Origin of the sequence: Nocardia asiatica NBRC 100129 (assembly GCF_000308415.1) — a bacterium.
Taxonomy (GTDB): Bacteria; Actinomycetota; Actinomycetes; order Mycobacteriales; family Mycobacteriaceae; genus Nocardia; species Nocardia asiatica.
Genome location: NZ_BAFS01000088.1, coordinates 1 through 45118, shown reverse-complemented (window position 1 = coordinate 45118; position 45118 = coordinate 1). Strand labels below are relative to the sequence as shown.

The window sequence follows — 45118 nt, the reverse complement described above, 5'->3', positions numbered from 1 at the left end:
CTGGTCGGCACGGTGCAGAAGGCCAACCGCATCCGCCAGATCACCGCGACCAAGACCCGCGAGTCGCTGCAGACCACCGCGCAGCTGACGCAGGTGCACGAGGCCGACGTCACCAAGATCGCCGCGCTGCGCAAGCAGGCCAAGTCGACGTTCAAGGAGCGCGAGGGCGTCAACCTGACGTTCCTGCCGTTCTTCGCCAAGGCCGTCGTCGAGGCGCTGGGCGTGCACCCGAACGTCAACGCCAGCTACGACGAGTCCAGCAAGGAGATCACCTACCACGCCTCGGTGCACCTCGGCATCGCCGTCGACACCGAGCAGGGCCTGCTGTCCCCGGTGATCCACAACGCCAGCGACCTCTCGCTGGCCGGTCTGGCCCGCGCCATCGCCGACATCGCCGATCGCGCCCGCAACGGCGGCCTCAAGCCCGACGAGCTGGCCGGCGGCACCTTCACCATCACCAACATCGGCAGCCAGGGCGCGCTGTTCGACACCCCGATCCTGGTTCCGCCGCAGGCGGCCATGCTCGGCACGGGCGCGATCGTCAAGCGCCCGGTGGTGGTGACCGACGAGACCGGCAACGAGTCCATCGGCGTCCGCTCGATGTGCTACCTGCCGCTGACCTACGATCACCGCCTGATCGACGGCGCCGACGCCGGTCGTTTCCTGACCACGATCCGGCACCGCCTCGAGGAGGCGGCGTTCGAGGCCGATCTCGGCTTGTGAGGAAGGTCCCGCGGCACGTATGAAGGTCGTGATCGCCGGCTCGTCCGGGTTGATCGGGACGGCGCTCGTCGCGGCTCTGCGCCGCGACGGGCACGAGGTCGCCCGGCTGGTGCGCAGAAAAGCGGCAGGCCCGGACGAATTCGCTTGGAACCCGGTGCGCGCCCACTTGGACGAGCGGGCGCTTCGCGGCGCCGACGCCGTGGTCAACCTGTGCGGTGCGAGCGTCGGCCGCCGCCGCTGGACCGGCAGTTTCAAACAGGAGCTGCGCGACAGCCGGATCACGCCGACCGACGTGCTGGCGGGCGCGGTCGCCGCCGCGGGCGTGCCCGTGCTGCTCAACGCCAGCGGTGTGCACTACTACGGCGGTGACACCGGCGACCGGGTGGTGGACGAAACCGCCCCGGCCGGTACGAGTTTCCTGGCCACCTTGTGCCGGGACTGGGAGAAGGCCACCGAGCCCGCCACGGCCGCCGGGGTGCGCACCGTGTTGTTGCGCAGCGCCGTGGTGCTCTCCCGCGCCGGAGGCATGCTCGGCATGCTGCACCCGCTGTACGCGCTCGGATTGGGCGGTCGGCTGGGTAACGGCCGCCAGTACACGCCGTGGATTTCGCTGGCCGACGAGGTCGGCGCGATCGTCTTCGCGCTCACCGACGACACGGTGTCCGGCCCGGTCAACGTGGTGGGCCCCGCGCCGGTCACCAACGCCGAGTTCAGTCGCGCGCTGGGCCGTGCCCTGAATCGCCCCACTCCGCTCGTGGTTCCGGCGTTCGCGCTGCGCGCGTTGGTCGGCGAGATGGCGCAGGAGGCGATCCTGCGCGGACCGAGAGCGATTCCCACGGCCCTCGAGGAGGCGGGCTACCAGTTCCACCATCCCACCATCGGCTCCGCGCTGGCCGCCGCGGTGGGACGCCCCGGAGAGGCTCGATGACCGACCGACTCGACACCAGGCCCGCCACCGTCATCCGGGACGCGACTCACGATGACCTCCCGGCGATCCTGGACATCCACAACGCGAATATCGCCACCTCGACCGCGATCTGGGACACCGAACGGGTCGGCTTGGAGGAGCGTCTCGGCTGGTTCCGGGCCCGCACAGGCGGGGGGCTGCCCGTGCTGGTCGCCGAGATCGGCAGCGAACTCGCCGGTTACGCGAGCTACGGCCCCTGGCGCACCAAATCGGGCTACCGCTACACGGTGGAGAACTCCGTCTACGTCGACGAACGCTTCCATCGGCGCGGCATCGCCACCGCACTGCTCACCGAACTGATCGACCGTGCCCGCCGAGCGGGCACCGTGCACGCGATGATCGCCGCCATCGAATCCGGCAACACCGGTTCGATCGTGCTGCACGAGCGCTTCGGCTTCCGCACCGTCGGCGTCCTGCCCGAGGTAGGACACAAGTTCGGTCGTTGGATGGATCTGACCCTCATGCAACTGACCTTGCCGGTCGACGTCGACTGAACCGTCTTCTCGGACCACGTCCCGGTCGCGGCGACATCGGAGGGTCGGAGGCGCTACGCGGGTCTGCGCCGTACTCGGATGCGCGGAGTTCGGTTGCTCTGATCTTCGCGGGCTCGAGGCGTATCAGAGGCGATGTGTATTTCAGCACGTGACGCTAGGCGGGTCGGGCGGCACTCCGGTCGAGTAAGAGCATTCTTCGACGCCGCCAGTCCACAGCTCGGAGTACGGGAATCCGATGCGTCTTTCAAGGCACTCTTCGTTCGCCGACGCGACGGGGACCCGCATGACCACCCTCGCATCCCGGGCAACACCATCCGACACAGCGACCCGGACGCTGCACCGTGCTCGAGGCCGACAGCCCCGCAACCTTCCAGCTCTCCCCTTGGCTATCCGATCTGTCTGTGCGGATTCGCACATCGAGGTGCTGGAACGGGCTGCCCCGGTGGGCGTACCGTCATCGCTGTGACCAACCCGCGCACCACCGCGTCCGCTCGATTCGACCCGACCCCGATCGTGGTCGAGGATCTCGGGCTCATCGACTACCACGCCGCTTGGGAGCTGCAGCGCAGCATCGCCGAGCAGCGCGCCGAGGGCAACGGATCGGATCATCTGCTGCTGCTCGAGCACCCCTCGGTGTACACGGCGGGCCGCCGCACCGAGACCGACGACCTGCCGATCGACGGCAGCCCGGTGGTGCAGGTGGACCGCGGCGGCAAGATCACCTGGCACGGTCCCGGCCAACTGGTCGGCTACCCCATCGTGCGGCTCGCCGAGCCGGTCGACGTCGTCGACTACGTGCGCCGCCTCGAGGAGGCGTTGATCACGGTCTGCATCGAGCTCGGCCTGGTCTGCGGCCGCGTCGAGGGCCGCTCCGGCGTCTGGCTGCCCGCCACCGAGTTCTACGCCGAACGCAAGATCGCCGCGATCGGCGTGCGCGTGCAGCGCGGCGTTGCCCTGCACGGCGTCTCGTTCAACTGCAACGCCGCCATGGACGGGTTCCAGGCCATCGTCCCGTGCGGCATCCGCGACGCGGGCGTCACCACGCTGACCCGCGAACTCGGCCGTGAAGTGACCGTCGCCGAGATGAAGCCGCTGGTGGCCGACGCCGTCATCCGCGCGCTGGACGGCGAGCTTCCGGTCACCGAGCACGCTATTCCCCGTGTCACCCCTGGCGACACCACCCCCGCAGCGTCCGATCACGACGGCGTAAGGTCGATCAAGTGACCTCAGTCGACACCCCGACACCACACAGCTCGTCCGCAGCCGAACCTGCTGCGACACTCCCAGGTCCCGCCGTGGCTACGCAGGCTACCTCCTCCGGGCCCGACGCTCGTGCCGCGAACGGCCGCAAACTCTTGCGCATCGAAGCCCGCAACGCGGAAACCCCGATCGAGCGCAAGCCCAAATGGATCCGCACCCGCGCCACCATGGGCCCCGAGTACTCCGAACTCAAAGGCTTGGTGAAGCGCGAGGGCCTGCACACCGTCTGTGAGGAAGCGGGCTGCCCCAACATCTTCGAATGCTGGGAAGACCGCGAGGCCACCTTCCTGATCGGCGGCGAGCAGTGCACCCGCCGCTGCGATTTCTGCCAGATCGACACGGGCAAGCCCGCCGCTCTCGACCGGGACGAGCCCCGCCGCGTCGCCGAGAGCGTCCAGGCGATGGGCCTGCGCTACTCCACCATCACCGGCGTCGCCCGCGACGACCTGGAAGACGGCGGCGCCTGGCTCTACGCCGAAACCGTCCGCGCCATCAAGCGTTCGAACCCGCACACGGGCGTCGAACTGCTGATCCCCGACTTCAACGCCGACCCCGATCAGCTCGCCGAGGTCTTCTCCTCGCGCCCGGAGGTGCTGGCGCACAACCTCGAAACGGTTCCGCGCATCTTCAAGCGCATCCGCCCGGCCTTCCGCTACGAGCGCTCCCTCGCGGTCCTGACCGCCGCCCGCGAAGCCGGCCTGGTCACCAAGTCCAACCTCATCCTCGGCATGGGCGAGACGCCGGAGGAAGTCACCCAGGCCATGCGCGACCTGCACGACGCGGGCTGCGACATCCTCACCATCACCCAGTACCTGCGCCCGTCCCCGCGCCACCACCCGGTCGACCGCTGGGTGAAGCCGGAGGAGTTCGTCGAGCACTCCAAAGCGGCCGAGGAAATGGGCTTCGCCGGTGTGATGGCAGGCCCGCTGGTCCGCTCCTCCTACCGGGCCGGACGGCTGTACGCCCAGGCGATGGCCCACCACGGCCGCGAGATCGCCCCGGAAATGGCGCACCTTGCCGAGGAAGGGACCGCCTCTCAGGAAGCCAGCTCCGTGCTGGCCCGCTTCGGGAGCTGACCGAACGCCCACAGCGCCGCTGGCGATTGTCCAGCGGGCGCGGTGGAATCGGTCTCCTGGGCACACTTGTGAGAACCGTCAGGTTGTTATCCGCGCCGAAGCAGAACCGCACGTACGAAATACCAGATGCGATCGCGCCAGGCTCGCCCCTCCGTTATTCGGCGGTCGCTGTCGCCTGGGCTTGATAGTTTGGTGTACGCCTGTCTCGGTGCCGATTGTTCTCTCGCTGCACCACCGTCAGGTGCGAGAGACAGACGATCACAGGGGTGAAGGAGAAGCTGGCAATGAGCACCAGTCTGGGCACGACGCCGACTGCGCGGGTGTTCGAGGTGGAGGAGATCGTCGCGATGGTCCGCGACGGGAAGGTCAGGATTCCTGAATTCCAGCGTCCCTTCCGGTGGGGAATCGAGGATGCCCGGCGGCTGTTCGACAGCATCATGCGCGGCTACCCATTGGGTAGTCTGCTCTTGTGGTCACGCCCGGCGGAAGCGGCCCCGATTACAGTGGGCGCTTTGCGGATCAACGCACCGGCGATGGATAACGCACTGTGGGTGGTCGACGGCCAGCAGCGAGTGGCGACGTTGGCCAATGCACTATCTTCGGAGTCGCTGCACGACGACCGGTTCGCGCTAAGTTTCGATCCGGTGTCGGGTCAGATTGTTCCAACGTCAGGTGCCAAACCGCATACCATCCCACTGCCCACACTTTTCGATCTGAAGAATCTCATGGCATGGTTCCGTGATTCTCCCGATGCGATGCAGTACTTCGACGTCGCGACCGCTGCGGCCAAAAAAATTCGTCAGTTCAAGATCCCAGCCTCGGTGGTCGAGACACAAGATGAATCCGTCCTGCGCGATATCTTCGATCGGCTGAACAGCTACGGTAAGCGGCTTACTCGCGCTGAGGTGTTTACCGCCCTGCATCCGACAACCGTCGATTCCGGCCGAAAGACCTCCACGGCGATCGAGGACATCATCGGGCACATCAGCACCGACCTCGGCTTCGGCACCGTGGACGGCAATACGATATTCAGCGCAATCCTCGCGCGACGTGGCCGTGACGTCACGCGCGAAATGCGCACGGAGTTCGATGACCGGCGTACCGGGGAGTTTCCTGGCGAAGACGCCGACGAGGCCTACCTTCGGACCCAAGAAGCTCTGGATCGCACCGTTGGCTTTCTGCAGCGGTACGCCGATACGCCGCATTTCGCGTTTCTGCCGTATCGGCACCTGCTCGTGGTGCTGACCCGGGTCTTCGGCCACCACTCCGAATTGGACAGTAGACAGACCCAACTGTTGCGTCGTTGGTACTGGCGGGCGGCCGCGGCCGGAACCGCTCTGTTCCCCGGTGGTTCGACTGGCACCACGCGGGCGCTGTGCGCGAAAGTGGAGCCGAACGACCTGGATGCAACGCTCACCGGACTGCTCGATTCGATCCCTCCCGACCGGATCAGCTGGCCTGATGTGCACCAGTTCCGCACCAATCACGCCAGTGGCAAGATCATCGCGTGCGCAATGTGGGAGCGGCACCCGCGATCTTTGCGTGATGGGCAGCGCCTCGACCGCAACGATCTCGTCGAGGCACTCGGCGAAGCCCAGACACCGCGGCCCGCGCTTACTGCGGTCGTCTCGCGACGAGTCGCCGCGGCACTCAAAAAGGACTCGGCAGCGCGCTGGCTGCTGGTGCCCGGGCTGGAAGCAGCACCGTCAGAGATTCCGGAGATCCTCGCGACGCGCCCGATCTACGTAGACGAGTCGGATTGGGCACTCACCCTCGAGTCGCATTCCATTGCTCCCGATGTCGCCTCCCTACTGAAGGATGGTCGAGCTCGAGAATTCGTCCGTCGGCGCGAGGAAACCCTCGCCCTTGCCGTCAGGAACTTCCTGACTCAGCGCATGGAAATCGGATTCGAGGACACCCCGCCACTCGATCATCTCGTCGTCGACGACCTCGAAACTGAGGACTCGATGCTCGATGACACAGACTGGGAACTCGATGAATGAGACGGCCCGGCACGCGGTCTGGCTACACGACCAGCGGATTGGCTGGCTGTATTGCCACGACAACTACACCTGGTTCGAATTCACCGACGAGTATCTTGCCGATGCCGATCGTCCGGTCCTCGGACTTCGTTTCGAAGAGGATCCTCGTGCCCGGTTTGCGGCGAATCTGCGATTACCACAGTGGTTTTCGAATCTTCTGCCTGAGGGAGTGATGCGTGAGTGGATCGCGGCGGAGCGCGATGTCGCACCGGAGCGCGAAATGGAACTCTTGGCGCAAGTCGGTCATGATCTTCCCGGCGCGGTGCGCGTGCTCTCAGCTGAATTCCACACTGTGCCCGATGTCGCGGCCGTACTGGAATCTGCCGCCGTATCGACGGGTCCAATGGTGCGCGAGCATCAGCCATGGAAGTTTTCGCTGGCCGGAGTTGGCCTCAAGTTCTCGACGCTGCGAGATGGTAGGCGTTTCACATGCACTGCCACCGGCGAAGGGGGCGACTGGATCCTCAAACTGCCCGACACCAGATTCTCAGATGTCCCGCGTAACGAGTACGCGATGATGCGGTTCGCGGACGCCGTCGGCATCGATGTTCCGGAGGTCGCTCTGGTGCATCGAGACGATATCGCCGGAGTTCCCGCAGGTGTATGGCCGAGCAACGAGGAGTATGCGTACGCAGTCAGGCGTTTCGACCGCGACGCCGATCGGCGGCTAGTCCATATCGAGGATTTTGCCCAGGTCCGGGCAGTTTATCCAATCAACAAATACGAAGGGAACTTCGAGACCGTCGCCTCGCTGGCCTACCGAGGCCGCGATACGGCGGCCCTGCACGAGTTCGTGCGGCGGCTTGTTTTTTTCGTCCTCATCGGCAATGGCGACGCACACCTGAAGAACTGGTCACTGATCTACCGGGACAAACGAGTACCCACGCTCTCACCGGCCTATGACATCATGTCGACCGAGGCATACGGCATTGGCGATGGCCCCGAGGACCTCGGCCTGAAGTTTGCGGGTAACAAACGCTTTGATGCGATGCGCGTTTATCACTTCGATCGCCTCGCTCGAAAGCTACGCAGTTCGGAGAACCTTTCGGCAACCGCGCTGGAAACCATCGACCGTGTTCGTCAGCACTGGCCGAGTTTCGCTGCTGAACTGGAAGGTATTGCGGCGGTGCGTGATTGCGTTGAAGCATCGATAGTCGCGAGAACGATCTCGTTGACCCGCAGCCGCTGAACATCCAAAGCGCTGTGGCAGTCTACCGCTGAGTGCTCAATCCTTACGGAGCTGCCGCGATGACCCCCAGAACAACTGTCCGCCCATCGGAGACAGACGGTCGTTGTCGGCTCTCGACAAGGAGCAGTACAACCTTCGACCTCCGTCGTAGACGGAGGTACCCGGATTATGACAGCACCGAGCGCCCGAAGCGGTCTGCCGCACGAAGGTCTCCTCTTCACGGAGCTCATCGAAGGCGCCGCGCTCTTTCGCTCCGGCATCGCGGGCCATGCCGACCCCGATCCGACAACGCCCTCGTCACGACCGCCGTCCGTCTACCGACTCCGATCTGGGGCCGCTGCGTCGGCGTCGGCCATCTCCGGCACTACCGCCCTCGATCCGGCCACTCCGTATAACCCGAAGCGGCAATGGGTTTCCGCTTACTCTGCGGATCTCGCTGCTCTCTCCGCCCCGGCCATAGCAGGGCACTGGCGAGATCGAGTTTTATTCATCGACATCGACGTCGCTCGGGCAATCAAAGGAATTGCCGATACCTTGACCGGCTCGTCGGAGCTCGCACCGATTCGACCGAGTTTTCCAGCGGCCGAGTCGCAGCCATGTTGCATTTCGTTACCGAAATTCGTTCATGTGATGCAGATCATGTTTGTCGCCAAACTACCTGATCAGACAGCATGGATACGCCGCTGATCAGGCGATTTCAAGATCGCAGATATTGTTCATTAACTGCCTGTTTGCCGTGCGTTCACCCGCCGTGATCAAGCTGAGATCCGGGTCGGAGAGACCTGAGAAATCAGTGGCCTAGACCGCTACCGGATTCTCCCCGCATGACAGCGGCACCCCACGGGCATCGAACCCGGGTAGCTCACCGCGTCGCGCCGCCAGGAATTCGTCGCCCTGGCTTCACAACAAAATCCGAAAACAGTACATGAGCTCGGACGGGCGACCTTCCCTGCCGGATGCCCGTCGTCGATACCCGCTGCCGCTTGCGGCTGAATCGCTGCACGATCGAGGAACTGATTTCGCCATGCCTGACGCACGCCACTCCGTTTTCCGTCATCTGTCATTCCGCAACGGCGCCTTCGTGGTTGCCGCCCTCGGCGTCATCGCCATCGGCGCATCCTCCGGGGTGGCCTTGGCGGATGACAGCGTTCCGTCCGCGCCCCAGCCGGTCGCCGCCGCCGCGCCGATCGATGCCCCGGCCTTCGCGCTGCCCGGACTGCCCGAACTGCCTCCGCTGCCCGCGCTGCCCGCACCCGGCTTCCTGCCCGCGCCGCCCCCGGTCTACGAGGACAATCTCGACGGCTGGATTCGCCAATCGCTGGACATCATGCGCGCCCGCCACATTCCGGGTAGCTACGAGGGCATCCACCGCAACATCATGCGCGAATCCGGCGGCAATCCCCGGGCCATCAACCTGTCGGACTCCAACGCCGCCAAGGGCACCCCCTCCAAGGGCCTGCTCCAGGTGATCGACCCGACCTTCAACGCCTACCACGTCGACGGCACCCCCTTCGACATCTGGGACCCGGTCGCCAACATCACCGCCGCCTGCAACTACGCGGCCCACCGGTACGGCTCGATGGACAACGTCAACGGGGCCTACTGAGTCCTGAACTCGAATCCGAGCAAGCGCCTCCCGTCTTCTCGACGCGGAGGCGCTGCCGTTTCCCGGCGACTCGAGTACACCTCGATCGGCCACTGCCCTGCGACACCACCATCGGCCAGCAGCACATTGATAATCGCGGTCCAGGACACCGACTCGGGGTCTCCATAGGGGCGTGAAAAGCGTGCGGCGGTTGATCGACGCAGCGGCGACGATCTCGCCGAACCCAGCACGGCGAACGAAAGCGAGCACATGGGGCTGGCTTCCGAGGGCACTGAAGGGAACGCAGGGCAAGAGCGGTCGCCCACTCGAGGGCCAGCGGGTCCGGACGGACGACGGCGCAGCTCGCCAAGACCCGCCTTCGATTCAGATTGGAATGCGGCGAGTCTTGATCGCGATTCCCCGAGCCGCCGATGCTGACGAACGCATACGGATCAATTGGACGTCCGGGCATTGCCAAAGCTGCTCCCGAGCTCGACGTTCGGCGTTCGCATCGACGTGACTGCCTGGCACCTTCCGCTGTCTTCGGCGAAGCGCTTGTTGGTGCGGAGAAGGGTTTCGTGCTGTCGCCGCAAAGCCTCGACGGCGAAGCGAGCCACGCACCCGGTACCGCAGGAACCGGGTGCTCGCCGATCCGGATGACGGAGCATCCTTCTACTTCGCGCAGGCTAGACCTGCGCGGCGCGTCTGCCCAGGAATTCCCGTACCTCTGGAACCGCGGCATGCGTGCGAACCAGGTTGGCGATGGCATCGATGCGCTGGTGCAGGCGCGTGGACGCGAGCCCGGCGATGGTGTCGTAGTTGTCGGCAAGCAGTGAGCATGCTTGTGCGACATCACCGGACATAGTGAAATTCTCCGCGAGATGGACCTGCCATGCGGCGCGCTCCCTGGGCCATGCCGATGAACTTTCGATCGCGGCTTGCAGGTTAGAGGTCGCCTGGGAGTGCTCGCCGAGCCGCATCTGCGCCCAGCCGATGCCACCGACGAATTCGGCCTCCGGCAGATAAACCCAATCCGGGTCGTGCCCACGAGTCGACTCGTACGCGCGGTGAGCCCGGCTGATCGCCGCCGTCATCGCCGCCTTGTCCCTGCGAACCCCATGCGCCTCGGCTTCCCTGATCGCCATCAAGGCACGCAGTTTCGGACCACCGTCACGGAGGGATGCCCGCGCCCCAGCTTGTGCGTATTGCACGGCCAGAGGGTTCCCCTTCGCGTCGTCTGCGGGGCGACTCGCCATCAGACAGCTGGCGTTCCCCAGCGCATGCGCCGCAGCGATCCCGTCGCCTGCCGCATTGGCGGCGTTCGCCGCGTCCGCGTAGTACCGCCGCGCATCGTTCAGCCGCCCGGCGTCGTAGTGCACCCACCCGGAGGCGGTCATCATCTCGGCGGCGGCGCTGGTGAGCGCCCGACCGACCGTCTCGGTGTAACTGCCATGGTCCAAAAGCTGCTCGGCATAGCGGACTTGATTGGCCGCCACCCGGCACAATCGGTCGCCGCCGACCACCAGATCGAGTTCGTGGATCTGGTTCACGCTGTCGATGATGGCTTCCACGTCGCTCGCGCCGACTCTCCCGCCGGACGCCGAAACGGCGTTCGCTGGGGCGGAAACCGACATCATGGCAGCCCCCGCGCTTACTGATGCCCCTGCTTTGAAGAAGTTGCGACGGTCCACATCTGCCTCCCGGTCCGACTCCACTACCAGTATGGCAAGCGGAACCTGAAGCGCACGGGCTACGAGCCGAAGAACGCGAACATCATGGGAGGCGGGGCCGCCGCGCTCGAGGTGCGAGACGGCAGGCTGGGAGAAATTGATCAGTGCGCCCAGCTCGGTCTGGGTCATGCCGACCGATTTACGGATTCGCCGGATCACTTCACCGGTCGTCATGTACATGGCTCAGCCCCCCGATTGTCGATTGTTGTCCCCCTGAGCATTCACCCCAGAAACGGGTGCCTGCGCAGGATATACGGCTCCTCGCATAGTCGGAACGGAAACCGAAATCCGCGCTCCCACTTGGCCGAATGCCGCGCTTACGTTCGCCGCAGGTGCCCGGTACCGGGCCGACGCCGGACTGTCTGCGGCGCACCGGTCGGCCAGAGTGGCGGACCGGTGGCGAGAGCCCCCGGTACCGGGCACCGGCCGATCCTCGAAGCAGAGAGGTTTCCCGTGTCCCCGCATTCCCTCGCCATGTACCAACTCATCGCCCTGTGTGACGCAGCCGCCCACAAAGCACCGATGTTGCCGTTCAGCATCGCCCAGGCCCATGACGTGATGCAGATTCATGTGGCCTGCCGCGCGAAACATTGCGCTCGCAAGGCGGCGGCACGACAGGTGCTGATCGACAGCGGACGAATGGTGCCGGACCCGAGCAGGCCGCAGTGAAGCCAACTGCCCCAGAGCCTCCGGACCGGCACCGCCATATCCAAATCGAAACCGGCCCGCTGCGCCTGGACTACCAGGCGAGCGCCGAACAGGCCGAAAGCGTCGCACGCGCACTGGCACAACGGTTCCCGGACATCACCGTGACTATCGACGACAACCTGGACGACGACCTCCCGCACCTCCCCTGCGCGCGGCTGTGGGACTGAATGCTTCCCCGCCATCCATCTTCCGAATCCGAACGGAGAGTTCATCGGTGCAATCCGCTACCCCCGAACAGAGCCGAGTCGTTCCCGACCAGTTCTGACGGAGCGGCCATGAATACAGATCCCGCCGCCGACCCGACACTCACCCGCTGCCAGCGCTACCGGCACGTCTACGGGCTCCCGTGTTACGTCCACGAGGAAACCCGACGAATCACTCTGCGCGCAGGAGATGTAGGCGCGGTCACGGTACCCGAACAACTCGGCAGAGTGGTCCACAGTGACCTCGCCAAGCAATACCTGCTCGGCCCAGTCATCGCACACGGCTCCGGCCGCTGGACGATCCTCGTCCGTCCCGACGAGGCCCAGCAGCTCGCCAACGACAGCGACATCTTCATCGCGCTACTGCGCGCCCGCGCGACGATCGTCCCCGACGGCGGCGAGATACTGCTACCCTCCCCCGCTGACGAACGGACCGGATACCGCTGGTGGGTCGTCACACCACGCGACGCGTTCCGGCCACACGTCAGCACCGTCGTGCAGTCGATAATCATCTGCGCGGACCGAGCACCGCACCATCACCCAGGTTTTCAGGGACCTGACCGGCCGCAACACCACTCGTAGCAGCGATCACCGAGCTGCGCTCCCGGTCGATGGCCGATGCAAGGGCCCGATGTTCCTGATCCGCACAACCGAATCCGATGGAACCGGAGGCCCCCTGAGTGCGTCATAGACTTCAGGGACGACTTCAACGGCCCGGATCGGGAGGCTTCGGTGGGACAACGGACGACGGCGACGGTTGCGGCGCTCGCTGGGGTGGTGCTGGTCGCTTCGGGGTGCGAATCGGGCACGAACGGGACTGCCACGCCCAGCCCGACCGTCGACACGTCGGCGGCCACGGCCGCGCTGTGGGATCCGTGCACGCAGGTGCCGAACAGCACGTTGCAGCAAATCGGCGTCCGACCGGACACCAAAAGGTCGGGGGTTGCGGGCGTCGAGGAGCCCGGATGGAAGGTGTGTTCGTGGAACAACGATGATTTCAACCTCGGAGTGTCCACGACGATTCACACAGTCGATGTTTTCAAGGCTAAGCCGGACAACATCGACTTCTCCGACATCTCGATCGCCGGGCGCGATGGTGTCCAGCATCGCAGAACATCCGACCGGTTCAACGAGCTTTGCGATCTGATCTTTCCTGCGAACTCTGGATCGTACGGAGTGACGATTTCCAATCGCGCGTCAGCAAAGAATCCTGCGGAGCCGTGTTCGCGTGCGCGGGCTGCGGCGGTAATTCTTGTACCGACTTTTCCACGCTGAGCAGAGGGGCAGCAAGTGGCATTGGGCGAAGACTTAACACGGTGGCGGTATCTCGCTGGCGAGGCCGAAGCAGGTCGGCTGTATCTCGATCAGTCAGTCGCACAGGCAGGCCGTGACGCGTGCAACCGTCAGATCGACCTCTACAACCAGCTTCGCGACGACCTGCAGTGGGTGAGCAAGGTAACCGGCCTCGGCCGCTTCGACTGCTCCGACGAGCTGGCGAACATGCTGGGCGCCAAGGCAATCGGAGGTGAAGGCGATGTGGACTCCGCCCTCAAAGAGCACATCGAGGTACTGACCCTGATGCGTGATACGATCCAGATTTCCGTGGATCGCATCGGCGCACAGGACGACTCCAATGCGCAAGATACGAGCAATCTGCTGAACTGACCGGGGGATAATCATGGGTCTGCCGTTCCTGGTAGCGATTGGCGCCGCCCTGCTCGAGCAGTCGAAATCGGGCCCGCCGGACAGTGGTTCGCGCGACGAGAGCCCCGATGCGGCCATCGCGCGCAATCGCATCGCCGAAATCATGCGCGCCGGCACCGATGTACAGACCCAGTCGCCGAAAGTGCCGGAGAGCGCGTACAAGAATCCGGACGGTATCGACGACCTCTATGAACGTGTGCAGGCGATGTCGATCACCGATGTCGTCGCGCTGCACCAGCGTTGGGAGTCCATTCGCAATCGGCTCGAGCAGGGTTTGCAAGGTTTCGGCCCGGAGATCGGCAAGGCCATGGAAGGTAAATGGGAGGGAGCGGCGGCGAAGGCGGCGAGCGACGCGATCAAGGACTACGTCGACAAGTCCAGCGGACTGATCAGTTCGGTGCAGATCGTCACCGAGAAGGTGAAGATCATCCGATCGGGCATCGAGGTCACCCGGCCTGCCGTGCAGGAAATGCCGACTCATACGTGGACCAGCAACGTCGCGAGCTGGGTGCCGGGCCCCACCTGGAAGTTGAATCAGCATCGCGACGACTCCGCGCACGATGCGTCGGTGAACGTCGTCAAGAACGTCTTCTACCCTGCCGTCCGGGAGGCCGACACCGGCGTTCCTTTGGTACCCAAGCCGTACAACCCGGTGCACAATTCAGGCGATCAGCCGTCCGCGCCGAACAACGGCTGGCAGCCATCGTCGTCCGGTGCCGACACCGGAGATAAGGCCACCACGGTTGACCCGGCACAGCTGCCGGGTACTGAGAACGCGCCGGAGAGCACCGTCCCGTCCAACACGGTTGCCGAGCAAGAAAGCACGCCCGAGCAGACCACGACCACGCCCGCAGGCACGAACCCGTCGACCCAACCGGCGAGCACCAATCCCAGCACCGATCCATCGCTGACCCGCCCCGGAACACCGAGTCCCGGATCTCCCAGCACGCCGACCCCGGGCACACCCAGCACGGGCGTGCCCGGCCTCGGTACGCCCGCGCCGGGTCGCAGCATCAACGGTGTGCCCGCCGTTCCAGGCGGCGTTCCCGCCGCCGCGTCCGCGCGTCCCGGGACCGGTCGGCCGGGAACGAGCGGTATGCCGGGCATGATGGCGCCGGGCGCTCGCGGCAAGGGCGACGACGACAAGGAACATCAGACAAAGGACTATCTCGTCAACCAGCGCAACGGCGAGGAGCTCACCGGCCTCGGTGCGGAGACCAGGGTGAAGTCGGTGCCCCCGGTGATCGGCGAATGAGCGAGCCGAGAAGCTACACCACACCGAAACGCACAGCACGGCCGTGGTGCACGACGAAGGAGCCGGCTTCATGAGCCGGAGGGACTGGTCGTTCACCGCACTCGGCTTCACGGTGCTGTGGCGGGCGGTCGAGCGCGACGTGCTGCCATACCCGTTGCAGTACCGATCCACCGCCGAAACCGTCGCCGATTACGAGGCGGAGTGGAAATCCGAAGCCGCCGAACTGCACCGCCGCCTCGACGAGTCCCTGTACAACGCACTGCGTGTGCTGGCCGAACCCGAGGCACGGATCGAAATGGCGGGATTCAGCGGGAAAGACAAACTGCGCGTGCACGCGGCCGCGCACTATCGGCATGCTGTACTGCTGGTACAAGATCCCACCACGTCTCCGGATTGCGGTGGGGCCGTGCACATGTCATTGATCGATGCGGAGGGCGTGAGCCGTCGGGTCATCGACCACCTGCCCGACTCCGCACCCGGCAGCGGCCCCGGCATCGATATCTCGCGGCACGAACTCGATACCGAGGACGAGGAACCGTACCGCGTGGGCGCGCCCGCTCCGCCCCGCACCCTAGCCGAGCAGTTCTTCGAACGCCCCCGCAGCACCATCGCCCACGTCGCGGTATACGCGGGCCCGGCCTGGGACAATCGCCCGGCACCCGCGCGCGGCTTCCACGTGATGGACTATCCCGACGGCCGCTATCTCGTCCGCAGCGGACCCACCATCAAGGCAGTCCCCGCCGACATCAATGAAGTACGGACTCAACTCGACCGGGCCATACACGCAACGGTCACGGCCTTCCGCGAGGAAAGCGATCCCAGCTACACCTGACGCGTCGGAATTACGCACGCACAACCAGGATCGCCCGGGCCTAGAAATCAGCAGGCACCAGCACCGGAACTGCACCGGAGTCAGACCAGTGGACCTACTCCTGTCGCCGTGGTTTACCAGGTCAGCGTACTTCGAATTCGTCCTTGTACAGCCGGTTCGGCGGCGGTGCGGCACTCTCACCGACCTCGACGAGGTGATCACACGCGCGCAATACTTGCGGGCGGTAGCTCCCCTCGAAGGTCACCATCACCGATCCCCCGACACCGTTGCGGCCGCGCGTCTGATTCGCCTCCCGGCCGACGTTGAAAACGCTCGCGAGATCGCGGCCGTCGTTGCCGACCGCAATGCTGCCGTCGTGAAAGAACTGGACGGACGTCCCGTTATCCACGCCAACCGTCGCGGCGACAGTTCGGCCACCTTCCGGATCGAGCGAGACCTCGAAATCACAGCGTTGCTGCCCTGTGGTCGGGCCAGGTATCGATAGAGCCCGGCCGATGCCGAGGAGAACGGTTTCGGCGAGCGCGTTGTGGCGTTCACGCCCCTCGATGGTCCACAGATGCGTGGTGGACCACACTTTCACCCGGCCGTCGTCGAAGATCGACACGCGATCGCCCGCGCTGTTCCCGGCCAAGTACTTGGCATTGTTCGCTGTCACAGTGTTCCTTCACACCGGACGTAAATCCCAGCCGTCTCGGTGAACCGCGCCGTCGTCACCGCATCATCGCCGTCGCCGTTCACGACTTGATGAATTCCGATCCCACTCAGCACCGCATACGTGCACCGCTCATGGTCCGAGCTCGGCATCAGATCCAAATCCAATGCCGACAGCGGTCCCGGCCACTTCGGATACACCGCATCGCCGGCCACGCTGAACGTCCGGTACTCGCCCGGCAGCCTGGACCGACCGCACAAGTCGGCAAATGCCGTCTGCTGGCGGATGTCCAGTCGGTGGACCTGGACCGAAGCACCAGCCCACCAGTCGACAGACGCCGATGCAAACGCCTGCCACGGCGGCACCAAGTCCGTGGAGCGGCGCGCTACTACCTGTTCGTCATGCATCGGTCGCCCGGGCAACGACGCGGTACTTCGGGATAGACATGAGTTATTCATACCAATCGACCTGCGCCGTCGAAGCAATTCGATGGGCTCATCACAGTTGCTCCGTCGGCTGTGCGAGTTACGCTCGCCAAATCATCGTGATTCCCTACATCGACTCACCCATCTGTCGGCACCATGGCGACTCTGCACAGAGCGGTGACTCCAGCAGAGTTCTGTCCCAGTGGCTGAAGCCACAGACGATCCGGCGACTCAGTCCAGGATGTTCAGCACCACCGCCGTCAGCATCAGAGCGAAGAATGAGCCGAAGACGACCCAGCTGGTGCGGATCCAGTTGAGACCCGGCCACCTCGGCGGCCTCGGAGCGATCGCGCCGGGTAGCAGGTAGAACGCCGGGGAGCGGTAGTAGACGGTCGTTCGGCAACCCGGATCTACCGGCACGACGGTATCCGCCGGACCCATATCGGAGCCCCACGCCCGAACGAAGAATCTGATGAGAAGGTTGACGCCTCGGGTCAGGACTTCGACACGGTAGAGCCCAGGGGCCGCCGGAATGTAGGTGGGTCCCCAGGAAGCATTCGGTATTTCGGTGCCGTTCACATAAATGCGTGGTCCGGTCGTCGCGTATACCGGGCCCGCGATCCACCATCGGAAATAGGACGTGTCGACCACGATCCCGGTCTCACCCGGCTCGGGCTGGTATGCGTCCGCCGGGTGATGCTCGACGTTCTGGAAGAAGCGCAATCTCGGCCGCTCGACGGTATGCATCGGCGGTGGCACATAGTGCGTCGCCCCGCGATACGAGTGAGCCTCTGGCGCGTACGGATTCGGATGGATCCGGTGCGGTGCCGGACCGCCCTCCCAATGTGGTTGCGAGCCGTTGAAGCTCGCATTCCCAGGGAGCGGAGCGTGCCCTGGGCTCACCTGAGCGGAGTGCGGCCGATTGCCCCGCCCCGGTTGCAACGGCTGCCGTGGAGCGATCTAGCCGGCTTGTCCGGGCTGCTGCGGGCCGTTGACACCCGCCCGCGGGGGTACAAGCGGTCGACTCCCGGGATCACCGGTATGCGGCGCGTGCGGATAATTCACAGTGCGTGGTTCCCCTCGTTGATGCCGACGCTCGGCAGTTCCTTCCTCACGAAGCTCCGGAGGCCCATCGTCAAGCTTGGGCAGGCTGGTTTTCCTTGCCCAGGAGGGCATAGATGACGGCGGCGATCGCCTGGGTGAGCGTCTGAACGTCCTTGAAAGCGCTCGCCATGTCGAGCAGCAGCTTCGAGATCTTCAACCCATCGCGCCCGATCCTGGCGATCACCGCGGCGGCGACGTGCGGCCCTGCCGTGCCCAGGGACGCCGCGAGTTCGATGCTGTACCCGATCAGCGCACCGGCCAAGCTGGTGAGGATGTCCTGCACCATCTTCCGGAACGCCTTGACGATCTTCGACAGGGTGTCCATGATCTCACCGAGCGTGGCCGCCACCCCGCCCGCGCCCGCGATCTGGTCGATGAGGTCCGTGGCCCGGCTTCGGTAGGCGTCGCCCGCGCTTCCCGTCCATGTCGCGATATCGGCATCGAGACCCGCCTGCCATTCCCGGCTCATGTCGGTCAACTCTGCGGCGATACGGCTCCAGCTCGCGGAATACGCCTCCACCATCTTGCTGTTTCCGGCGAGCCCGTCCAGCACCTTGCGATATGGCTCGACGTGCGTGAGCATCCACCCGGCGATCTGGTCACCCACGAATCCGAACGGGTCGAACACCGCGTCGGCAACGGTCGCGCCGAACGCGACGCCGCCGGTGATCGCCTCGAACGTTTTCGCATTCCGGAAGTTGGCGTATGCCTCCCAAGCGTCTCCGGCGATCGTCCCGGACAAGATGCCGGGCAGCCTGGTCTCCTCGTCCTGCTTCAGACCGATGTCGTGCATCCAGAAGACGGTCTCCTGGAAATACTCCTCCCGATAGTCGGTCCCCTCGGCGATCAGCGGATTGTTCTCGGGCTTTTTCCGGTCGTCGAAGCCGGGAGTGTTCTCGTTGAGCCAGTCACCGATCGTCGTGCTCACTTCGGCCCTCCCGGTGCGTCGGCGATGGTCTCGCGCAGTTCGGTCACCGACCTGCCGAAGGCGCCGTCTTCGTCTTCGAATGCCGCGGCGACGGTGTCGAGCTTGCCGGGCAGTGCCGCGACGTCCTCGGCGAGCTTGCGGATGACGTCGATGGTGTTGCGGTGCTTGTCCTCCAGGACCATCCGCACCAAAGGTCGGGGGATCTCTCCGAAACCGTCGTCCGCGGCGCCTAGATAGGCGGCGGCCTCCAGCGACAATGTCAAGCTCTGCATCAGCTTATGCAGCTTTCCCGCATGGCTGCGCACTTCGCCTGGGTCGACGGAGATCGCGTCAGGATTCGTCATGGTCACACCAGCCAGGAACGGTTGTAGTACTCCGTCTCCGGATCGGGTTCGTCCGGGACGACGATTCGTTCACGGTCGGGCTTGCGACTGCGCGGCGCGGCCGCATCCGAGACTGCGAGGCTCGGCTGCGGCGGGAAGGAAGGAGCCGCCGTAGCAGGGTGGTCACCGGACGGAGGGATGGGGTCCTGCGGATCAGGAAAACGCTGCGCGTACTGATCGGTGATCGCGACACCCGCCGCGTCGTCTCCGACGGTGGCCCGCACCAGCTCGGTGACCTGCGCGCGCAATGCCGACTGCGCCCGCCGCAGACAGGACATGATCTCGGCGGAGAGCACCGCCGGATCCATTCCGCGCGCATTCGGCGACAGGGTGATCGCCGTGGGCACACCGCTGTTGTCCACGGAGACCACGACACGGCGATCCGCGCTGGACTCGGTGATCGTCAGATCCCGCATCCGGCCCTCCAACTCCTGAAACCGTGCTGCCCGGCGCTCGAGATCCGCTGCCATCTGAGCAAAGTCCTCCGCGGCACGGTTCTCATCGAATGCGGCCACTCACACCTCCCACTTCGCAACTGCCTGTTCGCGAACAACCCGCTGCCGCACACATCGCGACTTCGGCTTGTCTTTACACCTGACTCTGACGCAGCGCGCCGTCGATCGGTTCCATCGATCTCGGGAGCGTCACCGGAACGAGCGACCGAACGGCCCTGCCTTCCAGCGACCCGCCACGCTCGGACTCGAAGCCGATAAGCGTTGGCGCACAGATTGGTTCGGGGATCAACCCGGATAGCACCGGACGGGTCGGCCGAGGGTGCCGATGATCACCGATTCGCCCTGGTCACACCGGTACTCCCGCCAGTGACAACAAAAACGAGCGTATAGGCACCTACGCTTGGATCATGCCTCGCTGGAGTACGCACGGTCGCAAGGCAGCGGAAGTGGGCCGACTGGCGCGGCTCGGGGGCGATCCCGAAACCATCTCGGCCGCAACACTTTCGAGGGCACAGACGCGATCGATCACCGCTTCCGCGAGCAGACCTCGCGCATCGTCGAATCCCGACACAGAAGCACCGGTCTCCACCCCCACGACCAGGCACCCCGGGTCGCTCGCGCTGAAACCGGAATCCGGTTCGCGCACAGTGGCGATGGGCATGCCTCCGCTTCCCCCACGGCGGCTGGACGAGGAGCCGCACCGGCTGTACAACTCGGGCGCGGCCGCCTTCGTCGGGCTCTGCGTCGGCGTGCTGATCCTGGTGGTGTCCGGATGGCTCCTCGTCGGCCCTTCCACGAAACCGGCGGCCTCGACCACGACTCCCCGGGCCGCTGCCTCGACCACCACCCCACCGTCGTCCACCGTGCGCACGACCACTCCCACACCCGCTAAGCCCGCCGGACGGACGGGCATCGCGATCACCGTCGGGAAGGTCGCCTCGAACGACGGTACAACCCTGGTGGTCAAGAACGCGGCGACCGGAAACAGCGTCAAGGTCCGCACCGACGCCGGTACCAAGGTGTACGTCCTCATCGCCAAACAGGCCAGAGACATCCGCGTGGGCGCGGCCATCGCCGTCTACGGACGACAACACCCTGATCAGACCATCGTCGCCGACTTCATCACCGGCATCTCCTTCGGCGCCGCACCCAACTGAACCGCACAGCCGGGCACGCGCCGAATCACCCGCGTAGCGCGGCCTCCACCACCGCGTCGTCGACCGGCTCGCTCTGGCCCCACACGGCCCGCGCCAGCCGCAACTTCCCGGCCATGCCTGCCACCAGCGCCGCCTCCGCCGCCGCGCCCGCGTCCCCCCGCGCGAGCACTTTGCGGTAGCGAACCGCGTCGACGATGACGGATTTGACCCGCTCGTGATCGAGATAGGTCCGCAGGTCACGCCGCCACTCGCCGACCGCCGCCGCGGGCTCGGCGGCGACCCACTCGGCGAGGAACGCTTCCTGCTCCTGCGGGAGGTAGCCCATCTTGTGCAGGTGGGTGGCCACGTCGTACAGCGGGTCGCCGTACAGGGCGAATTCCCAGTCGAGGAAGACCACCTGCCCGTCGCGCACGATCATGTTCTTCCGGTGCACGTCGGCATGCACCATCCGGAACGGCCGGGCTCGCAACGTGTCCCAGGACGCGAGCACCGTCTCGAGCGGCCGGTCGGGCACACCCAACCGGCGATACAGTTCCCCGAACTCCGCGCTGCTCTCGCGGTGCACCCGGGCCGTCACGGCCGACAATCGGCGCGCGAATCCGGCGGGCTCGTCATCCCAATCCGGCTCGACCGGCGGCAACAGCTCCGGTGGGATACGGCGGAGCCCGGCGAACAGCGCCGCCACGTCCGCCGGTACGTGGGCCGGTACCGGGACGCCGCGCGGCGCGATCCGATCCAGCAGCTCGCCGTCGATGTAATCGTGGATCTGATAGGCGGGTTCGACCGATTCCCACCGCAACTTCGGCGCTGCGGCGACGAAGGGCTCGATCGCGATCAAGACCGCGGGTTCGGGCCACTGCCGCAGATCCATCACGTCCGCGCCTTCGACGGGAATGCGCACGTTCACCGCGCCGACGGCGTCGTCGACCCGCACGTTGTGGTTGTAGTACCCGGCGGAGGATTCCGATCGGGACAGCGCGGCGTGGTACATCGCGTCCGCGTCGACGCCGAGCACCCGTGCGATGAGCCGTGCGGCGTCGCGGTCCAGACCTGATCGCGGCGTCGGCGGCTGGATACGCAGCCGTGCGGCCGCGGCGGCTTCGGCGATGTCGGGTTCGGTCCAGCCGTACAGCGCCAAGACCGCTCGCGCCACCAGCACCAGCCCTGGATAGACGTTCGCGCCCTCGAATTCCGCGATGGCCCACCGCGCACTGCGCACGGCATCGTCGCGGCGCCCTCGCCGGGCGAAGACGCCCGCGCGGAACAATTCGGCCCTGGCCCGGCCCGACCGGTATCCGGCCTGCTCGAGAATCCCGCACGCTTCGGTGAGGGCATGCTCGGCGGCCTCGAGTTCGCCCAGCGACAAGCGCGCCGAACCGAGTGCGGTGTATGCCTTTCCGAGCTCGTGCAACGCACCGAGCTCGCGCTGCTGCACGATCGCCGTTCCGGCGGCCTGGATCGCCTGCTCGGGATCGGTGAGCGCCAGGAGTTCTGCCACATTCGTCGCGATATTGGCCTGTCCGACGACGCTGCCCGCGGCTCGGTAGTGGGTGTCGGCCTCGGCGAGATACCTTGCGGCGCGGTCGGTGTCGAACGCGAGCCGGTAGGCCAGGTGCCGCAACCGCGCCACATCGCCGAGGAACTCGCGGTCGTCGTCGTCCGCCAGTGCCACGAGTTCCTCGCACATCGTCAAGGCCCGTCCGAATCGCCCCTGGCACATGTGCAGGTCGGCGGCCCACTGCCCCGCGACGAGTCGCGCCCGCCCCGATCCGCGCGACCACACGTCCTGGTAGATCGCCAGCGCATCGTCGGTGTCGCCGAGTATGCGGCGCGCGTTCGCCGCGGCCACGGCCAACCGTTCCGCGATGGGTCCGGTCCTATCCAAAGCGACGTCCCTGGTGAGCCGATCGGCCTGCTTGGCGTCGCCGAGCAGCACCGCCGCTTCCGCTTCCAGGCACCGCGTGAGTTCCGACAGTTCGGCCATACCTGCCAGGTTCTCATGCGGATCGCTCAGGTAGCGGTCGAGATCGTTGATCACGCCGCCGATGCCCTGGCTGCCGCCCGCCGCTTCGATCCGGTCGACGTACTCCAGCAACGTCACCGCGGACAGCAGCCCGGATCGGACGCCGTGGTAGCCCGCCTCCCGCAGTGCGGCCACCCGGCCGGTCGGCCGTTGCGCACGCGCGAACCACAGATCGTGCAGCACCGCGTGCAGGGTGCGCCGAACTTCCGGAGCCAAGCGCCGTTGCAGCGCGTCCACCATCAATTGGTGCAGCTGGAAGCACTCACCCTCGCCGCCCTCGTCCGCCGCGTACACGAACGAGTACGCGATCAGCGCCTGCCACGCCGCGACGTGCCGTGGTAGCTCGAACTGCCCGGCCACCGCGGTGAAGATCTCGCGATCGAAGGTCCGGGGCAGCCCCAGCAACTCCAGCATCCGCACTTCCTCGGGGCGCACGTGCTGCAGAAAGCGTTCGAGAATCGTTTCCGGAGAGACCAATTCGGTGGGCGCGACCCACCCGGCGCGGGTGCGGGCATCTATGGCCAGGTGCAGGTAGAACGGAACGCCCGCGCTGGCAGCCGCGATCGCCGCCCGCTCGGCTGGGTCCTCGATTCCGGAGGCATCGAGTAGTTCGAAACGCGCGTCCGCGGGCAGATCGTCCACCGGCACGGCCCGGACCCGGTCCGACCACTCCGGATCGTGCCGCTCCCATCCCAGCGGCTCACGACTGGCGATCACCACCAGGCCCGTGTCCAACTGGGCGACCACATCGCGTAACCAGGCGTCCGATGCCGCCGCCCGGCCTTCGCGATCGGCGCCTCCCGTCAAAGCTTCGTAGGCGTCCAGGAAGACGACATAGGGCGGCTTGCCTTCCGTCCCGCTCTTGAGGTCTTCGGCGAACAAGTAAGAGACGGCCTCTTCCAGGCTCGCCAAGCTCAGCCGGTCGAGTTCTTGCAGGACGGGATCGTGGCGTATCCGATGGGTGCGAACGGCCCGGCGCGCACCGAGATCCAGCAGCTTGGTCGCGGTACCGAAGACCGGGATGCCGGTGGCGTCGTTGAGGATCTCGGTCAGGATCTCGCTGTGCTCGGCGAGCGCCAGCGAATCGGAGGTCAGCCGGAGGTGGGGGTGCATGCGCTGCCACAACACCGCGCAGGCGATGTCGAAGCGGTGGAACTTGATCTTCTGCTGGCCGAACTGCACGCGCAGCACGGCGAGCCCGTCGGCGGCCTGCCGATGGCTCGGGACCTGCAGATCGAGCACCGCCGCCGGATGCCCGCGCGCGACGCGCGCCCGCAGCTCGGTGACCAGCCGGGATTTGCCGATGCCGCCGACACCGCTGAGCAGCATGACGCGAGGCCGCTCGGCGGCCTCGGCCAGCAGCTCGTCGAACCGAGCCAGTACCTGCTCGCGATCGACGAACGGGCGGCTGGTCGATCCCGGCCGGAAACGCGCGGTCAACGCCATGGTGTGTTCCCCCTCGTGCCGAGCCCGGCACGATTCTGCCAGATCAGGCCGGGTGATCCGCGAATGTCGGTCCCCCTTGCTAACTTTCGTTCCGTTCTGATCTGACGAAAACAGGCGAGGCGCTATGACAATCGGGGGAACCACGTATCTCGAACTGTCCGAGGACAGCGGATCCGCGCACAAGTTCTACGAGGTGATCGTCGCGGGCACCCAGGTGAGTGTCCGTTTCGGTCGTATCGGCGAGCAGGGGCAGACGAAGGTCACTTCGTTCGCCACCGAGGAGAAGGCGCAGGCGGCTGCCGCGAAGAAGGTCGGTGAGAAGGTACGTAAGGGCTACGCGCCCGCGGTGATGGGCGCGCGGGCCAGGCGCGCGGTCACCCGGCGGGCGATCAGCAGCGGCCGCTCCACCGCGAAGGCCGCGCCCGTGCTGTGGAGTTTCGACTCCGGCGCCGCCGCCTTCGGCATCTTCGTCGACGAGCGCCGCTGCTGGGTGGGCAACGAGAGCGGTGACGTGTTCACCCTCACCCCGGAGGGCGTGGTCACCGGCCGGTACCGGCTGCCGGACGCCGTGAAATGCATCGTGGCCGACGATTTCTGGATCTACGCGGGATGCGACGACGGGCGCGTCTACGACCTGTCGGGCAAGGTGCCCCGCGCGGCCTACGACATCGCGGCCGATGTCGACATCTACTGGCTCGACATCCACGACGGCATCCTCGGCGTCTCCGACCGCCAAGGCGGCATCACGGTGATCGACTACGAGGAGGAATCGCTGTGGAACCGGCGCAGCACCGGCGACTCGGGCTGGATGGTGCGCATCGACGCCGACGGCGTCTACCACGGGCATTCCGGCGGCGTCACCAAGTACGACCTGGACAGCGGAAACATGCTCTGGCAGCAGCGCACCGGAGGCGACGTCCTGTTCGGCTGGCAGGAATCCGACGCCGTCTACGCGGGCACCTCGCGTAACCAGGTCCGCATGGTGTCCAAGAGCGGCGGGGCCGCACGCACCTACCAGTGCGACGCCGCGGTGTTCTCCTGCGCCACCTCACCGGACGGCCGCTACGTCTTCGCCGGTGACAACTACTCCTCGGTGTACTGCTTCGACGCCGCGGGCAATCGGGTGTGGAAGCTGGCCACCGGCTGCGGTTCGGCCTATTCCATGCAATATCACGACGAGAAGCTGTACCTGGTCACCACCACCGGCACACTGGCCTGTCTGGACGTCGGTGAGACCGCCATCCGTGACGCCGAGCAGGGTGTGCTGCCGCCAACGGTGTCGGTCAAGGCTCCCGAGATCTCCGCCGTGGTGCCCAGCGATACCGTCGAAGTCACCTCCGACGCCGGAACCGGCGTCATCGTGGAGTGCGTCGATCACGGCAGTTCGCTGCGCGTGCGGGTCGTGTCGCCCGGGTATCAGCGCGGATGGAACGTCCAATTCCCCAAGGACATTCGCCGTGCGGGAGCTCGCTACGTGGTCGACGGCATCGCCGAGTCGGCGCGCGGCGGTTTCTACCGGGTCCGCGGCGATATCCGCCGACTGTCCTGACAGCGCCTACACTTATCAGCCAGCCGAAGCGTTCTTCGCACTTCGTGTGAGATGTGCGAGGAACGCGGCCTACCCGCCGCGATCTCCCACCGACGCCACCATTCCTGTGCCGGAGAGTCGCGTATACGCGCCCTTAACCGAAGCGCTCACCGTCGTCACAGCGCACCACGCCGACGTTCATCGGGGCACGATAGCGTCCACGATCCGCGACCCTCCGACGCCCGCATGCTCGGCCACGGCCAGCTCCAGCAGCTGGAACCTTCCGTGCCGGGACCCCCGCTCGCGGAGAGTTGCGCGTGCTGAGGACGATCGAGTCGCGGTGGCTCGGCCTCGCCGAGGGCGGTGCTCGGCTACGCCATCCAGGCCGGCTATCTGTCCGACCCGGATGTTCGTCGCCGTCGCGGTCGACGTACCAGCTCTCGGGTGGTCGCCTCGGTCAACCGGTTGGGCGTCGTTCGTCCGGGGACGGTACGGACCGGCCGTCCGACGCTCAGCCTGACCACCGATTCCTTCGGTTACCGACCTCGACAGCCGACTCCGGCACACGCTCACCGGTTCGCATCGACGGCCTGGACACCCTGATCTGCCGATTCGTGGACGGAACGCAACGCCCGGTGGGAAGGTGGACGTACGGCAGGTGTCGGCGACAGGAGCGAGACACATGGTGGACAAAACCAACGGAGCTGCCGCGGGCGACGGCGGCGGGGTGACGGCCGAGCGGCCCGAGCAGATTCGCAACGTGGTCCTGGTCGGGCACAGCGGTTCGGGCAAGACCACGCTGGTCGACGCCATGGCGCTCACCGCGCGAGCGGTCAACCGCGCCGGGCGGGTCGAGGACGGCACCTCGCTGTCGGACTACGACGAGATCGAGCACCGCCAGCACCGGTCGGTGCAGTTGTCGGTCGTGCCGGTGGCGTGGGCGGGGATGAAGATCAACCTGATCGACACGCCCGGCTACGCGGACTTCGTCGGCGAGCTGCGGGCGGGGCTGCGCGCGGCGGACGCGGCGCTGTTCGTCATCTCCGCTGCCGAGGGAGCCGACGGGATCGCGGGGGCGACCAGGGCGCTGTGGGAGGAGTGCGCCGCGGTCGGGATGCCGCGCGCCATCGTGATCACCCACTTGGACACGGCGCGCGACGAGTTCGACGTGATGACCGAGACCTGCCGGACCGTGCTGGGCGGCGGCTCGTCGGAGAACATCCTGCCGCTGCACCTGCCCGTGTACGGCCCGAAGAATCCGGACGGTCACCGCCCGGTCACCGGCATGGTGGAGCTGCTGCCGCACTGCGTGGGCGACTACTCCTCCGGCGAGGAGGTCCAGGGCGAGCCTGCCCCCGAGCAGGTGCCCGCTCTGGAGGACGCGCGCAACCGGCTCATCGAGGGCATCATCGCGGAGAGCGAAGACGAGAGCCTCATGGAGCGCTACCTCGAGGGCGCGGAGATCAGTCTGGCGACGCTGGTCGCCGACCTGGAGCGCGCGGTCGCACGCGGCAGTTTCCATCCCGTGTTGTTCGCCGCGCCCGCGCCCGAAGGGGCCAAGCAGGGCCTGGGCACGGTCGAATTGCTCGATCTGATCACCGGCGGCTTCCCGACCCCGGCCGAGCACGTCATCACCGCGACCAACGGCGCCGAACCGCACCCGCTGCGTTGCGACCCGGCCGCCGAGCTGGCCGCGGAGGTGATCCGCACCGCGTCGGACCCGTACGTCGGGCGGGTCTGCATGGTTCGCGTGTTCTCCGGCACCCTGCACGCCGACGACACGGTGCACGTCAGCGGGCACGGCCTGGAGGATCGGGGCCACGAGAGCCACGAGCTTGACGAGCGGGCCGGTGCGATCTCCGCGCCCTTCGGCAAGCAGCAACGTCCCCTGCGACAGGCGATCGCGGGCGACATCGCCTACGTCACCAAGCTCGGCCACGCCGAAACCGGCGACACCCTGTCGTCCACCGACAACCCCCTGCGTATCGAGCCGTGGCCGATGCCCGACCCGCTGCTGCCCATCGCCATTCGCGCGCACAGCAAAGCCGACGAGGACAAGCTGTCGCAGAGCCTCGCCCGTCTGGCTGCCGAAGATCCGGCGTTGCGCCTCGAGCACAACCCGCAAACCCATCAGCTGGTGCTCTGGTGTCTCGGCGAAGCCCATCGCGACGTCGCCTTGGAGCGCTTGCGGACGCGGTTCGGCGTGCAGGTCGACGTCACCGACCATCAGGTGGCGTTGCGGGAGACGTTCGCGGGCAAGGCGACCGGGCGCGGTAGGCACGTCAAACAATCCGGTGGGCACGGTCAGTACGCCGTGTGCGAGATCGAGGTCGAACCGCTGCCCGGGGGGTCGGGTATCGAGTTCGTGGACAAGGTGGTCGGCGGAGTGGTACCGCGCCAGTTCATTCCGTCCGTGGAGAAGGGCGTCCGTGCGCAGGCCGCGCGCGGACTGACCGCCGGATACCCGCTCGTGGACGTGCGGGTCACCCTCTTCGACGGCAAAGCCCATTCGGTCGACTCCTCCGACGCCGCGTTCCAGACCGCCGGAGCCCTCGCCCTCCGCGAGGCCGCGGCCGCCGCCGGAATCCGCGTGCTCGAGCCGCTGGCCGGAGTGTGGGTGCTGGTCTCCGACGAATACGTCGGCCCGGTACTGAGCGACCTGTCCAGCCGGCGCGGGCGCGTCCTCGGCACCGAGCCGCACGGCACCGGGCGCACCCGCATCCACGCCGAGGTGCCGGAACTCGAACTCAGCCGGTACGCGATCGATCTGCGCTCGATCTCGCACGGCACCGGCGACTTCGCCCGCGCCTACGCCCGCCACGAGCCGATGCCCAACCAGGTGGCCGCGTCGGTGCGCGGAGAGAAAACCCGCGCCTAGACCGCTCGGCTCGCCCCCTGCCGCACGCCGCTGTCAGAGAGCTTCGGTCGGTCTCGAGCACCGGCCGATCCGACCGGAGATCGAGAGCGCTCGCGGCGGCAGGAGTGCACGTCGCGCCCGCCGACGACAACGGCGAACGCTGTCGCGCCGACACCCCGCCGCCTATCGGTCAGGCTTGCGGTGGAGGCCCGACGGGTGGCGGGCCCGCGGGCACCGCCGCGCTCACCGTCGGCGGAGGTGGTGCCATGGCCGAGGGATCGAGAGTGTTGGACCCGACGTCCAGACCCGTCGGGTGCGCGTAGCCGGTGAAACTCCCGTACTTCTCGGTCAGCGGCGGATTGTTCGGATCCAGCGGAATGAGCTGGCCGTTGTCCAGGATGTTGAGGCCGTTCTCGTTCTTGACGATCAGCGCGCTGTGCTTCTCCCACTGCACGACGTCGCCGGTCTTCAACTGCGCGACGTCGTTCACCGTCGCCCACGGGTGGTCGGCTGTCGACGCACCCGCGGTTCCCTCGTACGCGGCTACCGCGTTGGTGGCGGTGTTCTGGGTCTGCCGATGCAGAGCTTCCGCGACCGGCTGCGAGACCTGCACGGTCGAATTGCCGATCTTGTAATCGACCATTCCGCCCGGTGTGGTCACCGCGGGCGGAGCGCCCGCGTACGTCGGCGCGGTCACGCCAGGAGGACTCGTCTGCTGCACGGCCTGCTGCGCGGTCGTCGTCTGGGCGTTGCGATTGCGCTCGCGCTCCTCGCGCTTCTCCCGCTCTCGTTCCCGTTCTCGCTCCGCGTAGGCTCGCTCGAGTCGGTCCTCATCTGGCTGGCGACCCTGGTTCATCATGCCGCTCATGGCGCTCATCATCGCCATCTGCTGCATCGCGTTCGCCATGCCGTTGTCGCCGCTGTTGGCGGCGGCGGGAGTGATATTGCCGGTGTTCGCGCCAGTGTTCGTACCGGTTCCGGTGTTCCCCTGCAGCGCGTTACGTATGGCGGCGAACGGGTCCGAACTCGTGGACGGATCGGTGCTTCCGGTGGCCGAGATGGGCTGGGTACTCGGATCGGTGCCCGTGCCCGGATCGGTCAGCGAACCATCGGTGTCCGTCGAGCCGCCCAGCAGGTCGTCGTAGGTGGAGCTCCAGTCGTCGTTCGTGGTGCTCGCCGGTTGCGTGATTCCATCCTGCCCAGGCGGCACGTAGGTGTTGCCATTGGTGGTGTTGCCGGTGTTGGTATTTCCGGTGTTGGTATTTCCGGTGTTGGTGTTGCCGGTGTTGGTATTTCCGGGGTCGGTGTTCTGACCATCGATGTCCGCGGCCTTTTTCTGAAACTCCTTGGTAGCGTTCTCGTACTCCTTGTCCCAGCTCTCGGCGGCCGCATCGATATGCCTGACGTAATACGACTGCTCCGCTTCGGGGGTCAAGTAGTAGTTGCCCGATTCGTTGTTCTTCTCGTAGGCGACGATCTTCGTCATCGAGTTGTCGGCATCTTTGAAGCTGTATTCCATCTTGCCATCGACGACCTTGGCTCCCGGGAACTCGAATTGCAGCTTCTCGTTGAGATCGTCCTTGATCTTCTTCAGTTTCTTGAAGGTATCCGAATTGAGAATCGCGGAGTCGTTGGTGTCGCCGTTGACATTCTTGTGGGCGTCCTTGTACTCGGTTTGACGCTTGCTCAACTGCTCATTCAGCGTCTTGTGCTGGTCCCTGACCTGCGACCAACCGCCCGCGGTTGTGACCTGCTGGCCGTCGAGCACGTTGGTGAAGTCGGGGGCGGCCTTCGGATCACGGACGCCCAATGTGTCGAATCCCCACTGCATCGTGAACTCGGTGTCCTCGATGAGGCTGATCAGCGCCGCACTTGCGCCCTTCGGCTGGTACAGATCGACCCGATGCAGGTGTTCTTTCTCGTCGGGAAGTTCCCAGCCCCAACCATCCGCATACTTGGGGGTGGCCGCTTCGTCTTCTTTCGTCTTCTTGGCATCGACCACATGTTGCGGATTACCGGTCTTGAGGGCATCGACGATATCGCGATACTCGGGACGTTTCGCGAGATCGCTACTCGTGTCCCTGGCGAGCATTTCTCGCACCGCGGGATCGAGTCGATCGAACGCCTCTTTGAACTCGGTCGAATTCAGACCGTTCAGCGCCTTCAACGAGTCCTCGGCTTGACCGTCCTGAAAACCGGCCCCATCCCAAGTGCTCGACTCGTAGTGCTTGTTGATCTTGTCGACGGCATCGTCTACCTTGCTCACCAGGCGCTCCTCTGTTCGCTGGAGCCCTCGGACCCCGCCGGACCGTTCAACAAACGCGCGATGGAGGGCGGCGGCGCGTCAGAAGTGATGGAATTGACGCTGACCCCGTGCCCAGTCGGCACATCACCGCGCGATACCTCCGGGTAGGGGGCCGTCGTAGCCGTACCGCTCGACACCGCCACACGCGCGGCCTGCGGCGCCTGCGGATGATCGACGATCTGCCCGTATGTGTAGAGCGCGTCACGAAGAGTTTGCCGATCGGTTTCGCCGTTCGCGAGCAGAAGCAGTAGCTCATCGGCTCGGCGCTCGAAAACCAGGTCACGAAGATTTTCCGCGCTCGACGAGTCCCACCGATCGTCCCCGACCGAAACGGAAGACCCTCCCACCCGCCGCGACCGTAGTGCCTCTGCCATCCTGTCGTGGTTGGCGCGGATCTCGTCCCACCAGTTCGCCGGGATGGGCCGACCGGTGTGCAATGCATCGAGAATCCGTTGCCGACCGGCACGATGCATGGCGATCTCTCCGGTCACTTGGGAGGCAACGACGCGAACGCCGGCATCCGCCGATCGAGCCAATTCCAGGCACTTGGCGCGAATTTCGTTATCGGGCACGGTCGCTGCCTGCATCAGCGACTCATCCGAACCAGCGAGCGCCAGCCGGTCGACCAGTCCGGTACCGGGAAAGGTGAGGTCGACGGCGGACTCGGCCGGGGCTACCCGATCTTCGATGGCGACATCGTCGCCGAGAGCGGACCGCAGATCGCCGGTGATCGCCGCGGACGACACCAACGCACTGATCCGAGCACCCCGTAGTCGGCTCGTCGAACCGAACTCCGCGAGGATTCGAGCAGGGTCGGGAGTGCTCTCCAACGCCGCGAGCGCCCTGCGAGCAGCGTTGTCGAGCATGGCATCCCACCGCCAGGGGACAGTGACCTCCGACGGCAGGAACAGTCCGGAAGGCAGCCAACCACGACCCTCCGTAGAGGTCAGCAGAATGATCGGCCCCAAAGGAGTCCGCAACACCGCCACGGCCCATTCCAGACCGGGCGCCCAATCGGCCACGGCGGCCAGAGTGGCGCCGAGCAAGGTGCGGGCGAGTATCAAGTCGTCGTCGATTTGTTCTCCGACCACCAACGAGGGTAGCGCCCGTTTGTCTTCGGACAGGCGGGCCGCCGCTACGAACGGACCTGTCGCCAGAGGTGCGGGCATCCCCCCGGCCATTCCTGCGGCAGCGACGGCGGCCGCCGCCGCGAACGAATCCGCCGCCGGTGGCGCGCCCAGCCCGGCGACCGTGCTCCCGGCACTGTTCGGATCGACAGTGACGGTGGCGTTACCGCTCGGGTCGACGGCGGTAGTGGCAGCCCAGTCGTCGGTAGCCGGCTCCGATCCGCCGACCGAGGACGGAACCGACCCGACCGGTGCCATGAGTTCGGCGGGTGGGGTGCCGTACGTCTGCGGAGCCGAAGCGGCGGCGGGCATGAGCGGCTGGTCCGAGGGTGGAGCTTGCTCACCGAGGATGCCCGGTGCGTCAGGCGATGTCGTGGGGGGCGGCGTCGCGGGCGATGTGGTGGAGGGCGGCGGCACCAACGGAGTGTTGCCGCCAGGGGGCACATCCGGGCTGCCCTCCGTCGGCGGGGAGGGTTCCGCGGCGGAGCCTGGGGGCGGGCCGCCACGGGGAACTCCGTTGCCGAAGTCACCCGCGCCGCCGACACGTTGCCCGCCGGACTGATCGGCGTCTTCGAGCGCATCAGCGGCGGCGAGCAATTCGTCTCGTGACCGCTCATGGTTCGCCGCAAGGCGCTCGGCAGTCTCATGTCGCCGGTTGTAGTAGTCCACCAGAGCCGCCCGCACCGGGTCGGCGATCATGCCGTAACCGGATTCGAAGTCGGCGAGCCAGCCGTGCGGGATTTCACCCCACTTCCGGATGTTTCCGGCGGCCAGATCGTGCTGCTTCGCGATCCTGCGCAGCTGATCCGGCTCCACATCCAGGTGATTGGGCATGCTCGGTCGATTCCTCCCGCCAGCTATCTGAGCATTATTCTTCCGCCTTCCCAAAGTTGGGAACTTGCTGGTCCGACCCTTTTTCGGCGCGCCATTCCCGCATGACCTCCGCGAGCGGCCGTGGCAGGTTGCCGGTGCTGTTCATCGCGATCTGGTATTGCCGCCGAGCGTCCTCGGCGCTTTCCGTGATGGCAGCCATGATGTCGGCGGCAAGCTCCGCGTTGTCGAATCGCGCGCAGGTGCCGGGCGCCAGGTACAGGTCGAGCAACCGCCCGGTCGCGTCGACTTCGGGAATGACCAAGCCGCTCGGGGACGGCCGACGTGCGACGACCCTGTTGGACCGTTCACGCATCTCCGCGATGCGGTGCCGCAACTCCCGGGTCATGCCGAGTGCGGCTCGTACATTCGGGTGGATCTCTCGCATGCATCCTCACTCATCCGCCGGCGGAACGCCCGCTTGGACAGCGGGCCGACGATCCTATCTGCGCGACAGCCGGCGCAGCGGTCGCGGTCTTACCTGTCGTGGTGGGCTTTCCGCCGTCCGAAACGCGCTCGCCAACTCTCGCTACCCATGACGATCGGCGCGCTCGCCGACTTGCTTCTGCGGGTCCGGCGCCCGATCCACTATCGCGGCATCGATGAGGGCCTGCACAGCCATTGCCGTGCTGAGCAACCTGCGTTCATCGGCGAACATCTCGATGGACGAGCTTCGCTGACCCGGGACCAGCAGACCTAGCGAGGCGGGCCAGCCACCATCCGGTAGCTGCGCAGCCAGCAGCGCCTGACGAAGAAGGCCGACGTAGTCGGAAGCACCCAGACGCACGGCGGCGATGAGGCGCTGTGCGATATCGAAAGACGACTCCCGCGCGGTGACCGGACTTCCGTTCGCCAGTACTACAGCTTCGCCCAAGCGCTTGCGTTCCGCTGCCGCAATTGCCGGAGGTATGCCGCCGGTGCGTGCGAGGAACGTCAAGTTGTGGGCTGCCACGTAAGCGTCCGACCGCCACCAGAACGGAAGCCAGCGGCCGTGGTCTCGGTGACGACTCACGGTATGGGCGCGAATGGCGTCCGTGGTCGGCTTGTCGCCGAGCGCGAGAAGGGCAAGCCCTGCCATCGGGGCGACTTCGTCGTGTTCCTCTGCCCACGAACCGAAGATCGCGGACGGGAAGGTGCGAACCCCGCCCGTCGATGTGACGTAGTCGGTGAAGACACTGTCCGGTACCGATGGTTCGGGATCACGTGTGGCGATGAGGCGCACCACCCATGACGTGGAGTCTGCGTCGCACGAGACTTTGCGGTTGTATCCCCATCCGATGGGGCGTCGCGAGTCCCGCAACGCGGTCACGGCGCGGTCGACAGCTCGGGCACGACCGGGATCCGGCGGGAGGAGCGCCTCGGCCGCATCGAGCGCCACACCGACACACCCGGTGATCCAGGATTCGGACCTGCCAGGCGGCAATTCGTAGTCGCGCCAATGACCGTCGCCGTCTTGATGTTCCAGCAAGAACCCACATGCCGCAGCGATCACTCTGGTGAGATCACTGTCCACGACAACCCGCTTTCCAACTCGAAGCTCGACCGACCGGCGAGATGCGGCAAAGACACTCGACGTAGTCGAGGTCGACCGCTACTGACGTTACAGGCGCGATGCGCATTGTTCCCAGTAATGGGAACATGCGTACAAGGGCGCGCCTGCCGGGATGAGAGAGTTTGCCGATATGGGTAGAAGCCTGGTTCCGGCGCCCGCAGGGCCGGTCGACTCCTGATGACCGAAGCTGCCGAGAAATTCTTGGTCGACTTGGCCGATCGATTGTCGCTGCGCAGTGACCCAGCACCCATGCGCGACATATTGGAGCGCGCCTGTGGCGGTCAGTTGGACGCGCTGGGGCCGGACGGTCACCGAGCCAGCATGCTGACCATCTCCGGCATTCCGTTCGAAGCCAGTGTGAGCGGGGGCAGGGGTACATTCTCACCCGCCGTTCGGTATATCACCGAGACCGCGACGCAAGAGGTGACGTTCGGCTCTCGCGTCACCGCGCAACTGGCCGCGATCCGAGATCTGGTCGCATGGTTGCCGAACGGCGATCGAGCCGTCGCCGACCTGATGCAGTCATTCGTCACGGCGCTTTATCCCGACCCTTCGAAAGTCACCGCACAGCACCGCTCGGCAACGTGGATAGGAATCGTGCATCACGCCGCGGCCCCACGCCACGCGGCGCGTCTCAAGGTGTATGGCGGCCTGCGGATCGTGCCGGGAGCACTGGACAGACTGTGCGATGCTTTGCCGGGTTTCGCCGGTTTGGCGATCGTACCCGACCACGAAAAGCTCATTACGCCCGTGGCCGCCGCCATCGAGGTGGATGCGCGCGGCAGCGTGAACCACAAGATCTATTCGAAGGCGAGTTACGACGATGTCGCCGTGCCGATGAAATTGTCCCGCTACTTCGGGCATCCCGCGTGGGAGCTGCTGTCGGAATTCGTTCGATGTGGTATCGACGCAGCCCAACTCCATAAACATGACTGGTTCGTCTGCTGTTCCCGGGGTGCGACCGGCACCGGTTTCGGAATTTCCTTGGGCTCGAGACAGCGGACCGACCTCAGCGGCCTCGTGAGCGAACTCGCATCCCGCCACTACGGCACCACCTATGCCGTCGACGCGTTGGCCCGGTCAGCGGAATCGTGCGGGGCCGCATGGCGTTACTCCGCGGTCGGACTCGGCTACTCCGAGGAACACGGAATCGACAAACTCAACGTATACGGCACACCTACCTGGAGTACCGCATAGTTCGTCGGTCATCCGCGCGGTCCGGCACGCTTGCGAACGCAGATGAGTCCGCCCGCTTCACGAAGTGATCGCGAAGCGGGCGGACTCGACGAAACTCACCGCGGAGGGAGCACCCGGAGGTCTCCCCCGCGATTCGGAGCCGGTGACGACTTACACGTCGAAGTACAGCTCGAACTCGTACGGGTGCGGCCGCAGGTTCACCGGGGCGATCTCGTTCTCGCGCTTGAGGGTGATCCAGGTCTCGATCAGGTCCTCGGTGAAGACGTTGCCTTCGGTGAGGTAGTCGTGGTCCTGCTCGAGGCGGTCGATGACCGACGCCAGGCTGGTGGGGGCCTGCGGGATGTTCTTGGCCTCCTCCGGCGGGAGCTCGTAGAGGTCCTTGTCGACGGGGGCCAGCGGCTCGATCTTCTTCTTGATGCCGTCCAGGCCGGCCATCATCATGGCGGCGAAGGCCAGGTACGGGTTGCCCGAGGAGTCCGGCGCGCGGAACTCGAGGCGCTTGGCCTTCGGGTTGTTGCCGGTGACCGGGATGCGGACCGCGGCGGAGCGGTTGCGCTGCGAGTACACCAGGTTGATCGGGGCCTCGTAGCCGGGGACCAGGCGGTGGTAGGAGTTCACCGTCGGGTTGGTGAACGCCAGCAGCGACGGCGCGTGGTGCAGGATGCCGCCGATGTAGTGGCGCGCCAGGTCGGACAGGCCGCCGTAGCCGGCCTCGTCGTGGAACAGCGGCTTGCCGTCCTTCCACAGCGACTGGTGCACGTGCATGCCCGAGCCGTTGTCACCGAAGAGCGGCTTCGGCATGAAGGTGACGGTCTTGCCTTCCTGCCAGGCGGTGTTCTTGACGATGTACTTGAACAGCTGCAGGTCGTCGGCCGCGGCGAGCAGGGTGTTGAACCGGTAGTTGATCTCGGCCTGGCCCGCGGTGCCGACCTCGTGGTGGCCGCGCTCCAGCTCGAAGCCGGAGTTCTGCAGGTTGGTCGAGATCTTGTCGCGCAGGTCGACGTAGTGGTCGTAGGGCGCGACCGGGAAGTAGCCGCCCTTGTTGCGGACCTTGTAACCGCGGTTGCGGCCGCCGTCGGGGTCGAACTCGGCGCCGGTGTTCCAGGAACCGGAGACCGACTCGATCTCGTAGAAGGCGCCGTTCATGGCCGAGTCGTAGCGGATCGAGTCGAAGATGTAGAACTCCGCCTCGGGACCGAAGTACGCGGTGTCGGCGATGCCGGTGGAGCGCAGGTACTCCTCCGCCTTGCGCGCGACGTTACGCGGGTCGCGGCTGTAGGCCTCCCGGGTGAACGGGTCGTGCACGAAGAAGTTGAGGTTCAGCGTCTTGGCGGCGCGGAACGGGTCGACGCGCGCGGTGGAGAAGTCGGGCAGCAGCAGCATGTCCGACTCGTCGATGGACTGGAACCCACGAACGGAGGAGCCGTCGAACGCTAGCCCTTCCTCGGCGAGGTCGGTGGTGAAGGCCTTCCCCGGGATCGAGAAGTGCTGCTGCACACCCGGCAGGTCGCTGAACCGGATGTCGACGTACTCGATGTCCTCATCAGCGATGAATTTGATGACCTCGTCGGCCGTGCTGAACGTCACTTGTTCTCCTTACGGATCGGTTCCCAGCCAGTGTCGCTTGCATGGGTTCGTCGCGACCAGACGCTATGGATGCCGTGTTTCCCTGCAGTCAAGGCTGTGTTTCGCCGGTGTTACACGTGCGTCTGGCGGCGTGGTGCTGACCACCCGGACTCGAAATGCATGGTAGTCCTGCCCCCGCCGCGGCGCGCGCCGACGCTGAACTGGCGCTTGTGCGGTACCGGGCGCCGGTTCGGGCGCGCCTATTCTGGGTGCATGGCACGCATCACCGGCTCCTGGCTCTCCGGACCTCCGGCCGACTCCGGCGGCCCGGCAACCTCCGAGTTCCCCGGTGAGCACCTCGGCCTGCCGAAGACCGGAGCGGGCTCGCTGGCGGGCATGGGGCGCCGCATCGCCGCCCTTTTCGTGGACTGGATGATCGCGCTCGGCATCGCGGCGCTGATCGTCCGCAGTGGTTCGGCGTCGAGCCTGACGCTGCTGGTCTGGTTCGTCATCGGCGTCGGCGCGGTCACGCTGTTCGGCTTCACGCCGGGGCAGTATTTCCTGCGGCTGCGGACGGTGCGCATCGACGCGCCCGTCCGGGTCGGCTTCGTCCGCGCCTTGGCCAGGCAGGTGCTGCTGCTGTTCGTGGTGCCCGCGCTGTTCACCGACGCCGACGGGCGCGGCATGCACGACCGGGCCACCGGCACGGCGCTGGTGCATTCGCGCTGAGCCGCTTCGGGCATATGGCAAGGACGCGCCGCCGCGGTCCGCGGCCGGTACCCCCTGCACTGCCCGGTTCGTGATCGAGGTCACAGGGCAGTCGTGCCGCGCGAGTCGCGGAAGCCCGCGTCCCACGAAAGGGACACGGGCCATCTGCGGTCAGCGGCGGCGGATGGTCCGCTGCACGCCGCGCATCTTCGCCCCGGCGGGCATCGGCCCCTTCGGCAGGGCGGGCCCGCCGCGCGCGCTGAGCGCGGCCAGCCGGCCTTCGATCAGGTCCATCCGCTTGGTGTCGATGTTGCGCGGCAGCTTGGTGAGGTAGCGCTGCAGGTCTTTGAGCGGAACCTGGCCTTCGTCGTTCCCGATGACGATGTCGTAGATCGGAGTGTCGCCGATCAACCGGGCGGTGCGCTTCTTCTCCTGGGCGAGCAGCGACTTGACTCGCTGCGGGGATCCTTCGGCGACCAGCACCACGCCGGGCAGGCCGATCACCCGATGCACCGCGTCCAACTGGGTGGTCGCGGCGATGCCGTTGCTCACCCGCCACTTGCCCTGCAAGTTGTCCAGCACCCAGGCCGCGGCGCCCGCCTGGCCCTCGGCCTTGCGATAGACGCTCTTCTGCACCCGCCGTCCGAAGATGATGAACGCCACCAGCGCGCCGAGCACCACGCCCAGCGGGACGAGGAACAAGGTCAGCCCGAAGATCAGGCCGATCACGACGAAGACGGCGGTGATGCCGACCAGGGCGCCGATCATCAGCGGCAGCAGCAGCTTGTCTTCCTTACGCTGCATCTGGAACGCCTGCCACAACTGCTTGCGGCGTTCTCTCGACTGCTGCTTGCGGGCCGCTTTCGCCGCGGCCTTCGCTTCCTTGGTGGGCTTGCCTGCTGCCATGTCTCTCAGAATAGTGCCCAGGTAGTCGCGGCTTTGCCGTGGGACAGCGGCCGCCGCGGCGCTACCCGCGGCGAGCGATCGGGCCGAGCACGGCGAGATCCAGGTCACCCGACGCCTCGGTCCAGCCCATCGCGCGCAATTCGACCGGCGCGGCGACTCCGAGGGCGTCCCGCAGGCCGACGGCCACCGAGCGGGCGAACTCGACCAGGGTGTTCGGCGCGATGGGCCAGAAGAGGGTCCTGGTCCAGTTGTCCGCGTCGCGTCGCACCGCGGGCTCGTGCCAGCCCAGCGCCCGCAACTCCCGCGCGGCGGTCTCCGGGATCGGGTTGCTCAAGTAATGGTTCCCGGCCAGTTCAGCGGACAATTTGATGTCGTACTGGACGAACTGGACGTAGCGATTTCCGGGCGCGGCGATGATGAGCGTCGCCCGCGAGGGCAACTCGGAAAGGCAGTGCGCGAGCGCTCGCACGAACTGCTCCCAGTCCGCGGTCGCCGGCTCGCTCATTCTTCCCCCGGTATCAGCACTGGCCTGATCATACGCCGAACCGCCTCGGAGACCAGACGAGAATTGTTGCGCTGCCGCCCAGTTCAGCCGGGCCATAGCGATTTGCGATATCAGGTGTCACGGTCGCCCGGACCTGCGGCGACTCCCACCGCACGACGAATGCCCGCTCGCGACCAGACGCGTCGCGTCCGCTCAGCATGTCGACATGCCACGGCTCGAACGTGTTCTCGGGATTCCGCCGGGGACGGGCGACGTCGTTGCGGGCCGGGCTTCCGGCGGGCGCCCCGATGCCGGTGCTGGTAAGGGGGCGGGCCGCGGCGTTCGACCTGCCGGTGCGGCCTGGGCGGATATCTGGTGACCGGCGCGAACCCATCTTTCAGATGAGCGCATCGCGCTGTTCAGCTCGCGGCCACCGGGCGGTGTTAGCTTCCCCGACGTGTGTGCGCGGTTGGTGGTGAGCGTCCATGACGTCGCACCGGCGAGTGCGGGGGAGACGGCGCGCTGGTGCGCCGACGCCGATCGTTTCGGGATTCCCGTCTCGCTGTTGGTGATTCCGGGTCCGTGGCGGGGGCGACGGTTGTCCGGCGATCCGGACTGTGCGGCGTTCCTGCGCGAGCGCCGACGGGCCGGTGACGACATCCTGCTGCACGGGTGGTCGCACCGGGCGGGGCCCGAAGGCGGGTGGCCGCGTCGCGCGGTAGGACACGCGGTAGCACGCGGAGCGGCCGAATTCGCCGCGTTGAACGTCGGCGAGGCCACGGCCAAGCTGCGCGCCGGTACCGAGGTGATGTCCGAAGCGGGTTTGTCCACCACCGGCTTTACTCCCCCTGGCTGGCTGGCCTCGCCCGGTGCGGAGCGGGCGCTGCGCGCGGCGGGCTTCACCTACACGACCTCGCACTTCGCGGCGAAGCACCTGGGCACCGGACGCCGGTATCGGGGATTCGCCCTCTCGCATCGTCCGGGCGGCGGATGGTCCGAACGGTTCGGCGCGGAGATGTTCGGCACCCTGGCCCGCCGCATCGCCGAACGCGACGGGCTGGTCCGCCTGGCGCTGCATCCCGACGACCTGGGCAGGCCGGGCCTGCGCGACACCACCCTGCGCGCCATCGACGCGGTACTGCGCACCGGGGCACGGGCGACGACCTACGGCGAGCTGGTCGGATCGGCGGTCGGCTAGTGCGGATCGTGCAGATCGCCAACTTCTACACCCCGGCTTCCGGCGGTTTGCGCACCTGCGTCGACGAGATCGGGCGTGGCTATTCGGCGGCGGGTCACGATCGCGTGCTCGTGGTGCCCGGTCCACGCGACGACGACGAGCACACCGCGTCCGGCCACCGGATCACCGTGCGCAGCCCGAAGTTCGGCGAGGCCGGCTATCACGTGCTCACCGCCCGCCGTACCCGGCCCGTGCTCGATCGGCTGGCCCCCGACGTGCTCGAGTGCAGCGACAAACTCAGCATCCGCTGGCTGGCGCCGTGGGCGCGCGGCGCGGGCGTCCCGCTGGTGCTGTTCTCGCACGAACGCATCGACGCCATCCTGCGCTCGCGGGTGCCGCGCGGCTTCCCGCTCACCACGGCGGCCGACCTGGCCAACCGGCGGCTCTGGGTGCGCGCCGAGAAGGTCGTCGTCACATCGGATTTCGCCACCGCCGAATTCGACCGGGTCGGCGCGCGCAACGTACGCCGGGTTCCGCTCGGCGTCGACCTCACCACCTTTCGCCCGTCCACCGAAGGACCGCGCGCACCCGAGCGCTCCGACGACCCGGTGCGGTTGGTCCTGGTGAGCAGGTTGTCGCGGGAGAAACGAGCCGAAGGCGCGATCCGGGCGGTCCGCGTGCTGGTCGAATCCGGTCTGCGCTGCACGCTGTCGGTGGTCGGTGACGGCCCGCTGCGTCCGCGTCTGGAGCAGATGGCGGCCGGGCTTCCGATCGTGTTCCACGGCCACCTCACCGACCGGACCGCCCTGGCCGCCCTGATCGCCGACGCCGACATCGCCGTATTCCCCTCTCCTGCCGAAACTTTCGGCCTCGCCGTGCTGGAGGCTCTCGCGTGCGGGACGCCGGTCGTGGTTCCCACGGCGGGCGCGGCCCGCGAACTCGTCGGCGCGCCCGGCTCGGGCATCGTGTGCGACGGGACCCCGCACGGCCTCGCCGACGGTGTCCGCGCGCTGCTCGCCCTCCCGGCCGACCAGCGCAGGCGCGCGGCGCGCGCGGCGGCGGAACGCTTTCCGTGGTCGGCCACGATCGAGCGCATGCTCGCCCTCTACGCGCCCTACGAAACCCCGGCCCGCTCCGCCTGACGCTCATCGAAGCGCGGGAGCGACCGGCCTCAACTGCGGCGCAACAGCATTCGGATGCCGCGCTCGGACGGTAGGCCGCCGCGCCGCGTCCAGCGGCCGTAGCCACCATGAGCCACCCGGTCGAACCGCGCCCGCCCGGCCTGCTGCGCCGCGTCGGCGGCTTCCCGCTCGTCGTGCAAGGTCGGCGAGTTCGCCAGCAGCGCGATGCCCACGATCACCGCGATGGCCGCGCAAGCCAGCAGTGGCGGGCGCGGGTGGATGGTCGCGGTGAACAGTGTCGCTCCGGCCAGGTAGCTGAGCACCGGGTCGGTGATCGTCATCGCGGTCAGCGCGGTGGGCAGTGACCCGCGGGCGTACGCCTCCTGAGTGAGGATGCCGCCGAGCAGCGTGGACACCGGAATGCCCAGCAGCGCCCAGCTCGGCTGCGGCAGCGCGCTCGTCGCCACCACCACCAGGACCGCGGTGGCGGCGAAACAGCAGCCCGCCGCGACAGCCACCAGCGCGGACCGCAGCTGCGTGGAGCGGGCCAGCCGAGACATGCCGAACAGCACGGCGATCGCGACGACCACTGCGGCGCCCGCGACGGGCAACCGTTCGCCGCGCACCGCCGAATGCGCGGGAATCCCTTGCGCGACGAGCAGGATCAGCCCGGCGCAGACCGCGGTCGTTCCGGCCCAGTCCCGGGCCGGTAGCGCACACCTGCGCCGCAGCGCCGCGAAGGGCAGCGCGAACAACAATTGCACGACCAGCAACGCCTGCACCACCGCGATGGCCCCGAAACGCAGCGCGAACGCGTGCACGACGAACCCGGCCACGTTCGCTCCCTGCCCGGCCAGCCAGCGGCGGTCGGTGATCAAGCGGCGCGCGATCGCGGCGAGCAGCAGGAACCGTCCCTGCCCGGTTTCCGCGGCCGCCTGCCGTGCGGCGCCCTGTTGCAGAGCCGCGGACACCGCGAACAGCAACGCGCTGAACAACGCCAGGGTGATCGTCGCCACCGCGTCGACGGATCCGAAATAGCGCTCCGGCACAGCGCCGATGCTGGTCTGCCCGGATGAACGCCGGATGGCGTGCGCCCGGCGACTGGACGACCACCCCGGTTCCGGGGGCTGGACGGCTGTCCCGGCAAACTCGATAGTCCTATGGTGACCGAACGAGCCGTCCTGTCGCGTGCCCTGTGCGGCCTGCTGTTGCTGCTGGCCGCGATCGCCCCGGTGACCGCCGCCGCCGAACCGCTTCCGGTGCCCTACCAGTGGAAGCAGACGTACATCGACGGCAAGGACGGCACCCGGCTGCACGCGGACATCCTGCGCCCGGCCGGTGTCTCCGACGACACCCGCACGCCCGTCGTCCTCACCGTCAGCCCCTATCGCGCGCATCTGGCGTATCTGAGCGAGCCGCGCCTTTCCGGCGGCCCGTCCACCGACAATCTCACCGCCGAGTTGTTCCTGAACGCGGGCTACACCTACGTCGTCGTCGACCTGCGCGGATTCGGCGGCTCCAACGGCTGCCCGGACTTCGGCGGCCCCGGCGAACGCGCGGACGTCGCCGCGGCCGTGGAGTGGGCGGCAAGCCAGCCGTGGTCCACCGGCAAGGTGGGGCTGTTCGGCACGTCGTACGAAGCCTGGACCGGCCTCATGGGCCTGGCCACCGCGCCGAAGGGCCTCGCGGCCGTCGGCGCGTTCGAGCCGGTCGTCGACCCGTATTCCTACCTGTACATGCAGGGCGTCTCGTGGAAGTTCTCCGGTAAGCCGATCACCGAGAGCGGTGTGCGCCCCGCCGACTTCGCGGGCTTGGAGCATCTGCTCATCGCCTCTACTCCACCGCGCCCGGAGGACTCCGGGGAATACCAGGCGAACGCGACGCAGCTGCCGTGGCAGTGCTATCGGCAGTACCTGGCCGACATCGGCGACCACAACGCGGACACCGCCTTCTGGCGCGACCGCGACCTGGTCGCACGACTGCGCGGCAACACGATCCCGTTGTTCCTCGGTCAGGGTTTCGTCGACTACAACACCCGGGCATACCGGGTGTTCGACCTCTGGAACGGTCTCGGCCCCGGCGACCACCGGGCCTGGTTCGGCCAGTGGGGACACCGCACCTGCCACGACAAATGCGGCACACCGCACTTCGACACCGAGTTGCTCGCGTTCTTCGACAAGCACGTCGCGGGCCGCGACGTGCAGGTTCCCGGCCCGCGGATCACCGTCGGCCAGTTCGACGGCCGCTGGCGCGCGGAGAGCGCCTGGCCGCCCGCGGACGCCCAGCGGGTCGCGGTGGAGCTGCGGCCGGGCGGCTATACCGATCGCGGCCTGGTGCCGGGGCCCGATCGCGAGATCTGGTCGGTCTCCGAGCCGCTGACCGGGGACCAGCATCTGTCCGGCATCCCGACCGCCGCCCTCCGGCTGAGCGGCCCGGCGAGCGCGACGGTCGCGGTCGAGCTCTACGACATCGCACCCGACTTTCGCGCGACGGTCATCACCCGCGGCATCGCCCCCGTCCGCGACACCGCCGAGGTTCGGCTGCTCGCGCAGGACTGGCCGATTCCCGCAGGTCATCGGATCGGCGTGCGCGTCACCGACGTGGTCGACGACGTGTGGTCGCACTCCCCCGCCTTCGCTCCCGTGACGGTGACCTCGGCCCGCGTCGAGCTGCCGCTGCTGAGCGGAACGCGTCGTCCCGATCTGCCGGGCGGGCTCACCGAAGGCATCGTGAAGTGGCGAAACGAGAAGACGATCGCCCTCGACCCGAGTGTGTTGAACAATGCAACGGTGCCCATGAATCTGCCCGACCGCACCGGTGACCGATGACGGAACCGGTCGACGACCTGACCGCCGAGCGCCTCGCCGCCGCGCTGCGGTGCGCGACCGTGTCCACCGACGACCCGCGCGACGCCGACAGCGCCGCGTTCGACCGCCTCGACGCGCACCTGCGAGCGTCCTTCCCGCGCGTGCACGCCGAACTCGAATTGCGGCGGTTCGCGCACAGCAGGCTCTACCGCTGGCCGGGCACCGAACCGGACCGGGTGGCCGCGATCCTGCTCGCGCACCAGGACGTGGTGCCCGCGGACGATCCGCAGCGCTGGACCCACCCGCCGTTCGCGGGTGTGGTCGACGACGAATTCATCTGGGGCCGTGGCGCGATCGACGACAAAAGCCGCGTGCTGGCCATCCTGGAGGCGGTCGAGTCGGCGCTCGCCGCGGGCCTGCGCCCCCGGCACACCGTGTATCTGGCCTTCGGGCACGACGAAGAGGTCTTCGGCGGCGAGGGCGCCGAGCGGATGGCCGCGCATCTGCGGCAGGCGGGCGTGCGCGCGGATCTGCTGCTGGACGAGGGCGGGGTGATCACCGCGGGCGTGGTC

The 45118-nt window shown here is 66.9% G+C and carries 41 protein-coding genes; 25 read left to right on the top strand and 16 right to left on the bottom strand.

Features of this window, described 5'->3' with window-relative positions; translation table 11 throughout:
* From sucB to ON27_RS09150, 9 genes are all read left to right on the top strand, one after another.
* On the top strand, nt 1-723 hold a 723-nt coding region (sucB, locus tag ON27_RS09185; protein ID WP_043722458.1), incomplete at its 5' end, for a 2-oxoglutarate dehydrogenase, E2 component, dihydrolipoamide succinyltransferase.
* Between the two features lie 19 nt (nt 724-742).
* Nucleotides 743-1651: a TIGR01777 family oxidoreductase gene (locus tag ON27_RS09180; protein WP_043722456.1), complete on the top strand. Its 909-nt coding sequence runs from the start codon at nt 743-745 to the stop codon at nt 1649-1651.
* Nucleotides 1648-2184 (top strand): GNAT family N-acetyltransferase, encoded by a 537-nt coding sequence (locus tag ON27_RS09175; protein WP_043722453.1) that lies wholly within the window; start codon nt 1648-1650, stop codon nt 2182-2184. The genes ON27_RS09180 and ON27_RS09175 overlap by 4 nt, the downstream gene beginning before the upstream one ends.
* A 462-nt stretch (nt 2185-2646) precedes the next feature.
* Nucleotides 2647-3408 carry a lipoyl(octanoyl) transferase LipB gene (gene lipB, locus ON27_RS09170; RefSeq protein ID WP_043722450.1) on the top strand — a complete coding sequence of 254 codons (762 nt, stop codon included), beginning with the start codon at nt 2647-2649 and terminating at the stop codon, nt 3406-3408.
* Between the two features lie 71 nt (nt 3409-3479).
* Nucleotides 3480-4520, top strand: coding sequence for a lipoyl synthase (lipA, locus tag ON27_RS09165; protein ID WP_043722446.1), 1041 nt, complete (start codon nt 3480-3482; stop codon nt 4518-4520).
* Nucleotides 4521-4786: 266 nt separating this feature from the next.
* Entirely contained in the window at nt 4787-6523 is a 1737-nt protein-coding gene (locus ON27_RS09160; protein ID WP_157227137.1) for a DUF262 domain-containing protein, read from the top strand.
* A complete protein-coding gene (locus ON27_RS09155; RefSeq protein WP_043722440.1) occupies nt 6516-7751 on the top strand; it encodes a type II toxin-antitoxin system HipA family toxin in 1236 nt (411 codons plus the stop codon). Before ON27_RS09160 ends, ON27_RS09155 begins: the two co-directional genes overlap by 8 nt.
* Nucleotides 7752-7919: 168 nt before the next feature.
* Nucleotides 7920-8438 carry a hypothetical protein gene (locus tag ON27_RS42770; RefSeq protein WP_157227136.1) on the top strand — a complete coding sequence of 173 codons (519 nt, stop codon included), beginning with the start codon at nt 7920-7922 and terminating at the stop codon, nt 8436-8438.
* A gap of 337 nt (nt 8439-8775) precedes the next feature.
* Nucleotides 8776-9357, top strand: a complete 582-nt coding sequence (locus tag ON27_RS09150; RefSeq protein ID WP_043722437.1) for a transglycosylase SLT domain-containing protein — start codon at nt 8776-8778, stop codon at nt 9355-9357.
* A gap of 665 nt (nt 9358-10022) precedes the next feature.
* Here ON27_RS09150 and ON27_RS09145 read toward each other — a convergent pair.
* The gene (locus ON27_RS09145) at nt 10023-11240 is read right to left on the bottom strand and encodes a helix-turn-helix domain-containing protein (RefSeq protein ID WP_218002972.1); all 1218 of its coding nucleotides are present in this window, start codon (nt 11238-11240) and stop codon (nt 10023-10025) included.
* Between the two features lie 300 nt (nt 11241-11540).
* Between ON27_RS09145 and ON27_RS09140 the strand changes: the two genes are divergently transcribed.
* From ON27_RS09140 to ON27_RS09115, 7 genes are all read left to right on the top strand, one after another.
* Complete coding sequence (locus ON27_RS09140) at nt 11541-11735, top strand: hypothetical protein (RefSeq protein WP_157227135.1); 195 nt, start codon at nt 11541-11543, stop codon at nt 11733-11735.
* Nucleotides 11732-11941, top strand: a complete 210-nt coding sequence (locus tag ON27_RS09135; protein WP_043722430.1) for a hypothetical protein — start codon at nt 11732-11734, stop codon at nt 11939-11941. The genes ON27_RS09140 and ON27_RS09135 overlap by 4 nt, the downstream gene beginning before the upstream one ends.
* A 108-nt stretch (nt 11942-12049) precedes the next feature.
* Entirely contained in the window at nt 12050-12559 is a 510-nt protein-coding gene (locus ON27_RS09130; protein ID WP_051046376.1) for a hypothetical protein, read from the top strand.
* A gap of 150 nt (nt 12560-12709) precedes the next feature.
* Nucleotides 12710-13252: a DUF3558 domain-containing protein gene (locus ON27_RS41185; RefSeq protein WP_157227134.1), complete on the top strand. Its 543-nt coding sequence runs from the start codon at nt 12710-12712 to the stop codon at nt 13250-13252.
* Between the two features lie 15 nt (nt 13253-13267).
* Nucleotides 13268-13642: a hypothetical protein gene (locus ON27_RS09125; RefSeq protein ID WP_043722428.1), complete on the top strand. Its 375-nt coding sequence runs from the start codon at nt 13268-13270 to the stop codon at nt 13640-13642.
* A gap of 13 nt (nt 13643-13655) precedes the next feature.
* Entirely contained in the window at nt 13656-14936 is a 1281-nt protein-coding gene (locus tag ON27_RS39800) for a hypothetical protein (RefSeq protein ID WP_051046375.1), read from the top strand.
* Nucleotides 14937-15006: 70 nt separating this feature from the next.
* A complete protein-coding gene (locus tag ON27_RS09115; RefSeq protein ID WP_157227133.1) occupies nt 15007-15768 on the top strand; it encodes an ESX secretion-associated protein EspG in 762 nt (253 codons plus the stop codon).
* 121 nt (nt 15769-15889) lie between these two features.
* On the opposite strand, the gene ON27_RS09110 is transcribed toward ON27_RS09115, so the two are convergent.
* From ON27_RS09110 to ON27_RS39790, 6 genes are all read right to left on the bottom strand, one after another.
* Complete coding sequence (locus ON27_RS09110) at nt 15890-16372, bottom strand: hypothetical protein (RefSeq protein ID WP_157227132.1); 483 nt, start codon at nt 16370-16372, stop codon at nt 15890-15892.
* A gap of 47 nt (nt 16373-16419) precedes the next feature.
* Entirely contained in the window at nt 16420-16827 is a 408-nt protein-coding gene (locus tag ON27_RS09105; RefSeq protein WP_043722423.1) for a hypothetical protein, read from the bottom strand.
* Nucleotides 16828-17076: 249 nt separating this feature from the next.
* Complete coding sequence (locus ON27_RS09100; RefSeq protein ID WP_043722420.1) at nt 17077-17592, bottom strand: hypothetical protein; 516 nt, start codon at nt 17590-17592, stop codon at nt 17077-17079.
* A gap of 388 nt (nt 17593-17980) precedes the next feature.
* On the bottom strand, nt 17981-18877 hold the full coding sequence (locus tag ON27_RS39795) for a hypothetical protein (protein ID WP_051046373.1): 897 nt from the start codon (nt 18875-18877) through the stop codon (nt 17981-17983).
* Nucleotides 18874-19221 (bottom strand): hypothetical protein, encoded by a 348-nt coding sequence (locus tag ON27_RS09090; protein WP_043722418.1) that lies wholly within the window; start codon nt 19219-19221, stop codon nt 18874-18876. Before ON27_RS09090 ends, ON27_RS39795 begins: the two co-directional genes overlap by 4 nt.
* A gap of 2 nt (nt 19222-19223) precedes the next feature.
* A complete protein-coding gene (locus ON27_RS39790; RefSeq protein WP_157227131.1) occupies nt 19224-19775 on the bottom strand; it encodes a YbaB/EbfC family nucleoid-associated protein in 552 nt (183 codons plus the stop codon).
* Nucleotides 19776-20374: 599 nt separating this feature from the next.
* Between ON27_RS39790 and ON27_RS09080 the strand changes: the two genes are divergently transcribed.
* Nucleotides 20375-20872 carry a hypothetical protein gene (locus tag ON27_RS09080; protein WP_157227130.1) on the top strand — a complete coding sequence of 166 codons (498 nt, stop codon included), beginning with the start codon at nt 20375-20377 and terminating at the stop codon, nt 20870-20872.
* A gap of 25 nt (nt 20873-20897) precedes the next feature.
* Here the strand turns inward: ON27_RS09080 and ON27_RS09075 are convergent, their stop codons facing one another.
* Nucleotides 20898-24341: a phosphotransferase gene (locus ON27_RS09075; protein ID WP_051046371.1), complete on the bottom strand. Its 3444-nt coding sequence runs from the start codon at nt 24339-24341 to the stop codon at nt 20898-20900.
* Between the two features lie 124 nt (nt 24342-24465).
* Between ON27_RS09075 and ON27_RS09070 the strand changes: the two genes are divergently transcribed.
* Both ON27_RS09070 and ON27_RS09065 read left to right on the top strand, forming a co-directional pair.
* Entirely contained in the window at nt 24466-25890 is a 1425-nt protein-coding gene (locus ON27_RS09070) for a WGR domain-containing protein (RefSeq protein ID WP_043722413.1), read from the top strand.
* A gap of 661 nt (nt 25891-26551) precedes the next feature.
* Nucleotides 26552-28747: an elongation factor G-like protein EF-G2 gene (locus ON27_RS09065; RefSeq protein WP_043722411.1), complete on the top strand. Its 2196-nt coding sequence runs from the start codon at nt 26552-26554 to the stop codon at nt 28745-28747.
* A gap of 169 nt (nt 28748-28916) precedes the next feature.
* Here ON27_RS09065 and ON27_RS09060 read toward each other — a convergent pair whose 3' ends face one another.
* From ON27_RS09060 to ON27_RS09045, 4 genes are all read right to left on the bottom strand, one after another.
* The gene (locus ON27_RS09060; RefSeq protein WP_043722409.1) at nt 28917-30992 is read right to left on the bottom strand and encodes a hypothetical protein; all 2076 of its coding nucleotides are present in this window, start codon (nt 30990-30992) and stop codon (nt 28917-28919) included.
* A complete protein-coding gene (locus ON27_RS09055) occupies nt 30989-32992 on the bottom strand; it encodes a type VII secretion target (RefSeq protein WP_043722406.1) in 2004 nt (667 codons plus the stop codon). The genes ON27_RS09060 and ON27_RS09055 overlap by 4 nt, the downstream gene beginning before the upstream one ends.
* 34 nt (nt 32993-33026) lie before the next feature.
* Nucleotides 33027-33416 (bottom strand): YbaB/EbfC family nucleoid-associated protein, encoded by a 390-nt coding sequence (locus ON27_RS09050; RefSeq protein ID WP_506330628.1) that lies wholly within the window; start codon nt 33414-33416, stop codon nt 33027-33029.
* Nucleotides 33417-33557: 141 nt separating this feature from the next.
* Entirely contained in the window at nt 33558-34496 is a 939-nt protein-coding gene (locus ON27_RS09045; RefSeq protein WP_157227129.1) for a prenyltransferase/squalene oxidase repeat-containing protein, read from the bottom strand.
* A gap of 405 nt (nt 34497-34901) precedes the next feature.
* Between ON27_RS09045 and ON27_RS09040 the strand changes: the two genes are divergently transcribed.
* Nucleotides 34902-35777 carry a hypothetical protein gene (locus ON27_RS09040; RefSeq protein WP_157227128.1) on the top strand — a complete coding sequence of 292 codons (876 nt, stop codon included), beginning with the start codon at nt 34902-34904 and terminating at the stop codon, nt 35775-35777.
* Nucleotides 35778-35927: 150 nt separating this feature from the next.
* On the opposite strand, the gene glnA is transcribed toward ON27_RS09040, so the two are convergent.
* Nucleotides 35928-37364, bottom strand: coding sequence for a type I glutamate--ammonia ligase (gene glnA, locus ON27_RS09035; RefSeq protein ID WP_043722399.1), 1437 nt, complete (start codon nt 37362-37364; stop codon nt 35928-35930).
* 252 nt (nt 37365-37616) lie between these two features.
* Between glnA and ON27_RS09030 the strand changes: the two genes are divergently transcribed.
* Nucleotides 37617-38072, top strand: a complete 456-nt coding sequence (locus ON27_RS09030) for an RDD family protein (RefSeq protein WP_043722396.1) — start codon at nt 37617-37619, stop codon at nt 38070-38072.
* 150 nt (nt 38073-38222) lie between these two features.
* On the opposite strand, the gene ON27_RS09025 is transcribed toward ON27_RS09030, so the two are convergent.
* Both ON27_RS09025 and ON27_RS09020 read right to left on the bottom strand, forming a co-directional pair.
* A complete protein-coding gene (locus ON27_RS09025) occupies nt 38223-38957 on the bottom strand; it encodes a DUF4191 domain-containing protein (protein WP_043722466.1) in 735 nt (244 codons plus the stop codon).
* A gap of 61 nt (nt 38958-39018) precedes the next feature.
* A complete protein-coding gene (locus ON27_RS09020) occupies nt 39019-39462 on the bottom strand; it encodes a TY-Chap domain-containing protein (RefSeq protein ID WP_043722394.1) in 444 nt (147 codons plus the stop codon).
* A gap of 436 nt (nt 39463-39898) precedes the next feature.
* Between ON27_RS09020 and ON27_RS09015 the strand changes: the two genes are divergently transcribed.
* Nucleotides 39899-40639 (top strand): DUF2334 domain-containing protein, encoded by a 741-nt coding sequence (locus tag ON27_RS09015; protein WP_043722391.1) that lies wholly within the window; start codon nt 39899-39901, stop codon nt 40637-40639.
* Nucleotides 40640-40647: 8 nt separating this feature from the next.
* On the top strand, nt 40648-41760 hold the full coding sequence (locus ON27_RS09010; protein WP_245559879.1) for a glycosyltransferase: 1113 nt from the start codon (nt 40648-40650) through the stop codon (nt 41758-41760).
* Nucleotides 41761-41789: 29 nt separating this feature from the next.
* On the opposite strand, the gene ON27_RS09005 is transcribed toward ON27_RS09010, so the two are convergent.
* Nucleotides 41790-42788, bottom strand: coding sequence for a DMT family transporter (locus ON27_RS09005; RefSeq protein ID WP_245559877.1), 999 nt, complete (start codon nt 42786-42788; stop codon nt 41790-41792).
* A 111-nt stretch (nt 42789-42899) separates the two neighbouring features.
* On the opposite strand from ON27_RS09005, the gene ON27_RS09000 reads away from it, so the two are divergent.
* On the top strand, nt 42900-44567 hold the full coding sequence (locus ON27_RS09000; protein ID WP_043722389.1) for a CocE/NonD family hydrolase: 1668 nt from the start codon (nt 42900-42902) through the stop codon (nt 44565-44567).
* Nucleotides 44564-45118, top strand: a 555-nt coding sequence (locus ON27_RS08995) for a M20/M25/M40 family metallo-hydrolase (RefSeq protein WP_043722388.1), incomplete at its 3' end; no start/stop codon positions are given. The genes ON27_RS09000 and ON27_RS08995, both read left to right, overlap by 4 nt.

Coding starts and splice junctions, on each gene's coding strand:
- ON27_RS09140 (WP_157227135.1), top strand. CDS start 11,541: ATGTACCAACTCATCGCCCTGTGTGACGCAGCCGCCCACAAAGCACCG.
- ON27_RS09180 (WP_043722456.1), top strand. CDS start 743: ATGAAGGTCGTGATCGCCGGCTCGTCCGGGTTGATCGGGACGGCGCTC.
- ON27_RS09090 (WP_043722418.1), bottom strand. CDS start 19,221: ATGACGAATCCTGACGCGATCTCCGTCGACCCAGGCGAAGTGCGCAGC.
- ON27_RS09050 (WP_506330628.1), bottom strand. CDS start 33,416: ATGCGAGAGATCCACCCGAATGTACGAGCCGCACTCGGCATGACCCGG.
- ON27_RS09100 (WP_043722420.1), bottom strand. CDS start 17,592: ATGCATACCGTCGAGCGGCCGAGATTGCGCTTCTTCCAGAACGTCGAG.
- ON27_RS09055 (WP_043722406.1), bottom strand. CDS start 32,992: ATGCCCAATCACCTGGATGTGGAGCCGGATCAGCTGCGCAGGATCGCG.
- ON27_RS09175 (WP_043722453.1), top strand. CDS start 1,648: ATGACCGACCGACTCGACACCAGGCCCGCCACCGTCATCCGGGACGCG.
- ON27_RS09000 (WP_043722389.1), top strand. CDS start 42,900: ATGGTGACCGAACGAGCCGTCCTGTCGCGTGCCCTGTGCGGCCTGCTG.
- ON27_RS09155 (WP_043722440.1), top strand. CDS start 6,516: ATGAATGAGACGGCCCGGCACGCGGTCTGGCTACACGACCAGCGGATT.
- ON27_RS09115 (WP_157227133.1), top strand. CDS start 15,007: ATGAGCCGGAGGGACTGGTCGTTCACCGCACTCGGCTTCACGGTGCTG.
- ON27_RS09145 (WP_218002972.1), bottom strand. CDS start 11,240: ATGACGACCGGTGAAGTGATCCGGCGAATCCGTAAATCGGTCGGCATG.
- ON27_RS39800 (WP_051046375.1), top strand. CDS start 13,656: ATGGGTCTGCCGTTCCTGGTAGCGATTGGCGCCGCCCTGCTCGAGCAG.
- ON27_RS09065 (WP_043722411.1), top strand. CDS start 26,552: ATGGTGGACAAAACCAACGGAGCTGCCGCGGGCGACGGCGGCGGGGTG.
- ON27_RS09025 (WP_043722466.1), bottom strand. CDS start 38,957: ATGGCAGCAGGCAAGCCCACCAAGGAAGCGAAGGCCGCGGCGAAAGCG.
- ON27_RS09030 (WP_043722396.1), top strand. CDS start 37,617: ATGGCACGCATCACCGGCTCCTGGCTCTCCGGACCTCCGGCCGACTCC.
- ON27_RS42770 (WP_157227136.1), top strand. CDS start 7,920: ATGACAGCACCGAGCGCCCGAAGCGGTCTGCCGCACGAAGGTCTCCTC.
- ON27_RS09020 (WP_043722394.1), bottom strand. CDS start 39,462: ATGAGCGAGCCGGCGACCGCGGACTGGGAGCAGTTCGTGCGAGCGCTC.
- ON27_RS09150 (WP_043722437.1), top strand. CDS start 8,776: ATGCCTGACGCACGCCACTCCGTTTTCCGTCATCTGTCATTCCGCAAC.
- ON27_RS09130 (WP_051046376.1), top strand. CDS start 12,050: ATGAATACAGATCCCGCCGCCGACCCGACACTCACCCGCTGCCAGCGC.
- ON27_RS09080 (WP_157227130.1), top strand. CDS start 20,375: ATGCCTCCGCTTCCCCCACGGCGGCTGGACGAGGAGCCGCACCGGCTG.
- ON27_RS09040 (WP_157227128.1), top strand. CDS start 34,902: ATGCTGACCATCTCCGGCATTCCGTTCGAAGCCAGTGTGAGCGGGGGC.
- ON27_RS09105 (WP_043722423.1), bottom strand. CDS start 16,827: ATGCATGACGAACAGGTAGTAGCGCGCCGCTCCACGGACTTGGTGCCG.
- ON27_RS09070 (WP_043722413.1), top strand. CDS start 24,466: ATGACAATCGGGGGAACCACGTATCTCGAACTGTCCGAGGACAGCGGA.
- ON27_RS09075 (WP_051046371.1), bottom strand. CDS start 24,341: ATGGCGTTGACCGCGCGTTTCCGGCCGGGATCGACCAGCCGCCCGTTC.